Raw genomic sequence first — 57193 nt, 5'->3', positions numbered from 1 at the left:
AAAGAATCCTCCCTGACCGAAATTGGCCAGGAGCTGGTGCTGGTAGCCATTGTGCTGTTGCATCTGTGGCTGATGCGCAACCCGGCGCTCCGCGCCAGCAGCCTGTTGGTCGCTGGTTTTTTCGCCTGTATGCTGATCCGTGAAATGGATTTTGCCCTTGACGAAATTCGCCACGGGTCGTGGTTCTGGGTAGCCTCGATGATTGCGCTGGGTTGCCTGATCTTTGCCGCCACGGATGCCAAACGGGCATTGCAGGGATTGGCGGGGTATTTCAGGCATCCCAGCTACGGGCTGCTGTGCGCCGGACTGTTGAATGTGCTGGTCTTCTCACGGCTGATGGGGATAGGCGCGCTTTGGCGTTCATTACTGGACGAAGATTACCTGCGCGCGATAAAAAACACCGTGGAGGAAGGCAGCGAGCTGTTCGGCTACGGTCTTTGCCTGTTGGCGACCGTCTCCTACGCCCGCGATAAACACAAGTCCACCCAGCCCGCTACACATCGGCCTGGGTAACGTTTGCCACAACCTTGCCGGTTACACTGGGATAACAACGCACATATGCTTCGGATTAGCCTGATAGCCATGACGCTTTTCCTGCTGACCGGATGCGGCAGTATCATCAGCCGTACTTTCCCGGGGCAGGGGCATGGCAATCAATATTACCCCGGCGTGCAGTGGGATTTGCGCGATACCCCCTGGAAATATATCACCATCATCGATTTGCCGATGTCGATGGTGGTGGATACGATATTGTTGCCGGTGGATATGCGGCATGGACCCTACCGCTAGGGTCAAGGTGCGCGGTTGATTTCCCGGCCGGGGCGCTGCCCGTGAGCGTTCGTTTCGCCCCGGCCGGTCCTGTTTAACGCTCCTCCCATTCATCCGCGGCGGCTTGGCCCTCTTCGGTGTCCAGCGACGGCTCATATTGATACTCCCCTTCATCCCATTCATGCAGGGTATTCTCCTCCAGCCACTCGGCGCGCAGTTCCGTTTCGTCGAAGTCGCCGTCAAAAATCGCCTGGGCGGCTTCGCCGGTGCGAAACGGCAGGGCGTCGGCGGCTTCATTTTCGTCGGCCATAAACTCGGCTTCCCACATGATTTCGCCATCCTGCATGATATATTTTTGCAGGCTGAACTGATGTACCGCAGGGTCTTCATCGTCGTGGCTGTTTTCGCGGGAAGACTCTATAAACTCTTCCCGCGCCATATCTATGGCTTCTTCCAACGTTGCGTACATGCTCATTATGGCTCTCCTGTAATCATGGGGGTGATGTTGCTGGCGCCTTGCCCTGTATGGGCCTCACAGTAATTGTTGTCGGAGTCTGGAAACTTTCAAGTCAGAATGCCGCTGAATCTGCGGCTGGCATCAAACGCACGGAAAAAAGTCGGGCCGGGGGCGGATTTTGTGAAACGTAACTAACGGTGGTAACCGGTTGTTAATCACTGCAAGGGAGATGGGAAGAACGGGTAAAGGTTTAGCAAAAAGGGCCGGCGGGGGCGTTGCGTTGCGACGGTACGCGCTACAGTAACAGCTTAAACCGATCAAAGGAGAATCAGCATGACTTTCAACCGTATATCATTGTTAAACGCGGCGTTGCCGGGATTATCCTGCGCCTTTGCCGCGGCGCTGAGTTTGTCGGCCCTGGCCGCGCCGGCGGCCCCGGACCATGCTACCATCGAACAACAGCAGGAAGGGCCGGGAGCGGGCAACCCGATGCCGATGTTCTTCCCGCCCCAGGGCCGGCCGATGATGCTGCCGCCGCACCCTGAGCCGGGTTCCTGCCATGGCGGCGAATTATTCTGTGCGTCGGTGCAAACCGATAACCCCGCCGAGACCATCCAAAAGCTTAACAGCATCCTGCCCGCGACCGCTGGCGGTCATTACCGGGTGCGGGTATCGGTAGAGCGGGTTCCCGAGCATCCGATGGACAAGGGACATAACCCGAACACGGACACCCCGCCGGCGCCGGCAAAATAAGCGTGGGCGGCGCGGCCGGGCATTATTCGCCGGGAAGCCGTATCCGGGCCGCGCCGTACTGTAGGCTCCACCATGAATAGACCACGTTGGCCAACACCACCAGCGCGGTGACGCAGAACACCGCGCGGTAGCCGTAACTGGCGGAGACCACGGCGCCAATCAATGGGCCGCTCACGTTGCCCACATCGCGAAAAGACTGGTTGTAGCTGAATATCCGGCCGGCCACCTGATTGGTGCAGTTATAGATAAGCAGGGTTTGCACCGCCGGCAGCAGGGCGCCGTCGGTCGCTCCCAATAAAAAGCGCAGGATGCCCAACTGCCAGGGAGATTGGACAAACGCCATCGGGATCAGCAGCACTATCGACAGTCCGAGCATGGCGATTAAAATCCGTTCCGGCCCGATCCGGTCCCCCAGGCGCCCCAGCCTTGGCGCGCTGATAAGCGCCGCCACGCCCGGCACCGCCGCAATCATCCCGCTGACAAACGCCAGGTTCTGAATATTGCCCGCCAGTTCGCGGACATACAGCGTCAATATCGGGGCGATGGACCCTGTCGCCACCTGGATAATCATGGTGGTAACAAACAGGCTGAGCACCAGGCGGGGTTTTTTCAGCGACGCGAACACCTGCCGCCCGGACAGCATGTCTTTTTTCAGCACCGGCGTGAACCGTTCCTCGACATATACCAGGGTGGTCACAAAGCAGATAAACAGCACCAGGGCGGTGATAAAGAAAACCAGCCGCAGGCCATACCGGTCCGCCAGCAGGCCGCCTATCAACGGACCAATCAGCGCGCCGCTGACGGCGCCGGTGGACAGCGTGCCCAGGGCCCACCCGCTTTTATTACGCGGCACCTGGGTGGCGATCAGGGCGTTGGCGTTCGGGACAAAACCGCCCAACAGGCCTAGCAACGCGCGCAGGACCAAAAACTGCCAGACATTCTGCGCCATCCCCATCAGCGCCATCACGATGGCCATGCCCAGCGCCGAACGCAGCAACATCAGTTTACGGCCCCGGCGGTCCGCCAGCGCGCCCCAGAACGGCGAAGCGATGGCCGAAAACAGGAAGGTAATGCTGAATACCGCGCCCGACCAGATATTCAGTTCCCTGGCATCGGTGACGCCGAGCAATTCAACGTAGAGCGGCAAAAAGGGCATAATCAGGCTAAAGGCCGCGCCGGTGAGAAAACAGCCGAGCCAGGCAATATACAGATTACGTTTCCAGTTGATGGGTTCCGGTACCGACGTCATAACATCCTAATAAGAAAGGTAACGGCGGTCAGGTAATTTGACAGGGCACAAAGGCGTTCTCGCCGGAAATTAAGCAGAAGTACGGGTAATTATGCGCCTAAATGGGGCGCGGGGCAATTTATGGGGCATAATTTGCACCACTCCATTACCCCTTCCAAAGCGGCTCACGGCGTGTTTTAACGCAGGAAAACGGCCTGACGGCAAAAAAATACGGGCGCCTCGCCGGGCGCCACCCGCGGGGCATCAATATAACGACGGTTCGCCAGGCGGGCGGGTTTTAAACCGCCGGTGCAGCCACATATACTGATCGGGAGCCAAGAGGATGGCCTGCTCAAGCACCTTGTTCATATAGGTGGCCGTGGCCACGTCGCTGTCCAGCGGCAGGGCGCCTTCATCCGGCAGGATAATCATTTCATAGCCCTTGCCGTTCGGTAAACGCCGCGGCACAAAGGGGATAACCGCCGGTTTGGCCAGTCGGACCAATAAATGGGTGCCTGAGGTGGTCGCCGCGTGCTCGATGGCAAACAGCGGCGCGAAGACGCTGCTTTTCGGGCCGTAATCATGATCCGGCGCGTACCAGATAATCTCGCCGTGTTTCAGGGCGCGGATCATGCCCTTGATATCCGAGCGGTCCAGCATCGATTTATTGGAACGCATGCGTCCCCAGGTCTGCAGCCAGTCGAGCAGCCGGTTATCGTTTGGCCGATATACCCCGATGCCGGGATTATGAATGCCGAATATCCGCGCGCCCAGTTCCAGGGACAAAAAGTGCAGGCCGATCAGCAACACCCCTTTTTGGTTGCGGCGGGCAAGATCAATGTTTTCCAGCCCCGACACGTTAAACAAGCGTCTGACGCGCCAGTCGGGCCAGAACCATCCCATGCCGGTTTCAAATAGGCCCATGCCCACTGATTCAAAATTTTTGACGAGCAGCGCTTCTCTTTCAGCGCTTGAGAGGTTGGGGAAACACAGCTCCAGGTTGCGCCTGGCAATATGGACGCGATGCTTGAGAAAGTGCATCGACACCCGTCCCAGGCTGGTGCCGAGACGATAGAGCAAAGGATAAGGCAACAATACCACAAGGTATAACAGACCGATGCCAATCCAGGTAAACCAAAAACGAGGATGCAACAAAGAGCGGTTAAAAGTTGGAATATGTGTCATGTGATCTCGGCATATTAGGTGTAAAAGGCGGAATTACCGGCCAAAGACGATATTTCTGCCATCACTACATTTTATTCTGGCATCTTTTCCAAAAAGGGGAAATAAATCGCCCACTAAAAAACGCGAAATCTTCTTCAGCGGGCGCGTCATCATTAAAGCCGAGGCGGGGTTTATACTTTGTTAAACAAATCCTTCACCGCGTGCGGCTCGCAGCGCCAGTATTGTTTCGGGCCGTTGACCTTGGCGCCTAATTTTGCCGCCGCATGCCACGGCCAGCGCGGATCGTAGAGCACCGCGCGCGCCAGGGCAATCATATCCGCCTCGCCGGTGGCGACGATGGCTTCCGCCTGTTCGGGTTCGGTAATCAGGCCGACGGCGATGGTATTAAGGCCGGTGGCTTCCTTGATCTGCCGGGCAAACGGCACCTGATAGCCGGGTCCGACCGGGATTTTCTGCTGTTGCGACAGGCCGCCGCTGGAGACATGAATATAATCGCAGCCCAGGGCTTGCAGCGCCTTACCCAACGCGATGGATTGCTTAATATCCCAGCCGCCGTCCACCCAGTCGGAGCCGGAAATGCGCACGCCCACCGGGATATCGGCTGAAACCGCCTCGCGCACCGCCTGGAAAACCTCCAGCGCCAGGCGCATCCGGTTCTCCAGGCTGCCGCCGTATTGATCGGTACGCTGGTTGGCCAGCGGCGAGAGGAATTGGTGTAGCAGATAACCATGCGCCGCATGCAGCTCAATCAGGTTGAAGCCGATACGCTGCGCGCGTTTGGCCGAGGCGACAAAATCGGCTTTCAAGCGTTCGATTTGCTCGCCCGTCATGGCCTGCGGCACATGATCGGACGCCGCGAACGCCGCGGCGGAAGGCGCCAGCGTTTGCCAGCCGCCCTCGTTGGGCGGGATGTTGTTCCCGCCTTCCCAGGGAACCCGGGTCGACGCCTTGCGCCCGGCGTGGGCCAGCTGGATGCCCAACGCTATGGACGAATGTTCCCGGATGGTCTTCACCACCTCCGCCAGCGCCTGCTCGGTCCCGTCGTCCCACAGGCCGAGATCGCGCGGCGATATCCGTCCCTCGGGGGCGACGGCGGTGGCCTCCACAATCAGCAGGGACGCGCCGGACAGCGCCAGGTGTCCCAGATGGATCTGGTGCCAGGAGGTGGCTTTGCCTTCGTCGGCGGAATATTGACACATCGGCGCGATAACGATGCGGTTGTCCAGGGGGAGCTGTCCGATGGCATAACGCGTAAAAAGCTGACTCATCACATTGCCTCAAAGTAATAACCATCATAAACATCTGATTAACATTGTTAGTCATAACGACAATTCGTCAAGTCGTAACCATGGTATGATCTAACGTTAGCAAGTTAATTTGCTCGCAAACCCACTATAAATGCTTTTTTCACCTGCAACAGGAACGTACCACATGCCAGTGTTACATAACCGTGTTTCGAACGACGAGCTCAGGGCGCTGATGCTGGCCGAGACCGAGCCGCGCGTTACCCTTTCATTCTACAAATATTTCCGCATCGTGGAGCCGCAGGCTTTTCGTGATGGACTCTATAAGACGATGCGGGCCCTGCGTGTTTTCGGCCGGGTCTATATTGCCGGCGAAGGGATTAACGCCCAGGTCAGCGTGCCGAAAAACCGTTTCGCCGCCTTCAAATCCGCCCTGTATGCCGCCGATGCGTCCCTGGACGGACTGCGGCTGAATATCGCCCTGGATGACGACGGCAAATCCTTCTGGGTGCTGCGCATGAAGGTGCGGGAACGCATCGTCGCCGACGGCATCAGCGATCCCACTTTCGATCCGTCCAACGTCGGTCGCTATCTTACCGCCGAACAGGTCAACGCCATGGCCGACGATCCCCGGACGTTATTCGTCGACATGCGCAATCACTATGAATATGAGGTCGGTCATTTCGACCACGCCATCGAGATTCCCTCGGATACCTTCCGCGAGCAGTTGCCGATGGCGGTCGAGATGTTGGATAAAGACAAAGACAAAAATATCGTCATGTACTGTACCGGCGGCATTCGTTGCGAAAAGGCCAGCGCCTACATGCTGCATCATGGTTTTGAACATGTTTACCATGTGGAAGGCGGCATTATCGAATATGCCCGGCGGGCCAGGGAGCAGGGATTACCGCTGAAGTTTACCGGCAAGAATTTTGTGTTCGACGAGCGCCTCGGCGAGCGCATTACCCCCGATGTGATAGCGCATTGCCATCAATGCGGCCAGCCTTGCGATACCCATGTCAACTGCCTGAACCAGGGATGCCATCTGCTGTTTATCCAGTGCCCGGCCTGCGCGGAGAAATACCGGGGATGCTGCAGCGATATCTGCCGGGACGAACTGGCGCTGCCGCTGGACGAGCAGCGCGCGCGGCGGGCGGGCCGTGAAAACGGCATGAAGATTTTTAATAAATCGCGGCAGCGCTTATCGTTAACCCGGCCGGGGGATCGGCCTGAGGAAAGCGGCGGCCAATAAGCCCGGGGCGGCGGCCTGCGGCACAGGGGGAAATACGCCCTGACTCCCGCCCATGACGGGCGGCAAGCCGTTACCCGAAACGCCGCAGCCGGAATGGCGACAGATCAAAGTCGCTTTCGCGTCCGGCGGCAAAACCGGCGGCGATCTCGCCCAGCACGCTGGCAAATTTAAAACCATGGCCGCTCAGGCCGCTGACGATCAGCATGTCATCATTGCCGGGCAGGGTATCGATAATAAAATCCTCGTCCGGCGAGAGATCATAGGTACAGGCTTGGCCGGACAGGCAAACGCCCACCCCGGGCAAAAAATGCCTCAGGAACCCAAAGGTTTCATTCCCGTCCGCGGCATAACTGCCGAACGGCGTGCGTTGCCCCGGCTCGCCGATCGGCTGGCCGCCGTCGTGCCTGCCCACCTTGAGTTCATTTTTTATGGCCGGGAAACCATAATATTGGCCGCCGTCCGGGGTTAACGCGGTAAAGGCCGGGAAATGGTTATCCTCGCTGAAACGGCCGTCGGCCTGGTGCCAGGAAAACACCTTGCGCACCGGACGCACCGGCAGCGACGGCAGCAATGTTTTTACCCAGGTGCCGGCCGAGACCAGCAGTTTACGCGCCTGGTAATGGCTGCCTTCCACGGTGGTGACGTCGAACGCCGTGGACTGGCGGCTTATATCGGTGACGCCGCAGTTGAACAGCTGGGCGCAGCCGGCCTGCTCGGCCAGGCGGATGTAGGTGCCCACCGCCAGTTCCGACTTCAGGTAACCCGCCCGGGATTCAAACACCCCCAGATAATCGTCCGGCAGGCTAAATTCCGGCCAGCGGGCGTTAACCTGGGCGGCATTGAGCATTTCACAGGGCAGGCTATAGGCCTGCACGCTGCCGATGGCGCGTTTGATAAAATCCGCCTGGCGCGGTCCAAGATTGAGGACGCCGCTGCGGTGGAATAATGGCGTGCCGCTCCGAACCGCCAGTTCTTCCCACAGCGTCTGCGCCCGCAGCACCATGGGGACATATTTTTCACCTTCGCCATAGGCATGCCGGATGATCCTGGTATCGCCATGATGGCTGCCAGCATGATGAGGTGGAAACGCGGCGTCAATCATCAATACGTTGAGGCCGGCTTCGGTAGCGTAGAAACCTGCGGCGGAGCCGACGGAGCCGCTGCCGATAATAATCAGATCGTATACCATGCTCATTTTTCCTGCTGGGCCCCGTTCAAACCGATGGGTGGAGGAAGCGGGTAAAAAGGTCCGGACATAGGGAGGGCATTGTCATCTGGCGGAAACATGCCGCCAGCATAATAAAAAAAGCACCCGGTGCAAAGCAACGGGTGCCTGAGGGGTAGTGTTCGAGATTAATGCTTACGGTGATCAAGATCCTGATATTCCGTCGATTCGATTTTGGCGATGCCCGCTTCCAGGATAGAAATTAACTGTTTCGCAACGTCGGTGGTCAGCCATAAGGTCCTGTCCACTTCCGCGTCTTCGGCGGCCTGGCTGGTGGAATTGATGTAGTGCAGGCGGATCATCATGGCGTTGTAAGCGTCTACGGTGCTGATGTCCCAGCCGACCAACGGGTGGGTATGTATAATCTCGTTTTTTCTGTCCATAAATACCCCTTTCTGACTCGTTAAATAAAAATAAAGAGTGTCTTTGAGGCTAAATGCGGCTCCTTTTTAGCGAGCTGTTTAAGTATACCCTTGTTTGTCACTTTTTTTGCTAATTGAACGATTTTTTTTAACTTTTGCAATAATCAGTAAAAGGAATAATCAGAATTGAAGGCCGGCGCCGACGCAATCGTCATCGTCAGAGGATGAGGGGGATGCCGGCTAAGACGCGGCGGGAGGAATGACCGGGCCGATGCGCTTGGCCAGCTCTTCGGCCAGCTGGGCGAAGTATTTTTGCATGATGGCGTCGCGGTTTTGGTTCTGTGATTCCAGCATCAGGTTATGGACGAGCAGCTGGTTGGCCTTTTCATCCAGGCTGAAAGACAGGTAGGAGAAAGCGATCTCCAGCACGTTAAGCCTGCGCTGCTGTTCACCGATTAACGCCAGCAGTTCGCCGAACGTCATTGCTTCTTCAGGTTTATTGGCAATCATATGGGCTTTCTCCCCGGGACGGCTGTTGCGGTATGCGCTGCCTGGGGTGATTACAGCCCAGAAAAATGCTTTTGCCAATAGGGCGGGCGCATATTTTCGGCAAAAGGTCCGGCTTAACAGGGTTTTTGGCATAAAAAAGCCGGGATAAATCCCGGCGAAGCGACAGTACAAACTTCTTATTATTGAGAGTCAAACCAATCGTCGGCGCTTTCCCACGTTTCTTGCAGGATATCGGTGATCAGCACCTTATCTTCTTTACTGCCTCCCATTACGCTTATGCCGTTGGCGCCCGCATAGCGCACCTGGACATGGGAGTCGGTGAACTGTTTATCAATCCGAGCCGTGAATTCCTTGGTCAATGCCTCAAGCGCGCCTGCGGGAAGCGGTGTCGCTTTAGCAAGGGTAATTTCGATACGCATATTTTTTCTCATAGTATCAATGCCTGTTTATTTATACAGTGTCGCCAGCAGGAGTGCAAGCGGCAACGCTATTTTTATTCAACGGCGCATAGTCATTATCCCCGGTCCCGCCTTTCCCACGCCCGGCATGCCAAATCCCGCCGTCAGGCGTCAACCGACCAGTTCAACACCTGTCCGGCCAGGAAAGGCACCAGGGTGTCGTCCCCAAGGGCAATGCTTTCCGGCTGCGCCAGCGGGCTGCGGCGCAGGGTAATGACCGCCTCATTGATCGGCAAGCCGTAAAAACGCGGGCCGTTAAGCGAGCAAAAGGCTTCAAAATGCGCCAGGGCGCCGATTTCTTCAAATACCGCGGCATACGCGGCCAGGACGTTGGGCGCATTAAACACGCCCGCGCAGCCGCAGTCGGACTCCTTGCGGTTACGGCCGTGGGGAGCCGAGTCGGTGCCCAGGAAAAGACGATCGCAGCCGCTGGCAACGGCCGCGCGCAGCGCCGCCTGATGCGTGTTGCGTTTCAGGATCGGCAGGCAGTATAGATGCGGGCGAACGCCGCCCACCAGCATATGATTGCGATTAAACATCAGATGCTGCGGCGTGATGGTCGCCGCCAGATTGCGGTCCGCGGCCAGCACATACTGGGCGGCTTCCCGGGTGGTGATATGTTCCAGGACAATTTTCAGCGTGGGGAACCGGGCGCGGACCGGCTCCAGGACCTGTTCGATAAAACGCGCCTCACGATCGAAGATATCGATCTCCGCCGCCGTGACCTCGCCGTGGATCAGCAGCGGCATGCCGATCTCCGCCATGGCGCCGAGCAGGGGATAAATACCGGTGATGCTGGTCACGCCGTGGCTGGAGTTGGTGGTGGCATTGGCCGGATATAATTTCGCCGCGGTAAATATGCTCTGCGCGAACCCCTCAACCAGCTGCGTTTTATCCAGCGTATCGGTGAGATAGCAGGTCATCAGCGGCTGGAAGCGGTGGCCGGCGGGTAACGCCGCCAGGATCCGCTCGCGGTAGGCGACGGCCTGTTCCATGGAGACGATCGGCGGCGTCAGATTGGGCATCACGATCGCCCGGGCAAAGACGCTGCTGGTATAGGGTAATACGGTACGCAGCATATCGTCGTCGCGTAAATGCAGGTGCCAGTCGTCGGGACGGCGGATGGTGAGTTCTGTGGGCTGTGCGGTCATGGATAACGCTCCGGCTATTGGGTACGGACAAAACGGATCAGGGTCAGATTAACGGCGGGGTATAAGAATAAGCATATCATGCGGAAGATGCATCATAAAAAAACCCGCCGAAGCGGGTTTGTCAGGCAATATCAGTCTTCGTCTTCGGGCGTGGGCCGGGTTGCCGGCGCGGCGGCCTGGTTGGCGGCCGCATGGCCCCCGGCCGATCCACGTCCCTCAAACCGGTATTCCGGACGATGCCACTCCTTGACAGGCTCCGGCGCCGGAATGTAGACCGGCGCGGGGGCCTTGGTCATCGGCGCGCTGACATGCTGGCCAAGGCGCGTTTGCGCCTCATCGGCATTAGTCCGCCGATCGTCCGGTTTTTCAGCCGCCGTGGACGCCGGGGCTGGCAGCGGTTCGGCGTCGGCTACCGGCGCCGGTTGCGTATCGGCTTCCGGCGCGGTTGGCTCCGGCGCCGGTTGCGTTTCGGCGGCAGGCGCGGTTGGCTCCGGCGCCGGTTGCGTTTCGGCGGCAGGGGAGGTTGGCTCCGGCGCCGGTTGCGTTTCGGCGGCAGGGGAGGTTGGCTCCGGCGCCGGTTGCGTTTCGGCGGCAGGCGAGGTTGGCTTCGGCGCCGGTTGCGCCAGGCGCGATATCTGCAATGCGGCGATGATGTCGTCGGAAAGCAGGACTATCGCCGGTTGGCTCTCGGCAGTCGCCGGCGTCGCGCTTGCCGGTTGCTGAAGTTCCGGCTGGCGTTCGGCGGGTGTTTCCCGGGCAAGCGTTGCAAACGAGGCGCTTTCGGCAGGCATTGCGGCAACGGCGGATGAACTCCCGGTCGGGGCGGCGGGCTGCGCGCTATCGGCCGGCCTGGCCGCAACGGCGGAGGCCTCGCCTGTGACAGCCGCGGCCGGTTTGGCCTTGGCCAGGATATCCTGCGCCATGTGCCGGTCTTCCGGGTTCACGACGTCAGGCACCCGATCGGCGGCCGCCTGTTGGACCGGCGTCGGTTCCACCGGCACCAGGGTCGCGGCGGGAAGGTCCTGCTGCGCCAGGGCATCGGCGAGCGTTGCGCCGTTATCCCCGGCGATAGGTTCAGCTGCCGGGCTGGCGTGGGACTCTGCCGCTGCGCTATCGCGGGTGTGATCGCCGACGCGCGCCGCGCTGTCGACGGCATCATCCGCAGCAGTCGGCAGTTGCGTCACGTTTTCAGCAACGGCCGCAGCGGGCTCCGGCAGTTCACTCACCGGCGCCGGATTTTGCTCGAAACGCTCCACCGGGGTAATGGGGTAGCTGATCCAGACTTTGCCGGAGGCCATCTCGGGCGAGGCCACCGCGTTGCTTAACGGCATCGGCGACTGACCAAGGTAGCGTTCGTCACGATAACGGCGACGACGCTGTCCGCTGACCCGCAGATGACGCGGCGAACGGCGCGAACGACGGGGCAGGCCCGCTTCACTGCCGTTGCGGCCTTCCTGCGCCGGGTTGTCCAGCCCCTCAGGCGCCGGGGCGTCTTCGGTTTGGAACATAGCGGCGGGATGCGGGGCGTTGTCTTCCCGCGCCGTATCGGCGACTGTCGCCACCTGCGTGCCGGTGGACGGTTCGTCGCTAACCCGGACTTTCTGGGTCAGGTTGCGACGTTGGCGACGCGGCACCACCGGGGTGGGTTTATCTTCATCAATAACCGACTCGGCAAGTTCCTGCGTTTCAGGCTCAATGACATCAACCACCTCGGCCGGCAGGGGCGCGGTTTCCTGCTGCTGACGTTTGTCTTCCTGGCGACGACGCGGACGATCGGCGCGGGGTTCGCGACGCTGCGGCTGCTCTTCATCAAGCTGTGGTTTCTCAATGATATCGGCATTAAGCGCCTCGGTCTCGACCGGCGCGTTCTGGCGTTTGCCTTTACGCAGATCGTCACGGGGCTCGCGACGCTCGCGGGGTTCCCTCGGCTCACGGGCCTCGCGCGGCTGGCGTCCTTCCTGCGGGGCGCGCTGTTCGCGCTCGCCGCCGCGCTCGCCGTTACGATCGCGGCGAACATTCTGGCGGCGCTGTCCCCGGCGATCCTGCTGCTGACGGCGTGGCGCCTCGGCCGCTTCGACCGGCGTCTCTACGGCTTTCGGTTGCGCCGGCTCGGCGGTTTTTACCGATGTATCTTCTTCAGGGTCGCTGAACCAGCTCTTCAGACGGTTCACCGCGCGGCTGAATAATCCGGCGCTAGCCGGCTCGGCGGGTTTCGCGGGTTTGACCACGACCTTGGCGGCGATGACCCGGGCGGCGGGCGCTGTTTCCTCAGCGATCGGCTCAGGAGACATCGGCGGCGAATCCGGCATGACAAACGCGGCCAGCGCGGGTTGCTCCGGCAGCTTACGTTCGGCCGCCGGCTCTTCGGAAGGTTGGGCCATTTCCGCTTCGTGCAACTGCGGCAGCAAATAGCTCAGGGTCGGCGCTTCTTCGCCCTTGCGCACGCGCAGCACCGCATAATGCGGGGTTTGCATTTGATCGTGCGGCACGATAATGGCCCGCACGCCGCCCTGGCGGCGTTCGATGGCATTGACCGAATCACGCTTTTCATTGAGCAGGTAAGAGGCGATCTGCACCGGCACGATGGCATGGACTTCGTGAGTGTTTTCTTTCAACGCCTCTTCTTCAATCAGGCGCAAAATAGACAGCGACAGCGATTCGTTATCACGAATGGTGCCGGTGCCGCCGCAGCGCGGGCACACATGGTGACTGGATTCGCCTAACGACGGGCTCAGGCGCTGGCGCGACAGTTCAAGCAAACCAAAACGCGAGATACGGCCGATCTGGATGCGCGCGCGATCCTGGCGCACCGATTCACGCAGGCAATTTTCCACTTCACGCTGGTGGCGCACCGGGGTCATATCAATAAAGTCGATGACGATCAGGCCGCCTAAATCGCGCAGGCGTAATTGGCGGGCAATTTCATCGGCGGCTTCCAGGTTGGTGTTAAAGGCAGTTTCCTCGATATCGCCGCCGCGGGTGGAGCGGGCGGAGTTGATATCGATGGCGGTCAGCGCTTCGGTGGTGTCGATGACGATGGAACCGCCGGAAGGCAGGCGCACTTCACGCTGGAAGGCGGATTCAATCTGCGATTCGATCTGGTAATGGCTGAACAGCGGGATTTCGCCGCTGTAGAGTTTTATCTTACTGCTGAAATCAGGACGTCCCAGCGACGCGATATGCTCTTTGGCCTTTTCGAGCACCTTAGGGTTATCGATAAGGATCTCGCCGATATCCGGACGCAAATAGTCTCGGAAGGCGCGCACGATGACGTTGCTTTCCTGATGGATCAGGAAAGGCGCGGGGCGGCCTTCGGCGGCTTTTTTAATCGCTTCCCAATGTTTAATGCGAAAAGCCAGATCCCACTGCAGCGCATCGGCGGATTTACCCACGCCGGCGGTACGGACGATAAGGCCCATGCCGTCAGGTAATTCCAGCGAAGACAGCGCTTCCTTCAGCTCGGTGCGATCGTCGCCCTCGATACGACGGGAGATCCCGCCGGCGCGGGGATTGTTCGGCATCAGGACCAGATAACTGCCGGCCAGGCTGATAAAGGTGGTGAGCGCCGCGCCTTTATTGCCGCGCTCTTCCTTATCGACCTGAACAATCACTTCCTGGCCTTCCCGCAGCACGTCCTTGATATTCGGGCGGCCATGGGAAGAATACTGGGCAGGGAAATACTCGCGGGCAATTTCTTTCAGGGGAAGAAATCCGTGACGCTCGGCGCCGTAATCTACAAACGCCGCTTCAAGGCTGGGTTCAATTCGGGTGATTTTGCCCTTGTAAATATTGGCTTTTTTCTGTTCATGACCCGGGCTTTCAATATCCAGATCGTACAGCTTCTGGCCATCTACCAGAGCAACCCGCAACTCTTCTTGCTGAGTTGCGTTGATTAACATTCTCTTCATCTTAACTTACTCTTTTTTATGCATTGGCATCAGAGCTGCGGGCAAAAAAACGCATGACCGGGTGATAACCGACGGCCCCGTGACTTGTCGCAAAACCGTCAACCTCACGGTTGTCGCTCGCAGAGGGGCGCATTATTTCGGTAGCCTGTTTTCAGAGAGAAAGACAGCGCATTTACAGCGGGAATCACGTCTGATAACTGTCGCCAGAACGAATTCCTTTTGCCGGCCAAGCTGCAATCCGCAGCCCGCTAACTGCCTGATTAATCAATACGTCTTACGCCATTGCTGCGTGTATGTTTAATCCGGCAAATTTGAAAATTCCACGATTTCTCGCCTTTAACGCGAGCAGAGCGGAAAGTTAATACATTATTCCACCGCTGACACTCATATAGCAAGGCGACATTACCTCTTGGCAACAAGAATTCGACTTATGGTTACATTCCTGCCAGGCCTGCCCGCTGCGCAGCCGAAATCCACCCGAAAAACTTTCTTACCAATTAAAGCACAGTTAAGCACAGAAAAAGGAGTGGCGCTATGCTGGCGGTATATTTAGAATCGCGTCCCATGAATGAAAATAATGCGGCAGTACAGTTTATAACCGTTTCCGCGGATGAAGCCGGCCAGCGGATCGACAACTTTTTGCGTACCCGGTTAAAAGGCGTACCGAAGAGCATGATTTATCGCATCGTGCGAAAAGGGGAAGTGCGGGTCAATAAAAAACGGGTCAAGCCGGAATACAAACTGCTGGACGGCGATGAGTTGAGGATCCCGCCGGTACGCCAATCGGCGCCGGATCAGGCCGCCGTGTCGCCGCTGCTGGATAAAGTGGCGGCGCTGGCGGATGCGGTATTGTATGAAGACGATCATCTGCTGATTTTAAACAAACCGTCGGGGACGGCGGTGCATGGCGGCAGCGGCTTAAGCTTCGGCGTCATCGAAGGGCTGCGCGCCCTGCGTCCCGATGCCCGTTTCCTGGAGTTGGTCCACCGGCTGGATCGGGATACCTCCGGGGTGCTGCTGGTGGCCAAGAAACGCTCGGCCCTGCGTTTGCTGCACGAGCAGCTGCGCATGAAAGGCATGCAAAAGGATTACCTGGCGCTGGTTGCCGGCGAATGGCCGTCGCAGACCAAGTCGGTCAGCGCGCCGTTACTGAAGAATATCCTCGCCAGCGGCGAGCGGATCGTGCGCGTGGGCAACGACGGCAAACCTTCGGAAACGCGCTTTAAGGTGGAAGAGCGTTTTGTCCATGCCACGCTGGTGAAAGCCAGCCCGGTCACCGGCCGTACCCACCAGATACGCGTCCATGCCCAGTATGCCGGTCATCCGATTGCCTTTGACGATCGCTACGGCGACGCACAGTTTGATCAGCAGCTCAAGGGGTCGGGCCTGCACCGGTTGTTTTTGCACGCCGCCGCCTTGCGTTTCGAGCATCCGGACACCGGCGAGACCATGCGGATCGAAGCGCCGCTGGACAAGGCGTTGCGCCACTGCCTGGCGTATCTGCGCGCCAACGATAAATAAAGCCGGGCGCACGGGGCCGCATTGCCAAGCAGTGATGTCAGGCTATATTCGGGCCGCATTATCAGAATAGCGCTATGGGTTGCGCAGCAGGGGGTTAACCCCCTCGTTGCGCAGCATCGCGCCCAGCGCCATCAGGGGCAGGCCGATTAACGCATTGGGGTCGCGCCCCTCAAGGGCGTCGAACAAGCTGATGCCCAGGCCTTCGCTCTTGAAGCTGCCCGCGCTGCCCAGCGGCTGGTCCAGCGCCACGTAGCCCGCTATTTCCCGGTCGGTCAGCGTGCGAAAAGTGACGTAAAACGGCTCTACCGTCCGCTGGGTCGCGCCCGTCAGGCTGTTAAGCAGCACCAGTCCGGTATAAAACGTCACGCGCCGGCCGCTGGCTTGCCGCAACTGGCCGACGGCGTTTTCCCGCGTATGCGGTTTGCCGGTGATGCGGCCCGCCAACACGCAACACTGATCGGAACCGATAATCAGATGGTCGGGGTAACGGCCGGCCAACGCGCGGGCCTTGCCCTCGGCCAGGCGCAGCACCATGGCGTCGGCGGATTCGTTCGCCAGGGGCGTTTCGTCTATATCCGGCGCGACGGCAATAAAGGGCAGGGTTAATTTTTCCATTAAAGTCCGCCGAAAGGGCGACGAGGAGGCCAAAACAATTTTGCACATATTTTTTCATCCAACGATGGCGTATTTCCGTGCGTCATTTTAAACTGTTCGCCGCTTCGGAAGCGAATATTGATGAAAGGCGGGTAAATGTGGCCTTTTTCTTTGACTCTATGTCGTTACAAAGTTAATATGCGCGCCCTATGCAAAAGGTAAAATTACCCCTGACCATTGATGCGGCCCGTACTGCACAGAAACGCCTGGACTATGCTGGTGTCTATGCCCCTGAGCAGGTAAAGCGTATTGCCGAATCCGTGGTAAGTGTGGATAGTGATGTTCAGGCGTCGTTGTCATTTAATATTGATAATCAACGCCTGGCGGTGATCGACGGTAGCGCGGACGTAGCGGTGACGCTGATGTGCCAGCGCTGCAGCCAGCCGTTCGCGCATCAGGTACACACGACATTTTGTTTCAGCCCGGTCGTCACCGACGAACAGGCTGAGGCATTGCCGGAAGCGTACGAAGCGGTTTATGTCGATGGGTTCGGCGAGATAGACCTGTTGGCAATGATTGAAGATGAAGTTATTCTTTCGCTGCCAATCGCCCCGGTTCATGATACTGAACACTGTGAAGTGTCCGAAGCGGAACAGGTATTCGGCAAATTGCCGTCCGAGGTTGAAAAACCTAACCCGTTTTCCGTATTAGCCAGTTTAAAGCGAAAGTAATTAAGGAGTAAGGTCCATGGCCGTACAACAGAATAAACCCACCCGTTCTACCCGTGGTATGCGCCGTTCTCATGACGCGCTGACCACCTCTACCGTATCAGTGGACAAAGTCTCCGGTGAAACCCACCTGCGTCACCACATCACTGCCGACGGTTTCTACCGCGGTCGCAAAGTTATCGCCAAGTAATTTTAAGGCGATACATTGATACGTCTGACCCTGGCGTTAGATGCTATGGGCGGAGATTTCGGTCCCGCCGTGACAGTGCCTGCTGCATTGCAGGCACTGGCTTATCATCCGCAATTAGAATTGCTGCTTGTCGGCAGCCCCGCTGCGATAAATCCTTTACTGGTAAAAACTGATTCCGTTCTGCTTGAGCGATTGACGGTTGTCCCCGCCGAATCTGTTATTGCCAGTGACGCCAAACCTTCCCAGGCCATCAGGGCCAGCCGTGGTACCTCGATGCGTATCATGCTTGAGCTGATCAAGGACGGGAAGGCCCAGGCCTGTGTCAGCGCCGGCAATACCGGCGCGCTGATGGGATTGGCGAAAATGTTGATAAAGCCGCTGAACGGGATTGAGCGTCCGGCGTTGATGACCGTGTTGCCGCACCGGCAGCAGGGCAAGACCGTGGTGCTCGACCTGGGCGCCAACGTGGAATGCGACGGCGCGATGCTGGCCCAGTTCGCCATTATGGGCGCGGTCATGGCGGAAGAAATAGTGGGTGTGAATAACCCGCGGGTGGCGCTGCTTAATATCGGCGAGGAAGAGACCAAGGGTCTGGATAATATCCACCAGGCCGCGGCGTTGCTCAGAAGTATTCCGTCAATCAACTATATAGGTTATCTTGAAGCCAACGAGTTGCTGACAGGGAAGACCGATGTGCTGGTCTGTGATGGGTTTGTCGGCAACGTCACATTAAAGACCATGGAAGGGGTGATAAGACTTTTTCTGTCTTTGCTTAAATCCTCAGGGGACGGCGGCAGGCAGGGTTGGCTGATGAAATTAATTAAGCGCTGGGTGAAAAAACGCCTCGCACGCCAATTCGGCCATCTCAATCCCGACCAGTATAATGGCGCTTGTCTGTTAGGTTTGCGTGGCACGGTTGTCAAAAGCCACGGGGCGGCGAATCAGCGCGCGTTTGCCGTCGCTATCGAACAGGCAATGCAAGCGGTGGAGCGGCAGATTCCCGAGCGGATCGCCGCTCGCCTTGATGCGGTATTACCCAAGAGTGATTAAGCGTACATGTATACAAAGATTCTCGGTACCGGCAGTTTCCTGCCGGCACAAGTAAGGTCGAATGCTGACCTGGAAAAAATGGTGGACACCTCCGACGAATGGATCGTGACGCGCACCGGCATTCGTGAGCGTCGTATCGCCGGCGCGGACGAGACCGTCTCCACCATGGGTTTCGCCGCCGCGCAGCGCGCGCTGGAAATGGCCGGCGTCGAGGGGGATAAGATTGGCCTTATTATTGTCGCCACCACCTCCTCAAGCAACGCCTTTCCCAGCTCGGCGTGCGAAATCCAGCAGCATTTGGGCATCCGGGACGCCATCTCCTTTGACATGGCGGCGGCCTGCGCCGGTTTTGCCTACGCCCTGAGCGTGGCGGATCAGTATGTTAAACACGGCGCGGTGGACTATGCCCTGGTGATCGGCTCCGATACGTTGAGCCGCACGTTGGATCCCACCGATCGCGGTACGCTTATCCTGTTCGGCGATGGCGCGGGCGCCGTGCTGCTGGGGCGCTCCGAGGAACCGGGTATTCTTTCGACCCATTTACACGCGGACGGGCGCTACGGCAATTTATTGACCCTGCCGTACCACAACCGTATTGACCCGACGGCGCCGGCGTTCCTGACCATGTCGGGCAATGAAGTCTTTAAGGTGGCGGTCACCGAGCTGGCGCATATCGTCGACGAGACCCTGGACGCCAACCGGTTGGATCATTCGGCGCTGGACTGGCTGGTACCGCACCAGGCCAACCTGCGCATCATCACCGCCACGGCAAAACGCCTGAGCATGAGCATGGATAAGGTGGTGGTGACCCTGGATCGCCACGGCAATACCTCCGCCGCTTCCGTGCCGCTGGCGTTGGACGAAGCGGTGCGCGACGGCCGGATTAAGCGCGGCCAACTGGTCATGCTCGAAGCATTCGGCGGCGGCTTTACCTGGGGTTCGGCATTGATTCGGTTTTGAATTAACAGGAACATAAAAATGACAGTATTGGCAATGGTATTCCCGGGCCAGGGATCCCAGACCGTCGGTATGTTGGCAGAGCTGGCGGCGCAATTTCCGTTGATTGAGGCCACCTTCGCAGAAGCTTCCGAGGCGCTGGGCTATGATCTTTGGCAGTTGGCGCAGCAAGGCCCCGCGGAAGAGCTGAATAAAACCTGGCAAACCCAGCCGGCGCTGCTGACGGCCTCGGTGGCCCTCTGGCGCGTCTGGCAACAGCAGGGCGGCCAACAGCCGTCATGGCTGGCCGGCCACAGCCTGGGCGAATACTCGGCGCTGGTCTGCGCGGGCGTGCTGGATTTCGCCCAGTCGGCCCGGCTGGTGGAGCTGCGCGGCAGGCTGATGCAGGAAGCCGTGCCCGCGGGCGTGGGCGCCATGTCGGCGATTATCGGCCTGGACAACGCGGCGATTGAGCAGGCATGTCTGGAGTCGGCGCAGGGGCAGGTGGTTTCGCCGGTGAATTTCAATTCGCCCGGCCAGGTGGTTATCGCCGGGCATAAAGAAGCGGTCGAGCGCGCCGGCGCGGCATGCAAGGCGGCCGGCGCGAAACGCGCGCTGCCGTTGCCGGTCAGCGTACCGTCGCATTGCGCATTAATGAAACCCGCCGCGGATAAGCTGGCGCAGGCGCTGGAGAATATTACATTTTCCGCGCCCACGGTGCCGGTGGTGAATAACGTCGACGTGCGGCCCGAGACGGATCCGGACGCGATTCGCCTGGCGCTGGTGCGTCAGCTATATAATCCCGTACGCTGGACGGAAACGGTTCAATACCTTGCCGCGCAAGGGGTTGAGGTGATGCTGGAAGTCGGGCCGGGTAAAGTCCTCACCGGCTTGACCAAACGTATCGTCGACAACCTTTCCGGCGCGGCGGTTAACGATCCCGCGTCGCTGGCAGCGGCGCTTGGGCAATAATTATGGGGAATCCAATGAGCTTTGAAGGTAAAATCGCCCTGGTCACCGGCGCAAGCCGCGGTATCGGTCGCGCTATCGCTGAATTACTGGCCGAACGCGGCGCAACGGTAATCGGCACCGCCACCAGCGAACAGGGCGCCGATGCCATCAGCGCCTACCTGGGCAGCCAGGGCAAAGGGCTGCAATTGAATGTCTCCGACACCGCATCTGTTGATTCTCTTTTAGAGAAAATGCGCGCAGAATTTGGCGAAGCTGATATTTTAGTGAATAATGCCGGTATCACGCGTGATAATCTGCTGATGCGGATGAAAGAAGACGAATGGCAGTCTATCCTAGATACTAACCTGACGTCCGTATTCCGCATGTCCAAGGCGGTAATGCGCGCGATGATGAAAAAGCGTTACGGCAGAATCATTACCATCGGTTCTGTTGTAGGCTCCATGGGTAACGCCGGGCAAGCGAATTATGCCGCCGCTAAAGCCGGCTTGATCGGCTTTAGCAAATCGTTGGCCCGTGAAGTCGCCTCGCGCGGCATTACGGTCAACGTGGTAGCGCCCGGATTTATTGCGACTGATATGACTGAAGCGTTGACAGATGACCACCGTGCGGACATTTTGTCCCGGATTCCGGCAAATCGTCTCGGCGAGCCGAAAGAAATTGCCAGTGCTGTTGCTTTTTTCGCCTCTGACGAGGCGGCATACATTACCGGTGAAACGATACATGTCAACGGCGGCATGTATATGCTGTAAAAAGCACGAAAATCATTTGCGTTATTTGTGGTAAACACCGCAAAATAGCATAAAATCGTGGTTTGACCAGCCGGGATTTAGTTGCATCTTTTTCAACATTTTATACACTACGAAAACCATCGCGAAAGCGAGTTTTGATAGGAAATTTAAGAGTATGAGCACTATCGAAGAAAGCGTTAAGGCAATCATCGCTGAGCAACTGGGTGTTAAGAAAGAAGAAGTCGTAAATAATGCTTCTTTTGTCGATGACCTCGGCGCTGATTCTCTCGACACCGTTGAGCTGGTAATGGCGCTGGAAGAAGAATTTGATACAGAAATTCCGGACGAAGAAGCTGAGAAAATCACTACTGTCCAGGCAGCTATTGATTTCATTCAGGCAAGCCAGCAGTAAGCGAACATCCCTAGGCGGTCACTCGACCGCCTAAGTTTTTTGTCCCACACAGCGTCATTTTTTCCCTCCTTGGAGGACAAGCGTGTCTAAGCGTCGAGTAGTTGTGACCGGACTTGGCATGTTGTCTCCTGTCGGCAATACCGTAGAATCTACGTGGAGCGCGCTCCTAGCCGGACAGAGTGGCATCGGCCCGATCGACCATTTTGATACTACTGCCTATGCAACACGTTTTGCTGGCTTAGTGAAAAATTTTAATTGTGAAGATTATCTCTCACGCAAAGATGCGCGCAAGATGGATATTTTCATACAATACGGCATTGCCGCTGGTATCCAGGCAATGCAAGACTCCGGATTGGTTGTCACCGAAGAAAATGCGCCGCGCATCGGAGCGGCAATAGGATCGGGTATCGGCGGCCTGGGCTTGATTGAAGAAAATCATACCGCCCTGGTAAACGGCGGACCGCGCAAAATCAGTCCCTTTTTTGTGCCGTCCACCATCGTCAACATGATAGCCGGTCACCTGACCATCATGTGCGGACTGCGCGGACCAAGTATCTGCGTGGCGACGGCCTGTACCACGGGTGTGCACAATATCGGCCATGCCGCTAGGATAATCGCTTATAACGATGCGGATGTGATGTTGGCCGGTGGCGCTGAAAAGGGCAGCACGCCCCTGGGCGTTGGCGGCTTTGGCGCCGCGCGCGCCCTTTCTACCCGCAACGATAACCCCCAGGCGGCCAGCCGTCCGTGGGATCGTGACCGGGATGGTTTTGTGCTGGGCGACGGCGCCGGCGTCATGGTGCTGGAAGAATACGAGCACGCCAAAAAACGCGGCGCGAAAATCTACGCCGAAGTGGTGGGTTTTGGGATGAGCAGCGATGCCTACCATATGACCTCGCCGCCGGAAAACGGCGCGGGCGCGGCGTTGGCCATGGTCAATGCGCTGCGTGACGCGGGGATAACCCCGTCACAGGTCGGTTATATCAACGCCCACGGCACTTCCACGCCGGTCGGTGATAAAGCCGAAACCTATGCGGTGAAATCCGTGTTCGCCCGGGATGCCCATAAGGTCATGATCAGCTCCACTAAATCAATGACCGGTCATCTGCTGGGCGCCGCCGGGGCGATAGAGTCTATTTTCAGCATCCTGGCCCTGCGTGACCAGGCTATCCCGCCGACGATTAACCTGGACCACCCTGACGAAGAGTGCGATTTGGATTTTGTGCCCAATGAAGCGCGCCAGGTGCCCGGCATGGAATACGCATTGTGCAACTCATTCGGTTTCGGCGGTACCAACGGCTCGCTGGTATTCCGCAGGATTTAATCGTAAAGTGATGCCTAATGGCCCGTTTATCGGGCCATTTTTTTATCATTGCCGCATTGGCGACGCTTACCAGGTGATATATGCATTGGATCAACGGACAACCCCGGCGGCAATTGCCCGTGGGCGATCGCGCCACCCAGTTTGGCGACGGCTTTTTTACCACCGCCCGGATCCGCGCGGGGCAAATTGATCTCCTGCCCTATCATCTGGATCGCCTGGCCGAGGCCGGCGAGCGGCTGCTGTTTCCACCGTTGGACCGGCGGGTCTTGGCCCAAGAAATGCGGCAGGTGGCGGAACTCCGCCGGCAGGGCGTGCTCAAAGTGATCGTCAGCCGTGGCAGCGGCGGCAGGGGGTACAGCGCGGCCGGGTGCGACGCGCCGCTGCGCATTATTTCCCATACGGCCGCGCCGGCGCATTATGCCGCATGGCGCGAAAGCGGCGTCAGCCTTGCCCTAAGCCCCGTCAGGCTGGCGCGCAGCCCGCTGTTGGCGGGCATAAAACATCTCAACCGCCTGGAACAGGTGTTGATACGCGCCCATCTGGACCGGGATGCCAATGCCGCGGAAGCGCTGGTGCTCGACACCGAAGGGCATGTCGTGGAATGCTGCGCGGCGAATATCTTCTGGCGCGCCGGGAATGCGGTGTATACGCCCGCCCTGGCGCAGGCCGGCGTGGCCGGGGTCATGCGCCGGCACATCATGCAATTGCTGGCGTCTTCGCCGTTCAGCCTCGAGCTCGTGGAGGCACCGCCCGCCGATCTCGACACGGCCGATGAGGTGATAATCTGCAATGCGCTGATGCCGGTATTGCCGGTGAATCATATTGGTCAGCGACGTTATCATGCCAGGACCTTGTTTGAATGTGTCAGCCCGAACTGTTAACCGAGCTATAGAATGAAGAAAACGTTTTTTATCATAGTGTTAATTCTTGCCGCGGGCTTGGCGTTTTGCCTGTACCAGATCAAGCATTTCGCCGCCTCGCCGCTGGTTATCAAGCAAGAGACCATCTTTACCTTACCCGCCGGCACCGGACGCGAGGGGCTGAAAGCCGCGCTGCGCCAGCAGCATATCATCAAGCGCACCCGCTGGCTGCCCGCCCTGTGGCAGCTGGAGCCGGAGCTGGCCAGCTTCAAGGCCGGGACCTATAGGTTGATGCCCGGCATGACGGTGCGCCAGATGCTGGCGTTATTAGCCAGCGGACGGGAAGCCCAGTTTTCGATACGTTTTGTCGAAGGGTCCACGTTTAAGGAATGGCTGGCGATCCTGGGCAAGGCGCCTTACCTGAAACATACCCTGGACGGCGTTGCGCCGGAAGACATTGCCCAGCGATTGGGGAGGGATCCGTTATCCCCGCTGGAAGGGCGCTTTTATCCCGATACCTATCTGTACACCGCGCAAACTACCGACGTCGCGCTGCTCAAGCGCGCCGGGCTGCGGATGGATAAAACGCTGGATGAAACCTGGCAGGGCAAGGCGCCGGGGCTGCCGTATAAAACGCCGGTGGATTTACTGACCATGGCCTCGATCGTGGAAAAAGAGACCGGATTGCCGGATGAACGTCCCAAGGTGGCCTCGGTATTTATTAACCGCCTGCGCCTGAGCATGCGCCTGCAAACCGACCCCACGGTAATTTACGGCATGGGGGAGAGCTATAAGGGCGCCATCACCAAACAAGACCTGGCGACGCCAACGCCGTATAATACCTACCTGATTACCGGGCTGCCTCCCGCGCCCATCGCGATGCCCGGGCAGGCTTCGCTTGCGGCGGCCGCGCACCCGGCCAGGACGTCGTATCTTTATTTTGTCGCCGACGGCAAGGGCGGGCATACTTTCAGCACCAACCTGGCGAGCCATAATCAAGCCGTACAGCAATATCGTGAAAGCGTAAAGGAAAACCATGCACAGTAAATTCATCGTGATCGAAGGGCTCGAGGGGGCGGGGAAAACCAGCGCCATAGCCGTGCTGGTGGAGACGCTTCGCCGCCGTGGCATCACCGATGTGGTTTTTACCCGCGAGCCGGGCGGCACGCCGCTGGCGGAGGCGCTGCGCCGGTTAATCAAGGACGGCATCGATAACGAGGTGGTGACCGATAAGGCGGAGCTGTTGATGCTGTACGCGGCGCGGGCGCAGCTGGTCGAGAATGTCATCAAGCCCGCGCTGGCGCGCGGCGCCTGGGTGATTGGCGATCGCCACGATCTTTCATCCCAGGCTTACCAGGGCGGCGGCCGCGGGATCGACCCCGATCTGCTAACGGCGCTGCGCGATTTGGTGCTGGGGGATTTTCGTCCTGATTTAACCCTTTACCTGGACCTGCCGCCGGTTATTGGCCTGCGGCGGGCAAGGGCGCGCGGCGAGCTCGATCGCATCGAGCAGGAGTCGCTGGCCTTTTTTGAACGCACCCGGGCACGCTACCAGGCGCTGGCCGCGGCGGATGACAGTATCATGACCGTTGATGCCGGCCGCCCGTTGGCGCAGGTCAGTGAAGCGCTGCGCGCCCGTTTGGACGGCTGGCTTGACGCGCTGGAGCCACAGCTGTGAAATGGTATCCGTGGCTGAATACGCCCTACCGGCAAATTCTCGCCCGTTACCAGGAGGGCAAAGGCCACCATGCCCTGCTAATCCATGCGCCGAAGGGCAGCGGCGAGTCCTCGCTGTTCTACGCCCTGGGCCGCTGGCTCATCTGCCAGCAGCCGGAGGGCATCAAAAGCTGCGGCCGCTGCCACAGCTGCCGGCTGATGCTGGCCGGCACGCATCCCGACTTTTACCAGCCGGAGCCGGAGAAAGGGCGATTAAGCCTGGGCGTGGACAATATCCGCCAGATTATCGACCCGCTATACAATCATGCGCAGCAGGGCGGAGCCAAGGTGGTCTGGCTGCCGCACAGCGAAATCTTAACCGAACAGGCGGCCAATGCGCTGCTCAAGACCTTGGAAGAGCCGCCCGAGCGCACCTTCTTCCTGCTCGGCTGCCGCGAGCCGTCGCATTTGCTGCCGACCCTGCGCAGCCGCTGCCTGTACTGGCATCTGCCGCCGCCGGAAGAGCCGGTTGGGCTGCGGTGGCTGCAGCAGCAGGGCAACGCGTCGCCGGAACAGGCGCGCACGGCGCTGCGGCTTGCCAGCGGCGCGCCGGTCGCCGCCCTTGATTTGCTGCAGCCGGCCCGGTGGGCGGAACGTTCAGCGCTGTGCGACGGCCTTAAGCGCGCCCTCGACGCCGGCGATTTCCTGCCGCTGCTGCCGCTGCTGAACAAGGACAAGGACGACGAGCCGTTATATTGGTTGCTCAGCCTGCTCACCGATGCCCTGAAATGGCAGCAGGGCGCCGCCGATTTTATGCTCAACCAGGATCGGCTGCCGCTGGTGGGCGAGCTTGCCGGCCGGTTCCAGGCGGGCACCCTGCATCATCAATTGCATCAATGGCTGGAGTGCCGCCGGCAGTGGCAGGAGATTGCCGGCGTCAACCGCGAGCTGCTGTTGACCAATCAATTACTTAACTGGGAAAATGACGCGCCGGACGGGCGTACCCATCCCTGGACTTTATAAAAGGTAATGCCATGTTTTTAGTCGATTCCCACTGTCATCTGGATGGGTTGAATTACGATACCCTGCACCGCGACGTCGCCGACGTGGTGGCCAAGGCCAAGGCGCGGGATGTCCATCTGATGCTGGCCGTCGCCACCACCCTGGCGGGTTTTCGCAAGATGACCGAACTGATTGGCCGGCGCGGCGAGGTGCTCATGTCGTGCGGCGTGCATCCGCTGAACCTGGACGAACCCTATGATTTTGCCGAGCTGCGAAGCCTGGCCGCCGGCGATAACGTGGTCGCCCTGGGCGAGACGGGATTGGATTATTTTTACCAGCAGGATAATAAAGCCGAGCAGCAGACGGCGCTGCGCGAGCATATCCGCATCGGCCGGGCGTTGAACAAGCCGGTTATCGTGCATACCCGCTCGGCCCGTGACGATACCCTGGCTATCCTGCATGAAGAGCAGGCGGGGGAGTGCGGCGGCGTCCTGCACTGTTTTACCGAGGATACCGCTACCGCCAGGATCCTGCTGGATCTGGGCTTCTATATCTCCTTCTCGGGCATCGTGACCTTTCGCAACGCCGAGGCGCTGCGCGAAGCGGCGCGTTATGTCCCGCTCGACCGGCTGCTGGTCGAGACCGACTCCCCGTACCTGGCGCCGGTGCCTTACCGCGGCAAGGAGAACCAGCCGGCCTATGTCCGCGATGTGGCCGATTTTATGGCCGGCCTGAAAGGCGTGACGGTGGAGGCGCTGGCGCAGGCGACCACCGCTAATTTCGGCCGGCTGTTCCATGTGGATGCCGAACGCCTCGCCGTCCGTGGCTGAGGCGGGCGGTCTTTTCAGCGAAACGTGATTGTTATCAAACACCCGCCCATCGATTTATTTTACACTGCGTAATAAATAAAGGGCCGTCGCCGGCCCACAAGATAAAAGCCCGCGTGGCTTTTGTCCGCGCCATGGCGCGGGCGGATTCGGCATTAATAGGAGCACTGATCATTATGTTTAAGAACGCATTTGCCAACCTGCAAAAAGTAGGTAAATCGCTGATGCTACCGGTATCCGTGTTACCGATCGCGGGGATCCTCCTGGGCGTCGGTTCCGCTGAATTCAGCTGGATACCTGCCGTTATTTCCCATGTCATGGCCGAGGCCGGCGGTTCGGTCTTTGCCAATATGCCGCTGATTTTCGCCATCGGCGTGGCGCTGGGGTTCACCAACAATGACGGCGTCTCCGCCCTGGCCGCGGTCGTGGCTTACGGCATCATGGTCAAAACCATGGCCGTGGTGGCGCCTTTGGTGCTGGGCCTGCCGGCGGCGGAAATCGCCGCCAAGCACCTTGCCGATACCGGCGTGCTGGGCGGTATTATCTCCGGCGCCATTGCCGCCTATATGTTCAATCGCTTTTATCGCATCAGGCTGCCCGAATACCTGGGCTTTTTTGCCGGTAAAAGGTTCGTGCCGATTATTTCCGGCCTGGTCGCCATCCTGCTCGGCGTGGTTTTGTCCTTTATCTGGCCCCCCATCGGGTCGGCTATCCAGGAATTCTCCCAATGGGCGGCCTACCAGAATCCGGTGGTGGCTTTTGGTATCTACGGCCTGGTGGAGCGCGCGCTGGTGCCCTTCGGCCTGCACCATATCTGGAACGTGCCTTTCCAGATGCAGGTCGGCGAGTTCACCAATGCCGCGGGCCAGGTGTTCCATGGCGATATTCCACGCTATATGGCGGGTGACCCTACCGCGGGCAAGCTGTCCGGTGGTTTTCTGTTCAAAATGTACGGGTTGCCGGCCGCCGCGATTGCCATTTGGCATTCGGCGAAACCGGAGAATCGCGCCAAAGTGGGCGGCATCATGATTTCGGGCGCGCTGACCGCGTTCCTGACCGGCATTACAGAACCCATTGAATTTGCCTTTATGTTCGTGGCCCCGATCCTGTACGTGATCCATGCCATCTTGGCCGGCCTGGCGTTCCCTCTTTGTATCCTGCTTGGGATGCGCGACGGCACCAGCTTCTCCCACGGCCTGATCGACTTCATCGTGCTGAGCGGCAACAGCAGCCGCATCTGGCTGTTCCCGGTAGTGGGCATTATCTACGGCCTGGTTTACTACACCCTGTTCCGGGTGTTGATTGTCAAGCTGGACCTGAAAACCCCAGGGCGCGAAACCACCGGCGGCCAGCAGGTTGCCCAGGGCGGCACTGAAATGGCCGGCGCGCTGGTCAAGGCCTTCGGCGGCCGGGACAATATCACCAATCTGGATGCCTGCATTACCCGTTTGCGTATCAGCGTGGCGGATATCTCCAAGGTCGATCAGCCGGGACTGAAACTGCTGGGCGCGGCCGGCGTCGTGGTGGCGGGTTCCGGTGTGCAGGCCATCTTCGGCACCAAGTCGGATAACCTGAAAACCGATATGGATGAATATATGCGCCATATGGCGTGATGATTGCGCCTTAACCAACCGGTGTGACCGAAGGGAGGTGAAAGCCTCCCTTTGTTTTGCCGCCCGCCGATGTAATAAAACCATCCCGAGGTTGAAAGAATGGGTGTAAGTCGCTCATACTCCATGCACTAACCTGTTTTGATACAAGGAAAGACGTCATGGCTGAAGAAACCATTTTTAGTAAAATCATCCGCCGGGAAATACCCGCGGATATCGTTTATCAAGACGAACTGGTCACCGCCTTTCGCGACATTACCCCTAAGGCGCCAAGCCATATCCTGATCGTGCCCAATATCCTGATCCCAACCGTCAACGACGTCACGGCCGAGCATGAAGCGGCGCTGGGCCGCATGTTTACCGCCGCCGCCAAAATTGCCGAGCAGGAAGGTATCGCCGAGAACGGCTTTCGCCTGATAGTCAACTGCAACCGCCACGGCGGACAGGAAGTCTATCATCTGCATATGCATCTTCTTGGCGGCAGGACGCTCGGGCCGCTGGTCAGTTATTAAACGGCAAAAGAGCGATCGGACATACGAGCGTTAGGGGAATTCCATGCGTTTTGCGCCACCGTATTTAGCCATGCTGTTGCTTATCACGGGATGTACCGCCAGTAATAATAAGACGCTGATGATTAACGATCGGCAAACGCTGGTCATGGACCCGTCGGTACTGACGGCGGGCATCACCGCCGAGGCGCCCGCCATCGGTGACGATCGGGGCCGCCGGCGTGCCCATGCCACCATCAACAACGGACAAGACCACGCCGTCACCGTTAATTACCGGTTTTATTGGTATGATCCACAGGGGCTGGATATTTTACCTTTCCCCGATACCCGTACGTTGGTCATCCCGCCGGGAACCGATGTCACCGTTGAATCCATCAGCGGTAATCTTGAGGCCAGGCGCGTTCGCCTCTATCTTTTTTTGTAACCTGAGTTTGAGTAATGGATGATGAAAAAGTATCTTTTTGTCGTGTTAGCCGCACTGGTGCTGACCGGGTGTCCGACGCGGGCGCCGGAACCGGAGCAGCCGCCCGCTACCATCGAACCGGCGCAGCCGGTACCCACTCCGCAGCCGGTGCCGCAGCCGCAGCCGGTACCGACCCCGCCAAAAATCAGGACCCTTGATTGGCAGGCCAGCGTCGATCCGCTGGTCAAGCAAATGCTTGGCGCCCAGGGGATTGCGCCGGGCAGCGTATTGTTAATAAATAGCATGAAAAACAATACCAACGGCAGCGTCCAGACCGGTAAAGCCACCGCCGCGTTGTACAGCGCCCTGGCGTCGAATAGCACCTTCACCGTCATCAGCCAGGAACAGATGGCGTCTGCCAAGCAGACGCTGGGACTGTCGGTGGACGATAGCCTGGAGTCGCGCAGCAAGGCGGTGGGGCTGGCGCGTTATGTTAACGCGCAGTATGTGCTCTACAGCGATGCCAATGGCGATGCCAAACAGCCGGAAATCGAGATGCAGTTGATGCTGGTTCAGTCAGGCGAGATCGTCTGGTCGGGTAAAGGGCTTGCGCAAGAGTAGGCTTTCCCTTGACGAGCTGTTGACGCAGGTATTACCGCAGGCGGATGCCGCCGGGTGTCTGGTGGAGCCGGTTGATGGCCTGACCGGCGCCAGTTGGCGCATCCGCGCCGCGGGCGTGGACTGGCTGGCGCGTGAAGCCTCGCCGTCTAAACAACTGCTGGGCGTGGATCGGCGCCGGGAGTTTCGCCTGCTGCGGCGCTTGCCCGCCGGCACCCCGGCGCCGGCGCCGCGTACCAACCGGGCACAGTGGTTGCTGGTGGATTGGCTGCCCGGTGAAACCCTGCCCGAGGCGGGCTGGCAGGCGGAGATGGCCGGCGGGGCACTCGCGGCACTACTGGCGCAATTGCATCGCGGGCCGCGCTACGGTTATCCTATTGCCCTGCGCGCCCGTTATGCCGCCTATTGGCAGGCCAGCGATCCGTCACGCCGCTGTCCGGCGTGGCTGCGGCTGCAGCAGCGTTTCATGCGCGCCAAAATGCCCTCGACGCTTAGCCTCGCGCCGCTGCATATGGATATCCATCCCGGCAACGTGCTGCGCGGGCGGGACGGCGGGTTGCGGCTGATTGACTGGGAATACGCCGGCGACGGCGATATAGCCCTGGAGCTGGCGGCGCTGTTTCGCGGCAACGGACTGGACGGACGCCGGCAGGCCGGCTTTCTGCTCGCCTACCAGGCCCGCTCGCCCGGTTATGCCCAGGACGTTCTCCGCCGGCGGATTGCCGCCTGGGCGCCCTGGGTCGATTACCTGATGTTGATGTGGTACGAAGTCCGCTGGCGGCAAACCCGTCAACGGCAGTTTTTACAGTATGCTGCGCCGCTGCGTCGCAATTTGGGTTTACCGTTCTGAATGAGGTCGTCGTGGGTCCATTGATGTTAGATGTCGCCAGCTATGAGCTGGATAATGAAGAGCGAGAAATACTGCGGCACCCCACGGTGGGCGGCGTCATTATATTTACCCGTAACTATCACGATCCCGATCAGCTGGCGGCGCTGGTACGGCAAATCCGCCGGGCCTCCCGCCGGCGGCTGGTGGTGGCGGTGGATCAGGAAGGGGGCCGGGTGCAGCGTTTTGGCGCAGGCTTTACCCGCTTGCCCGCCGCGCAGGCTTACGCGGCCCTGCGTCCCATGCCAGAGGCCATTGCGCTGGCCCAGGACGCCGGTTGGCTGATGGCGTCGGAAATGATTGCCATGGATATCGATATCAGCTTTGCGCCGGTGCTGGATATCGGTCATGGCAGCCTGGCCATCGGCGAACGCGCCTTCCACCACCAGGCGGCACCCGCCATCGAGCTGGCCGAAAGTTTTATCAGCGGCATGCATCTGGCCGGCATGAAGGCCACCGGTAAGCATTTTCCCGGCCACGGCGCGGTCACCGCCGACTCCCATAAGGAAACGCCGGTCGACGGACGTCCGCTTGCCGAGATTCGCGCCCATGATATGCAGGTGTTTGGCACGCTTATCGAGCGCGGCGCGCTGGATGCCATCATGCCCGCCCATGTGATCTATACCGAGGCGGACCCGCTGCCGGCCAGCGGTTCGGCCTTTTGGCTGCAACAGATCCTGCGCCGCGAGCTGGGTTTCGGCGGCATCATTTTTTCCGATGATTTATCCATGGAAGGCGCGGCGGTGATGGGCGGTTACGCCGAGCGCGCGCAGGCGTCGCTGGATGCCGGCTGCGATATGATCCTGGTGTGCAATAACCGCGCCGGCGCGGTCAAGGTGCTGGATAATCTGTCGCCGATCAAAGTCGGCGCCGTCGAGACGTTATACCATCGTGGAGTCTGTTCCCGTAAAGAGCTGCTCGGTTCCCCGCGCTGGCGGCAAATCCATCAACAGCTTACGTTGCTGTCCGGACAGTGGACCGAGGAGAAACAGCGACGGGAAGAATCACCAGACCGCTGACGTTCAGCGTCCTGACTTATTTAGCGACGAGGATAGTGATGATCATCTATTTGCACGGTTTTGATTCCAATAGTCCCGGTAATCATGAAAAAGTGCTGCAGCTCCAGTTTATCGATCCCGATGTCCGGCTGATAAGCTACAGCACCCGTCACCCGCGCCACGATATGCAGCATCTGTTGAAAGAAGTGAACAAAATGCAGCAGTTGACCGATGACGAACGCCCGCTTATCTGCGGCGTCGGGCTGGGGGGCTTCTGGGCGGAGCGCATCGGGTTCCTGTGCGATATGCGCCAGGCGATCGTCAATCCGAATTTATTTCCCGAAGAAAATATGCCGGGCAAAATCGATCGTCCGGAAGAATACGTGGATATCGCCACCAAATGCGTGGGCAATTTCCGCGAAAAAAATCGCGATCGTTGCCTGGTATTGCTATCGCGCAATGACGAGGCGCTGGACAGCCGTCGCAGCGCGGACCTGCTGGGACCTTTTTATGAGATTATCTGGGACGATGATCAACAGCATAAATTCAAGAATATCTCCCCGCATCTGTTGCGCATCCAGGGGTTCAAGGCGCTGGGCTAAGCGCCCGACGCCATCCGTGCCAGCGCCAGGGTACCCGCCCGCCATGGGTGCCCGGCAACGTTTTATCACTATCCTCCCTGCGGCAGCGCGTCGATTCGCTGCATTTTCTCCTTGTGTTCCCAATAGTTAAAAACCAGCGTGCTTTAGATTGATAATATTACTGATGCTGCAAAATTGATTTATATCAATTTTGGTATGACCAAATGACCCAACATGATAATCTTGCGGAAGCAATAGTTTATTTTTAACGTAACCATGTGTTTTGTAAGGGTATTTGCATTTACCCTTAGTTAACGGTTGGTTTACATTTGGAGGTTATTTTGTCATCACCCCTAAAGCAAATTGTCATCGTTGGCGGCGGCGCCGGCGGCCTGGAATTGGCCACCCGTCTGGGTTCAGCCCTGGGACGCGGCAAAAAAGCGGACATTACCCTGGTGGACCGCAATCACAGCCATCTTTGGAAACCCCTGCTGCATGAAGTGGCCACCGGATCCCTGGACGAAGGCGTGGATGCCATCAGTTATCTGGCCCATGCCCGTAATCATCACTTTTTTTTCCAAATGGGCAGCCTGAGCAATATCAATCGTGAAGAGAAAACGCTGCAGCTGGACGAAATCCGCGACGCCCAGGGCGATCTGCTGGTGCCGGTGCGCCAGCTGCATTACGACATCCTGGTCATGGCGCTGGGCAGCGTGTCCAACGACTTCGGCACCGCCGGGGTAAAGGAAAACTGCATTTTCCTGGACAGCCCGGCCCAGGCACAGCGTTTCCATAATGAAATGCTTAACCTTTTCCTCAGGTTTTCCACCCAGCCGCACGGCGCGGAAGCGCGGGTTAACATCGCCATCGTCGGCGGCGGCGCCACCGGTGTGGAACTGTCGGCCGAACTGCACAACGCGGTACAGGAACTGCACAGCTACGGTTTCAAAGGTCTCGACAACCAGGCGCTGAACGTGACCCTGGTCGAGGCGGGCGAGCGTATCCTGCCGGCGTTGCCCGCGCGCATTTCCGCGTCGGCGCACCATGAGCTGGGCAAAATGGGCGTGCGGGTCCTGACGAAAACGCTGGTGACCAGCGCCGGACCCGACGGCCTGTCCACCAAGGACGGTGAATTTATCCAGGCGGAGCTGATGGTCTGGGCGGCGGGCATCAAGGCGCCGGATTTCCTTAAGGATATCGCCGGGCTGGACACCAACCGGACCAATCAGCTGCTGGTTGAGCCGACATTGCAGACCACCCGCGATGCGTCCATTTTCGCCATCGGCGACTGCGCGTCCTGTCCGCAGGCGTCCGGCGGTTTTGTGCCGCCGCGCGCCCAGGCGGCGCACCAGATGGCCAGCCTGGCGTGCGGCAATATCCTGGCGCTGTTAAAAGGCCGGGAACTGAAAGCGTACGTCTATAAAGATCATGGCTCCCTGGTCTCGTTGTCCAGGTTCAGCACCGTGGGCAGCCTGATGGGCAACCTGATGCGCGGCTCCATGATGATAGAAGGCCGTATTGCGCGCGCAGTGTATATTTCGCTTTACCGCATGCATCAAGTTGCCCTGCACGGCCTGTTCAAGACCGGCCTTATCGTGCTGGTGGGGCGGATTAACCGCGTAATAAGGCCGCACCTGAAACTCCATTGATGTCATGTGCGCGCCATGGGGCGGCCGGAAGCGGGCCGCTTCCCCCCCATGGCGCGTCCCGTTTCAACACGGCTGACGCGGGTGCGGTAATAGCCATCCTGTCTGACGAAGCGCCGCCTGACGCTCTGTATTAGCGACGCTTATCCTTAGCTTTAAATGCCGGTAATCTTGCCTAATCCTCTAGGAATGCTCCCAAACCGGCATTTAACTGTAGCAAAAACCTTCCTTTTAGCTATTAGTCTTATTGCCGCTATCGCTGCGTTTGTGCAGACTGCGCTGTATCCGGCCGGCGATTCACGCACGCCGCGCCGAATGAATATATCTGCTCTGTTTTCCGCCAGCGTCCGGAGAGGACATGCCCAAGATGGCCTGCCTCTGGGAACCGGTAGCTGCCAGTGAATGCGTGGGTTAATACTTCAGGAGGATTCCCCATGAATAAATCAATGTTAGCCGGCGTTGGCATTGGGATTGCCGCGGCATCAGGCATCGCGGCGGTTGCCGGACTGGATATGTTCTCCTCTGGTCCCAAATATGCCCAGGTGGTCACGGCGACGCCCATTAATGAAACCATCAAGACCCCACGCCAGGAATGCCGCAACGTCACCGTTAGCCGCCGCAGGCCGGTGCAGGACGAAAATAAAATTGCCGGCTCGCTGCTCGGCGCGGTCGCGGGCGGCGTAATAGGGCATCAGTTCGGCGGCGGGCGCGGCAGGGACGTGGCGACGGTCGCCGGGGCGTTGGCGGGCGGTTATACCGGCAACCAGGTGCAGGGTAACCTGCAGGATCGGGATACCTACTCCAGCACCCATCAGCGGTGCCAAACGGTTTATGACAAGTCGCAGAAGCTGATGGGTTACGATGTTACCTACAAAATCGGCGACGAACAGGGCAAAATCCGTATGGATCACGACCCGGGTACCCAGATCCCGCTGGATGGCAAAGGCCGCCTTGAGCTGAATAAACAGGCCTAGCGGGCAGCCGCGACAACGTCCTGAATAACATTACACAGGCCTGTAAAACAGGCCTGTTGATTATCCCCTCGATGCCGGGATCTCCGGCCCGGAGCCGGACCCGGCGGGGTAGCCACAGACGGGCACGATGGTGATCAGGCGGGAACCTGATGCTGATCCAATCCCGCCAGCAGTTGCTCCACATATTGCAACCGTTCCAGCCGTTCGGGCAGGGCCTTGATAAACTTCAGCCGCGTCGGACCGTCCAGCCGGAAGGTCTTGGGGTCGCGCTGCAGCAGGCCGATGAGATAGACCGGATCCACGCGGTTTTTTTCGCTGAACTCAATAAACCCGCCTTTTTCGTTGCCTTCAATGCGCTTGATGCCGAGTTTGCGCGCCCGCTGCCGCAGGGCGGTGATGTCCAGCAGGTGGCGCGCCGGGTCGGGCAACCGGCCGAAACGGTCGATCAATTCCACCTTCAGCTCTTCTATTTCCCGGCTGTCGGGGGCGCTGGCGATGCGTTTATAGAAGGATAAACGGGTATTGACGTCGGGAATATACTCTTCCGGCAGCAGGGCGGGCATCCGCAACTCAACGTCGGTCAGTTGGCTGGTTAAATCTTCCAGCGAAGGCTCCCGTCCGGCCTTGAGCGCTTCGACCGCGCTTTCCAGCAGTTCCATATACAAGGAGAACCCGATGGTCTGCAACTGGCCGCTCTGGTCCTCGCCCAGCAGCTCGCCGGCGCCGCGGATTTCCAGATCGTGGGTTGCCAGGGCAAATCCGGCGCCCAAGTCCTCCAGCGACGCTATGGCCTCCAGGCGTTTTAGCGCGTCCTGGCTTAGGGCTTTTGGCGGCGGAGTCAGCAGGTAGGCATAGGCTTGGTGATGGGACCGGCCCACGCGACCGCGCAGCTGGTGCAATTGCGCCAGCCCGAAATGGTCGGCGCGCTCGATAATGATGGTATTGGCATTGGCGATATCGATGCCGGTTTCAATAATGGTGGTGCAGACCAGGACATTAAAGCGCTGATGGTGGAAATCGTTCATCACCCGCTCCAGGTCACGCTCGCGCATCTGGCCGTGGCCGATGGCGATACGCGCTTCCGGCACCAGCTCCTGCAGGCGGTGGGTGGCTTTTTCGATATTCTCCACATCGTTATAGAGATAATAGACCTGGCCGCCGCGCAGTACTTCGCGCAGGATGGCTTCGCGCACCACCAGGCTGTCGTATTCGCGCACAAAGGTTTTTACCGCCAGGCGGCGTGCGGGCGGCGTGGCGATGATGGACAAATCGCGCATACCGCTCATGGCCATGTTCAGGGTGCGCGGTATGGGCGTGGCGGTCAGGGTCAGGATGTCGACGTCGGCGCGCATCGCCTTGATGCGCTCTTTGTGGCGTACCCCGAAGCGATGTTCCTCGTCGACAATCAGCAGGCCCAGATCGCGCCATTTAATTTCGCTTTGCAGCAGCTTATGGGTACCGATCAGGATATCCACCTTGCCTTCCACCGTCTGTTCCAGCACCTGCGCCTGATCTTTGGCGCTGCGAAAGCGCGAAATCATCTCGATGCGCACCGGCCAATTGGCAAAACGGTCGCGGAAATTATCAAAATGCTGCTGGGCGAGCAGGGTGGTCGGCACCAGCACCGCGACCTGCTTGTGATTTTCAATGGCCAGGAAAGCGGCGCGCATCGCCACCTCGGTTTTGCCAAAACCCACGTCGCCGCACACCAGGCGGTCCATGGCCAGCGGCTGGCACATATCGCTCAGCACCGCGTTAATGGCCTGCGCCTGGTCCGGCGTGGGCTCAAAGGGGAAACCCTCGCAGAACAGCTGGTAGTTTTCGCGGTTTTGCCGGAAGGCGAAGCCCACCTTCGCCGCCCGCTGGGCGTAGATATCCAATAGCTCGGCCGCCACGTCGCGTACCCGCTCCGCCGCTTTTTGCCGGGCGCGGGACCAGACGTCGCCGCCCAGCTTATGCAAGGGCGCATTTTCCTGCGCGCCGCCGGAATAGCGGCTGATCAGATGCAGCGATGACACCGGCACATACAGTTTGTCGTGACCGGCGTAGGTCAGGATCAGGTATTCCGCCTTGATGCCGCCGGCCTCCAGGGTGGTCATGCCGCCGTAGCGGCCCACGCCATGCTCCAGATGCACCACCGGCTGGCCCGGGCGCAGTTCCGCCAGGTTGCGGATCAGGGTATCGGCATTAATTGTGCGGCGGTTGTCCTGGCGCCGGCGGCTTACCCGTTCCCCCAGCAGGTCCCCTTCGCAAATCAGGGCGCGCCCGCGGAAATAATCGATGAAACCACGTTCGCTGGCGCCGATAATCAGGTAGTTGCCGGGACCGGCGGCATCGTCGAGCCGGGCAATTAATTTCGGGATGATCTTGATGCGCGCCAGCAATTCCTGCAGGGTTTCCCGCCGACCCTCGCTTTCCACCGAGAAAATCACGCGGCCGTCGAACTGCTCGCAGAACTGACGCAATTTATCCATCGGCGCCTTGTTTTGCGCTTCCACCGCCAGGTCCGGCAACGCCTGGTATTCCATATTGATATTGGCGGCTTTCGCGTCCAGCCGAACGCCCGTCAGCTGCACGCGCGGCCAGTTTTTCAGTTCATTGAACAGTCCGTCGACCCGCAGCCATAGCGTTTCGGGCGCCACCAGCGGCCGCATGGGGTCTACCCGGCGATTTTCATAACGCGCAAGGGCATCCAGCCAGAAACGTTCGGCACCGGCCGCCAGATCGCCGGTGTTGACCAGTAGGGTACTGGCCGGCAGATAGCTGAACAACGCCGGCAGCGGTTCGCTGAAAAACAGCGGTTGCCAATATTCGATGCCGGGCGGCAGGGTGCCTTTGCTCACCTGCTGGTAGATATGTTCGGCGTCGCGCCTGACTTCGAACTGCTCGCGCCACCGGCTGCGGAATAATTCGATGGCCGCCTTATCGGTGGGGAATTCATGGGCCGGCAGCAGGTTGATATGATCGACCTCCTGCAATGTGCGCTGGCTGTCGACATCAAAGATGCGCAGGCTATCGATTTCATCATCGAAAAAATCGATGCGATAGGGTTCCTCGCTGCCCATGGGATAAAGATCGAGCAGGGCGCCGCGGGTGGCGAACTCACCGTGCTCCATCACCTGGTCGACGCTGCGGTAGCCGGCCTGTTCCAGCTGTGCGCGCAGTTTATCCCTCGAGAGGCGCTGGCCCTTTTTCATCACCAGCGCGTGGCCATGCAGGAAGGAATGCGGGCATATCCGTTGCATCAGGGTATTGATCGGCAGGATGATGACCCCGCGCTCCATCGTCGGCAGTTGATACAATGTCGACAAACGATCGGATATGATTTCCTGGTGCGGGGAAAAATTGTCGTAGGGCAGCGTTTCCCAGTCGGGCAGGGTAATCACCGGGTGGCGGGTGAACTGCCGGATTTCGTCATGTAGCCGCAGGGCGTTTTGCATATCCGGCGCCACCAGCATCACGGGGCCGTGGTAGCGATCGACAATGGCGGCGCATTCTACGGCGCAGGCGGCGCCGGTGAGTTGACCCAATAAACGTTGTTCACCGGGCTTGGTAGGTAAGGTATAACGATATTGTTCGGACATAAACTGTGGTCAGATCTCTTCTCTTGCGCCGGGGACCAATGCGATATGGACTGTGGCGAAACGTGCATGCATTGAGCATGATGGCTTATGTTTGGCAGCCTAACAAGAATAAAAGCAGGTTGTAGCGGCGGTTAGTAGTTCCATAATAGGGTACGACCCTTTATTATCCTTGATCACTTTGCTTTGGCAACCGGCATCAAAACGGAATTCAATGTATCAACCTGTCGCATTATATATTGGCCTGCGCTACATGCGCGGGCGGGCATCAGACCGCTTCGGGCGCTTTGTCTCCTGGTTATCCACCATCGGCATCACTCTCGGCGTCATGGCGCTGGTCACCGTGCTATCGGTGATGAACGGATTCGAGCGTGAGCTGGAAGGCAACATTCTTGGTGTCATGCCCCAGGCATTGATCACCACACCCGGCGGATCGCTAGATCCTAAACGCATTCCGCCCTCGGCGCTAGCGGGACTTCAGGGCATCAGCCGCATCGTGCCGCTGACCACCGGCGATGTGGTGCTGCAAAGCGCGCGCAGCGTCGCCGTCGGGGTTATGCTGGGCGTCAATCCGCAGGATCCCGAACCGCTGGCCCGCTACCTGGTCAATATCCGGATGGACGCGCTCCAGCCCGGCGGCTATAAGGTCATCCTCGGCGAGCAACTGGCGGGGCAACTGAGCGTTAAACGCGGCGACCAGCTGCGGTTGATGGTGCCCGGCGCCAGCCAGTTCACGCCGATGGGGCGTATTCCCAGCCAGCGCCTGTTTACCGTGGCCGGCACTTTCGCCGCCAACAGCGAGGTGGACCAATATCAGTTGCTGGCCAACCAGCAGGACGCCTCGCGCCTGATGCGTTACCCGGCCGGCAATATCACCGGCTGGCGCCTGTGGCTGCAAAAGCCGCTGGACGTCGAGGCGGTCAGCCGCCAGCGACTTCCGGAAGGCACCCAATGGAAAGATTGGCGCGAGCGCAAGGGCGAGCTGTTCCAGGCGGTGCGCATGGAAAAAAACATGATGGGCCTGCTCTTGAGCCTGATTGTGGCGGTGGCGGCGTTTAACATCATCACCTCGCTCGGCCTGCTGGTGATGGAAAAACAGGGCGAGGTGGCGATTTTGCAGACCCTCGGCCTGACCCGTCGCCAGGTGATGCTGGTGTTCATGGTGCAAGGGGCCGGCGCGGGCATTATCGGCGCGCTGCTGGGCACCGGCCTGGGCGTGCTGCTCGCCAGCCAGCTGAATAATTTGATGCCGGTGATTGGCGCCTTCCTTGACGGCGCCCAGTTGCCGGTCGATATCGATACCCTACAGGTAACGACCATTGCCGTGCTGGCAATGGTCGTGGCGTTACTCTCCACGCTTTACCCTTCCTGGCGCGCGGCCGCCGTTCATCCCGCTGAGGCTTTACGTTATGAATAATGCTCCTTTGTTGCAGTGTAACAATCTGAGTAAGCGTTATCAGGAAGGCAAGTTGTTTACCGAAGTGCTGCGTGATGTGACTTTTTCGATGCTGCCCGGCGAGATGATGGCCATTGTCGGTAGCTCTGGATCGGGTAAAAGTACGCTGCTGCATTTACTGGGCGGCCTGGACGAGCCGACCTCCGGCGAGGTTATTTTTGAAGGCCATCAGCTCACCGCCTTATCCTCCCAGGCGCGCGCTGAGATCCGTAACCGCCGGCTGGGTTTTATCTATCAGTTCCATCATTTGCTGCCGGATTTTACCGCGCTGGAAAATGTCGCCATGCCGTTGCTTATCGGCGGCACCGCGCCGCAGCAGGCAAAGGCCACTGCGCGGGAAATGCTGGCCTCGGTCGGGCTTGAGAAACGCGGCCACCATCGTCCCTCCGAGTTATCCGGCGGCGAGCGGCAGCGGGTGGCGATAGCGCGCGCCCTGGTCAACCATCCGGCGCTGGTGCTGGCCGACGAACCTACCGGCAACCTGGATCAACGCACCGCCGACAGTATTTTTGAACTGCTTGGCGAGCTGAACATGCGCCAGGGCACCGCGTTTTTAGTGGTTACCCACGATCTGAACCTGGCGCGGCGCCTGAATCGCCAGCTGGAAATGCGTGACGGTCAGCTGCAGCCGGACGGCGACCTGCTGGGAGCGCGCGGATGAGAGGTTTCCCGCTTTCGTTGCAAATTGCCCTGCGTTTCAGCCGCGGCCGGCGCCGCGGCGGCATGGTATCGCTGATTTCAATTATCTCCACCGTCGGCATCGCGCTCGGCGTGGCGGTGCTGATTATTGGCCTGAGCGCCATGAATGGTTTTGAGCGCGAGCTGGATAACCGTATCCTGGCGGTGGTGCCGCACGGCGAAATAGAGCCGGTCAATGCGCCGTTTACCGACTGGCCGGCGATATTAACCCGCATTGAAAAAGTGCCGGGCATCGTCGCGGCGGCGCCTTACGTCAATTTCACCGGCCTGGTGGAACGGGGCGTCAAGCTTAAGGCGATCCAGGTCAAAGGTGTCGATCCGCGCCAGGAATCCCGTTTGAGCGCGTTGCCGCGTTATGTCCAGGGTAATGCCTGGCAGGATTTCAGCGCCGGCAGGCAGCAAATTATTATCGGCCAGGGCGTGGCGCAGTCCCTTGATGTTAAACAGGGCGACTGGCTGACCGTGATGATCCCCAACAGCGATCCGCAGATGAAACTGCTGGAGCCCAAACGCATCCGTTTGCAGGTGAGCGGCATCCTGGCCCTGAGCGGCCAGCTGGATCACAGCTTTGCCATGGTGCCGCTGGCGGATGCCCAGCAATATCTGGATAAAGGGCAGGACGTCAGCGGCATCGCCATCAAGGTGGATAATCCGTTTATCGCCAACAAGCTGGTGCGGGACGCCGGCGAGGTGACGCAAACCTACGTGTATATCCGCAGCTGGATGGGCACTTACGGCTATATGTACCGGGATATCCAGATGATCCGCGCCATTATGTACCTGGCCATGGTGCTGGTGATCGGCGTGGCGTGTTTTAACATCGTCTCCACCCTGGTGATGGCGGTCAAGGATAAAAGCACCGATATTGCGATATTGCGTACCCTCGGCGCCAAAGACCGGCTAACACGTGCTATTTTTATTTGGTATGGCCTGCTTGCCGGACTGACGGGCAGCCTCAGCGGCGTGGTGGTGGGCGTGCTGGTGGCGCTTAACCTGACGGATATGATCAAGGGAATCGAGCGTTTGCTGGGGCATAATTTATTGTCCGGTGATATTTATTATATCGATTTTCTGCCTACCGAGCTGCACTGGCTGGACGTGGCTAGCGTGTTGGGCACGGCGCTGTTGCTCAGCCTGCTGGCCAGCTGGTATCCGGCCCGGCGGGCGAGCCGTATCGATCCGGCAAGAGTACTCAGCGGTTTATAAGTGCCTAGCGGCCAATCAGAGCCATGCATTAAGGAATTAGCAGCATGCGAATACATCGCCGGTTAATCCGGTTTCGTAAAAGTAAACGGCTCAGGCAGCAACGATTGCGCTCACGTATTTTTCACCGTGACATCATGGCGATAACCAAGATGAAAAAACCTTTTGTAGTGGTGCTTACCGGCGCCGGGATCTCTGCTGAATCGGGTATCCGTACATTCCGCGCCGCCGACGGCCTGTGGGAAGAGCATCGGGTCGAGGACGTCGCCACCCCGGAAGGTTTCCAGCGCGACCCGCAGCTGGTGCAGGCCTTCTATAATGCCCGCCGCCGCCAACTGCAGCAGCCGGAGATCAAACCGAACGCCGCCCATCTGGCGCTGGCGGAGCTTGAGCAAACGTTGGGCGATAATTTCCTGCTGGTGACGCAGAATATCGATAACCTGCACGAACGGGCCGGCAGCCGGCGCATTATCCATATGCATGGCGAGCTGCTGAAGGTGCGCTGCGTCAGCAGCGGCCAGATCCTGGACTGGACGGAAGACGTCACGGAAGCCGATCGTTGCCATTGCTGCCAGTTTCCGGCGGTGCTGCGCCCGCATGTGGTCTGGTTTGGCGAGATGCCGCTGGGCATGGATGCAATTTATGACGCAATCGGCAAGGCGGATTATTTTCTGGCTATCGGCACCTCCGGCCATGTCTACCCGGCGGCGGGTTTTGTCCATGAGGCGCGGTTAGGCGGCGCCCGCACGGTGGAGCTCAACCTTGAGCCCAGCCAGGTGGAGAGCCAGTTTGAGGAGCGGATCTACGGCCCGGCGAGCGAATGTGTCCCGGCGTATGTGGATAAATTTATCGCAGGGTTTGTGGGGCAACGGGGATAAAGGGGGATTGGCCTGCGGCGGGGAATGTTTGCCGTGGGCGGGGCGGTGTTTGGTGGGACGGTGAGGGTTTAGCTTGCCGTGAGCGGCGGAGCCATATGCCGCCCAAGGTCAAAATCTACTTCAAGGTCAAAATCTACTCCTAGGTTAAAGCCAATATCAGGGTTAAACCTGCATCAGGGTCAACATCTGATCCTGGGTTAAAGCCAACCCCAGAGTTAAATCCTGCTTCACATTATTGAATGGTCATTGGATCATAAGAGCTGGGTGACATGGGACCGGCTATTTCAGTTGTCGATAATGGCGGTATTAAACGCTTTTTATTTACACAGAAGCGATATATTAATATGCGAAAATTCCCGGCTTGAGGGAAAAAATTGCTTAAATCCCGTTATTTAAGATTTAGTGCTTCGTTGTAACGCGCACCGGTGACTTTACACGTCCGTAAATACGTCGTTATCCAGACAAATTCTCGCGTCCTTCTTTTCACGCTATCGAGCGTGGCTTACCATTTATTGACATTCCTCACACTTTTTTTACAAAGGTGGAAAATTTTAATTATTATAAATCAATGAATAGCACGTGACCCTAGGAATATTGGAGATAAATTGTTGGCTGTTAATTAAATTTATGTTACAAAAATTTATGATTGGTTTAGCGTATTTGTTTTTCTTGCTTACTATGGAAATATCAGGAGATAAAAATGAAAAAGGTTTTTTTTGGCTTACTGATGGTTCTCGTGCTCTCAGCTTGCTCAGGTGGAATGATGGGTGGAGAAGATAAATTCAGCACGTCTTATGTCGAGTCTCATATTGTGAAGGGCAAAACTACGCAACAGGAAGTGCAGCGTTTGTATGGCGTACCCGATACGAATGAGAAATCATCCAATGGCGTCACTTGGGTTTATCGTAAAAGCGGTAATTTAAGCGATGCATCCAGTTTGACAGGTTATATCCCTGGTACCGGGGCGATTTCCAGCGCGTTAGGGTTGGCTGGGGCGGCAAATTCAGCATCTTCACAAGCTAATAAGGTATCCGGAAAAATGAGTGGCAACACTGAAATTCATGGCGACCGTTTTTATGTCACTTTTGATAATAATAATATCGTGGACTACTGGAGCCTTAATTAACCGCTATTTGGCTTAAAACCACGTTCCGGCAGGGGCGAAGGACCTGCCGGCCCTTCGTCGATTGGCCGCACGGGGGCAACATAAACCTCCCGCTGGCGGCAAGCGAAACGTCGCCCATCCCGCACATGCGAAGATAGCTAACCCCCGCATCACAAGTAAAACTTAAACAATCCTCAATAGTATTAGGCTATGCTAAGCCAATTACGCTTTTTTGCAGGTCAAAACAATGAAAACTGACCTGACACAATATTTGAAAAATCATCGCTACCCATAATAGGAGCCAGTGATGCGACAGGCGGAAAAAATGGACAAATTACTCGATCGTTTTCTACATTATGTTTCCTTTGATACCCAGTCCAAACCGGGGGTTAAACAAGTACCCAGCACCGAAGGGCAATGGAAACTGGCTCATGCGCTGCAGGAAGAACTTTCTTCACTGGGGTTTGAGCAGGTGACGTTAAGCGATCACGGGTGCCTGATGGCAACCTTACCCTCCAATGTCGCTTGGCCGGTGCCGGTTATCGGCTTTATTTCCCATATGGATACCGCTCCGGACTTTACCGGCAAACACGTCAATCCGCAGATTGTCGAAAATTATCGCGGCGGCGATATCGCCTTGGGCAACGGTGATGAGATCCTTTCGCCGGTGATGTTCCCGGTATTGCATCAGCTGATGGGCCATACCCTGATCACCACCGATGGCAAAACGTTGCTCGGGGCTGATGATAAAGCCGGCATTGCGGAGATTATTACCGCCATGGTGCGCATTAAGGCGAAACAGATCCCCCATGGCGATATTCGTATCGCGTTTACCCCCGATGAAGAAGTCGGCAAGGGCGCACAGTTTTTTGATGTCGAGCGTTTTGGCGCGGAGTGGGCTTATACCATGGACGGCGGCGGTATCGGCGAACTGGAATACGAAAACTTCAACGCCGCGTCGGTGCTGGTGAAAATTGTCGGTAACAATGTTCATCCCGGCACCGCCAAAGGGGTGATGGTCAATGCCCTGACGCTGGCCGCGCGTTTTCACCAGCAGATGCCGGCCGACGAAACGCCCGAGACCACAGAAGGCTACGAGGGGTTTTATCACCTCAATAGCATGAAAGGCAGCGTTGACCGGGCTGAGATGCATTACATCGTGCGTGATTTTAACCGCCAGCGCTTTGAGGCCCGTAAGCAGTTTATGATCACCACCGCCGAAACGCTGGGCAAGGGCCTGCACCCGGATTGTTATATTGAACTGACTATTGAAGACAGCTACTACAATATGCATGAGCAGGTGGCCCGGCATCCGCATATTATCGAACTGGCGCAGCAGGCGCTGCGTGACTGCGGTCTTGAGCCGGTGATGAAACCGATTCGCGGCGGCACCGACGGCGCACAGCTGTCGTTTCGCGGTTTGCCGTGCCCGAATTTATTTACCGGCGGTTATAACTACCACGGTAAACATGAATTCGCCTCGCAAGACGGCATGGAAAAAGCGGTCCGGGTGATTATGCGTATCGCCGAGCTGAGCGCGTTGCGCGCGAAAGGCATGCCGCGTAAGTTGTAATGGCCGTTCGCATTTAATACGCGTCAACGCACGGGCGGTGGGTGGGCCAGGGGTGCCAACGCCAACCGCTACAGCCAGCGCGGCACGCCCTGCCGATGCAGGCGCGCCTCAGTTCTTAAAGTACCAGTACCCGCTATTGATAAGCGCCGTCAACAACGCCAGGAACGAGGGATCGTCCAACGCCTCGCCAAACTGCGCGCCGCCAATAGCGTAAGCGCTGGCCAACACCGCCACCGCCTGCTTATGCTGGGTGACAATTTGCTCACCGTTAACATAACATTCTTCGCCCACTTTCAGCACGCGCAGGCCGCCGAGACGATGCAATTGGTCGCCCTGGCGCAGCAAATCGTAGATTTCACCGGCCTGGTAAGGCGGCTCCGGCGGGGCAATATCCAGCTCATGGCGCGATTGGGAAATAAACTCGCCGAACCAGTGGTTAAATTGTTCCGGCTGCTGGACCAGATCCATCATCATGGCGCGCAGCGCATCGATCTCTTCCGGCAGCACGGCGGCCGGGTCGGGACGCAGGGCCAGCGACGGGTCGCCATAGCGCTGGCTGCCTAATTCCTGCGCCAGGACGTAATCGGCAAACCCGCTGACCAGTTCACGCCCGCTGGGGGCCCGGAAGCCCACGGAATAGTTAAGCGCGTTTTCCAGCGAATAGCCTTCGTGGGGATATCCGGGCGGAATATACAGCACGTCCCCCGGCTCCATTTCTTCATCGATAATGGCGTCGAAAGGCTCAACCTGCAGCAGATCCGGATGGGGACAATGTTGTTTCAGCGCCTTTTTTTCGCCGACCCGCCAATGGCGGCGACCCTGTCCCTGGATGATAAACACGTCGTATTGATCAAGATGAGGGCCGACGCCGCCGCCGGGCACGGCAAAAGAGATCATCAGATCGTCGATGCGCCAGTCGGGAAGCTGCCGGAAGGGGCGCATCAGCGCGGCGGAAGGCTCATGCCAGTGGTCAACGGCCTGTACCAGCAGCGACCAGTTGTTCTCGCTGAGCTTATCAAAACTCTCGAAAGGCCCATGGCTGACCTGCCAGCGCCCGTCTTCATGGCTGACCAGGCGGCTGTCAACCTCGGTTTCCATCGCCAGGCCCGCCAGTTCATCCGGCGTCAATGGGTCCTTAAAATCCTTAAAAGCGCGTTTGATAATCACCGGCCGTTTTTGCCAGTAGCGCTGTAAAAAGTCATTCCAGTCAAGATCGAGTTGATAATCCATAGCTTATTCCACCGTAAGGGACCCTGACTGGATTATAACGGAAGCCGCTGGGAGGCGGGGGTTAAATTATCCGACATGCCGCAAAAGATCGATATTAAATAGGTCAATGACGCTATTTTTCATCAAAACATAAGCCATGCCGCTGTCGGTTAATCGTCGTCCTGGTAATCCTGCTGGCGTTTAAAGATCACTTCCACCAACGTGCGGCGCTCGCCGTTTTCGCTTTCGCTTTCCCCGACAATGATGTCGCCCTCGTATTGTTCCAGTATTTCCGCCGCGAGCGACAGGCCCAGGCCTTGCCCGGGCCGCAGGGTATCCGCGCGCTGCCCGCGCTTGAAAATCAGCGTACGTTCGGAGGCGGGAATGCCCGGGCCGTCGTCCTCGACAAGCAGGTGCAGTTCTTTTACGCTGGCCCTGGCGCTGACTTCAACAAACTCCAGACAGTATTTGCAGGCGTTATCGAGGATATTGCCCATCACTTCCATAAAGTCGTTTTGATCGCCGATAAAGGTGAGCTCGGGCGTGACATTCACTGAAATGGATACCCCTTTGCGCTTATACACTTTATTAAGCGCCGAGCATAGGCTATCCAGCAACGCCGGCACCGAATGCAGTTCGCGGCTCAGAACGTTATAGTCGGAGTGCACGCTGGCGCGGTGCAGATAATAGCCGATTTGTTGGGAAATACGGCTGATCTGCTCAAGCATAATCGGCTCAACCAGCTCGATATTGGTTTCGCGGCCGGTGCGCAGGGAGCGCAGGGTGGTCTGCAGCACCGCCAACGGGGTTTTCAGGCTGTGGGTGAGATCGGACAGGGTGGAGCGATACTTCTGGTAACGCTGGCGTTCGTTATTCAGCAGGATATTCAGGTTACGCACCAGGATGCCCAGCTCGCGCGGCGGGTTTTCGTCCAGCAGGTCCCGCTCGCCTCCTTCCAGCTCGCGCACCTGCCGCACCAGATCCTTGATCGGCCGCAGGCTCCAGTGCGCCGCCAGCCACAGCAGCGGCACCACCAAGAGCAGATTGGCCAGCAATACATAGCTGAACCATTCCCAGACCAGGTCGGTACGCTGCAGCTCATGGGGAATGGTGTCCACCACCACGATGGTCAACGGCGGCAGCCGCCCGGTGGCCGGATAACGATTCACCGCCACGGAGTGGGTCAGCGCGTTGCTGTCGCTGCTGTCGAAATCCTTTAATTTGTCCTGGGCGGTGGGATTGTCGCCCAGCACCGCGCTGCTGGTGCGGGTGTCGGTATCCAGCTCGAAATAGCCGGTTTTAGCCAGCCATTCCGGCTTTAGCCGCGTTTCCAGCGCCGGCACATAGCGCTGACGCCAGAGGATTTGGCCCTTATCGTCATAGATAAGCACCAGCGCGGCAAAATTGATGTCGATATTCGGCGGGACGGCGATAGTCAGCCGATTGTCCTTCCACTGCGCCAGGCTGAAAAACAGATTGCTTTCGCCGCGCAGCAGGCGAAACGAGGTTTTATCGAAGCTGACGCTATAGCCGATGACCGCAACCATGCCATAGCAAAGGGAAAGCGCCAGAACCACGCAGGCGGTGGCCAGCAGGAATCTGACGCGAAGCGAGAAGGGCTTCTTATGTGGATATGGGAAATGGGCCATAGAGCTTAATTAACATCAAAACGATAGCCCTGCCCACGAACCGTCGTGATCACTTCGTACGGATAATCGGCCTGCATTTTTTTTCGCAATCGCCCCATGAGAACATCAATGGTATGACTCTCGCGCAGTTCAGCGTCGGGATAAAGTTGCAGCATCAGGGAGTCCTTGCTGACGACCTTACCGGCGTTGCGGATCAGCGTTTCGATAATCGTATATTCAAATGCCGTCAGCTTGATATGCTCATTGTTGATCATCAATTCGCGGCGCGAGAGATCGATTTGGAACGGCGGCAGGGTAATGACCTGCGAGGCCAGCCCGCTGTTGCGGCGCATCAGGGCCTGCATGCGCGCCACCACTTCCTCAAGATGGAAAGGCTTGGTCACATAGTCATCCGCGCCGGCTTCCAGCACGGTGACCTTATCCTGCCAGCCCTCGCGCGCGGTGAGCACCAGAATAGGAATTTTTACCTGGTGCGTACGCCAGCGGCGTATCAGGCTCAAACCGTCTTCGTCGGGTAGTCCGAGGTCGACAATGGCGATATCAGGTGGATGTTCATGCAAAAAGTAATCCGCCTCTCTGGCATCGGCGGCGGCATCAACCTGATGACCCATTTCACGCATTTGTACTGTCAGGTGATGACGAAGAAGAGAATTATCTTCTATAACCAGAACTCGCATCGCAACTCCTAAGTTAAAGCACCAGTAACGAGCCTTAATCACCCGTATCTGCAAACTTGTAAAAACAATCCCCTGGGCTGGTGGACGTCTTTTGGGAGAGTATCCCAGAGGATGGCTAAACTTATCTTCAACAGAGCTTTAACCGGAGCGTTCAATGCGCGCATTTCCCGCCACGGAAGCGTTATTTCAATTCATTGACCATGGTAACCGCCCGGCCGATGTAGTTCGCCGGCGTCAGGGCCTTCAGCCGGGTCTTTTCGTCTTCCGGGAGCGGCAGGCCATCGATAAAGGCCTGGATGCCGGCGGCGTCGACGCGTTTGCCGCGGGTTAATTCCTTCAGCTTTTCATAGGGTTTTTCGATGCCGTAGCGGCGCATTACCGTTTGGATCGGCTCCGCCAGCACTTCCCAATTTTGATCCAGCTCCGCCAATAAACGATCGCCGTTGACTTCCAGTTTACCGACGCCCTTCAGGGTCGACTGGTAGGCGATGAGCGCATAACCGATGCCGACCCCCAGATTACGCAGCACGGTGGAGTCGGTAAGGTCGCGCTGCCAGCGCGAGATCGGCAGTTTGCCGGCCAGATGGCCCATGATGGCGTTGGCCATGCCCAGGTTGCCTTCCGAGTTTTCAAAATCAATCGGGTTGACCTTGTGCGGCATGGTGGACGAGCCGATTTCACCGGCCACGGTGCGCTGTTTGAAATGGTTCAGGGCAATATAGCCCCAAACATCGCGGTCGAAGTCGATCAGGATGGTATTAAAGCGCGCCATGCAATCGAACAGTTCGGCAATGTAGTCGTGGGGCTCAATCTGCGTGGTATAGGGATTCCAGTTAATGCCCAGCGACGTTACGAATTCTTCGCTGAACCGGTGCCAGTCCACCTGCGGATACGCCACGATATGCGCGTTGTAATTGCCCACCGCGCCGTTGATCTTGCCGAGGATCTCCACCTGCGAGAGCTGCCGGTACTGGCGTTCCATACGGTAGGCCACGTTAGCCATTTCCTTGCCGACGGTGGAAGGGGTGGCGGGCTGCCCGTGGGTCCTGGACAATAACGGAATATCCCGGTACAGCCGCGCCAGCGCCTTGATGCCGTCGATGATTTTCCGCCAGTAGGGCAGGATCACATCCTGTCGGGCGGTTTGCAGCATCAGGGCATGGGACAGGTTGTTGATGTCCTCCGACGTGCAGGCGAAATGGATAAACTCGCTTACGGCGTGCAGGGCCGGCACCGGGGCCACTTTCTCCTTGAGAAAATACTCCACCGCCTTCACGTCGTGATTGGTGGTGCGTTCGATGGTTTTGATGCGGGCCGCATCCTGCTCGCTGAAGTTGGCGACCAATTCATCAAGGTAAGCGATTGCGCGGTCGTCGAAAGCCGGAACTTCGCTGACGTCGGCGCACGCGGCCAGTTTTTGCAGCCAGCGCACTTCCACCTGGACGCGGTATTTCAGTAAGCCGTATTCACTGAAGATAGCGCGCAAGGCGCTGACTTTATCGCCGTAGCGGCCGTCAACGGGGGAAACGGCGGTCAGTGAGGATAATTCCATCGATAGCAACTCCTGGGATAGATTTCAACATTGTGCAAGAATTTGCCGGGCCTGCCTGAACAGACGGTTACGGCCGAACATCAGTTGCAAACGGCCGCCGCCCACCTGTTGCCAAAGCACTGCGGAACGAATACCGGCCAATAACGCGGCGCGTACCTTGGCCTGTACCTGTAGGTTCTGTAGCATCGCCGGCGTGCCGGTAACCTGTATGCGCGGACCCAGCGGGCTGATGACGTCCACGTAAATCGACGCCATGGCGCTTATCACGGTGTCGGACATTAAATCAAAATGAGACAGCTGGCGATCGAGCTGCCCGATGCGCTTCGCCAGTTCGTCCAGGGCGCTTTTATTGGCGTGCAGTTTACGCTCCAGCACCATCAGGCTCAGGGTATAACGCGTTTGTTCCGCCCCCACGCCCTCGCGCGATGCGTTAAGCATGCCCATCATCGCTTCCAGGCCGGGCTTGATATTGGCCGCCTGATTGCCGTAAACGGCCAGCGTCGCGGGCGGATTGAGGTCAAGCAGGCTGCGCAGCGACACTTCGAGCGCCGCGTCGTCGCACATTCCCTTATGGGCCAATTGCTGGACCAACAACGCGCTTTGGCAGATCCCCGCCAATGCCAGCGTAATATCATAATAATTCTTAGCCAAGGTCACTCCTGTACACTTCCCTGATTATGCGATGGCGTTTTATCTCGCGCGGGCGGCGTTTAACCGCCTGCCGGGGACAGCCCGGCGATAAGTCGTTTAGGTCATTGCCGTCGATCATGCCACAAAACGCGGGGTAAACCCAGATCAGGTTTACGCGGCGGGCGGGGAAAGGCGCGGGCTTCGGCGCGGGATGCCCGCGCCGCGCGGACTAATCCTGCAGCGGCAGCCGGGACTCGATGACGCCGCCGCCCAGGCACAGTTCATCAAGATAAAATACCGCCGATTGCCCGGGCGTCACCGCCGCTACCGGCGCGTCGAACAGCACCCGGATCTGCCCGTCCGCCAGCGGCTCGACCAGGCAGGGGACATCCTGCTGGCGATAGCGGGTTTTCACCACGCAGCGCAACGGCCCGGCCAGGGACAGCCGATCCACCCAGTTCAGCTGCCCGGCGACCAGGCCGACCGACATCAGGCGCGGGTGCCCATGGCCCTGGGCCACCACCAGGATGTTATCGTCCATCAGCTTGTCCACCACGTACCAGGGTTCATCGTTGCCTTCGCGCGTGCCGCCGATGCCCAGCCCCTTACGCTGCCCCAGCGTGTGGTACATCAGCCCCTGGTGTTCGCCGACCCGCTGCCCTTCAACCGTCAGTATCGGGCCGGGCCGGGCCGGCAGGTAACGGCCGAGGAACTCGCGAAACCGGCGTTCGCCGATAAAGCAGATGCCGGTGGAGTCTTTCTTGCCGGCGGTCACCAGCCCCAGTTCGGCGGCAATGCGCCGCACTTCCGGCTTGGCCAGCTCGCCCACCGGGAACAGGCACTGCGCCAGCTGGCCATGGCTGAGGGTATATAAAAAATAGCTCTGGTCTTTATTATCGTCGAGACCGCGCAGCAGCTGGCTTTTGCCCGCCACGTCACGGCGGCGCACGTAATGGCCGGTGGCGATAAAATCGGCGCCCAGATCTTCGGCGGCAAATTCCAGGAAGGCCTTGAACTTGATCTCTTTATTGCACAGCACGTCGGGGTTGGGCGTGCGCCCGGCTTTGTATTCCGCCAGGAACAGTTCAAACACGTTATCCCAGTACTCGGCGGCGAAGTTGACCGTATGCAAGGGGATCGACAGTTTATCGCAGACCGCCTGCGCGTCGGCCAGATCGCTCGCTGCGGTGCAATACTCCTCGTTGTCGTCCTCCTCCCAATTCTTCATAAACAGTCCCTCCACCTGATAACCCTGCTGTTGCAACAGGTAGGCGGAGACGGATGAATCAACACCGCCGGACATACCGACGATCGCTTTAAGCTGACTGTTTTCTGACATGGGATTCTCACAAACGGGGTAGCGCGCCTTTACGCCGCGCGCTGGTGATACGAGGCGGCGGATTTTACCACGGCAGGCACCCCGCGCGCCACCGTCCACGGGTGACAGAAAGAGCGATTACAGCGCGAAGGGCCACTGGAACGAGTTAAGTATATCCACCGGATAGCGTTTATCCTGTTGATAGCACAGGATACTCTCCGCCACCAGCGGCGAACGCAGTTGGCCCGACGCCAGGATCTCGTCCGCCGGTAGCCACAGGCAGCGATCGATATCATCGTCCTGGGGAATGGCGGTAACGCGTTTGGGCAAATCAATGGCGAACAAAAAGCGCAGGAAAGGCGTTTTGTCGGGCGCGATCCATTGGTGAAGACGCAGCAGCGCCTGGGGCTGGGCGTGGATGCCCGCCTCCTCCCATAGCTCGCGCCGGGCGGCCTGGACAATGGTCTCATCGGCTTCCAAATGCCCCGCCGGCTGGTTCCAGCGGGGATTGCCGTGAATGGTTTCCTCGACAATCAAAAAGGAATCCTCCGCCTGGACAACACAGGCAACGGTGACATGCGGCTTGAACATGCGCGCTCCTTAACGCTTGCGGATACCGGGATGCCCGGGGCGGGCATCCGTAATGACTACGGGTGTCATAACTGGACTTCGCGCCATTCCCCCGGCGCCAGATCCAACAGGGTCTGATCCGCCATTTGATAACGGATAAGCCTCAGGGTAGGGTGGCCGATATGGGCGGTCATGCGCCTGACCTGCCGGTTACGGCCCTCATATAAGGTGATTTTAAGCCAGCAGGTGGGGATGGCTTTACGCTCCCTGATGGGCGGGGTGCGCGCCCATAACCAGACGGGCTCCTTGACGCGCTGCGCGCCGGCGGGCAGGGTCGGCCCGTCGCTTAAGGTGACGCCGGTGCGCAAAAGCTTTAACGCGGCGTCTTCAGGCTCGCCTTCCACCTGAACATAATAAATCTTAGCCGCTTTTTCGGCGGGCTGCGTTAATCGGGTCTTTAATTTGGCGTCATTGGTCAGGATCATCAATCCCTCGCTGTCGCGATCCAAACGGCCGGCGGCATAGATATCCGGTATCGGGATATAGTGTTTCAGCGTCAGGCGTCCGGCGTCGTCGGTAAACTGCGGCAGGACATCATAAGGCTTGTTGAATAAAATGACGCGCCGGGGCCCCCGCATCGGGGCGGGGGGACGGCGCGGACTGAATCGGGAAAGGCTGTTATTTTTAATAGGAGGCTCGTCATGGTCTGTGCGGTGGTGGTTATTGTAGGTATTATACTGCAAATCGGTTTTGATTGGCGTTGGCTTTTTGTGGAAGGTATTCAGGATGAATTTATCTAAAAAACGGGCCGGTTGGCTCATGGCGCTGGCCGCGGTCTTGGCTGGCGCGTTTATCAGTAAATTCGTGGGATTTGAATCGGGAAAAATTGTCTATCCCAAACGTTCTTCCCTCTCTCAATCGCTGCTGCAAACCGCCTCGGAAATGAACTCGACCTTGCCGATGATGGTCGACGAGCAAACCCGGCTGGATAATACCCTGGCGCTGGATGAAACTTTTGTTTATAACTACACGTTGATTCATTATAATAGCGGCCAGATTACCGGCAAAGACATTAATGATTTTTTATTTGCTAATATATTAAATAAATACTGCACCGCTAAGAGTTCGTTGGCGAAAATGGGTGTGGCGTCGAATTATAATTACTACGGTAATGACGCAAAACTTATCGGCGTGGTAAAGGTCACGCCGGGTCAATGCCTGCATAAATAAGGCTAACGGATATCAATTTTGTGCATGCCCTCGATGGCCAGCAGCTGGCTATAGATTTCCGCCGGTTTATAGCGGGCATGCATCATGACTTCCAGCGTCATTTTACAGTCTTTATTCTCATCATCATTACGCGCCACCGAGGATCGTATTACCCGGATATGGCGTTTTCTTAATGTCTGCATCACCAAATCGATCCCGGCGGGGGCCAGCGACAGCATGATCATATAACGCTGGCCGATAAGCCGGTTGCTCAGTTGCCGGATGCCTTCAAGCACCACCAGCGTCATCAGGGTGCCGAAAATACCGATGGCATACATGCCGCTGCCGACGATCAGTCCTATGGCGGCGGTGACCCACAGCCCGGCCGCCGTCGTCAGGCCGCGGACCATTTGTTTATTAAGCATAATAGTGCCCGCGCCGAGGAAGCCGATGCCGCTGACCACCTGGGCGGAGATGCGGCTGGGGTCGAGGGCAATATTATGTCCGTTGGCCAGCAGGTCGGCAAAGCCGTATTTTGAGACAATCATAAACATCGCGCTGCCGATACACACCAGGATATGGGTGCGTAAACCGGCCTCCTTGGCCCTCAGCTGTCGCTCCAGCCCAATCAGCGCGCCTAATCCGCCGGCAAGGGCAATGCGCAGCAATAGCTCGGTATCCATGTTGCCTCCTTAGCTGTGGGTATTGATTCCGGGGCAATTTCCCGCCCTGATACAGGCTAAGTATCGGATTGCGGAACCCATTCTTCAATCACTGAATGTGTAGTTAATTGTTACCGGCCCAGACTGGGCCGGTCCGCGGGCCGGGTTATGTCGCCTATATTGAACATCGTGATGCTTATTCCATCTGTGAGATAATGTGTCTTACCATAGTAAATATTTGTCATCTTTTTTGTTGTCGGCCTATTTAAATATCAGAAAAAACGGGCTTTAGTTTAAAATATGATAATTATCAATAAAAAGAAAATGGCAGCGGCCGGCTTGATAGTGGGTATGATATACATTAATCCCACTAATATATGGCTGCCGTTAAATTATGTTACATTGGCCGGGTGTCAGGCGCCATTATAAGAGCCTAAGGTTATTTTAATCGTTACGTTCCCCGGGCGTAATGACATTATTACCATGCTGTGAGGAATGCGCCTATCCAGCAATAATTATTGGCGCGCCGGGCGTGTGATCTTGTCAAATCGAGGATCTTGCTATGAAAATATTACCCTATATATTTGCATCGATAGTCGCCGGCATATCATTCCCAAGCCAGGCGACGCAGGAAATTAACCAGGCGCAGGCGGCGGGCCACCAAAGCATCGGCACGGTATCGATATCCGGCCTGGCGGGTTCCACCGATGACGCGATTAATGCCCTGCGACAAAAAGCCAAACAGGAAAATGCGCCGTATTACCGCATCGTCGGGGTCGAAAATTCGGGCGATTCCAGCGACTGGTCGGGCGACGCCGAACTCTACCGTTAACACTTGTCTTGCGCGATGACGTGACTCCCGTCGATGCGGGAGCGCGCATCGTCATTCAGCCGCCTTTGCCGCCGGCATCGCCGTCTTATCCGGCGGACCGGGTTCCAACACCTTGATTTGCGGGAACTCACGTTCGGTAAACAAAATATTTTGCGTGGGAATGGCCAGTTTGATGTCCATTTTTGCCAGCTCCTCCATCAGGCGGATATTGATTTCCTGCTGGATATCCATGTATTTATTGTAATCGGCGCTGGCGACGATATGCACTACTTCATAGGTCAGGCGAAAATTATCAAAGGAGAGGAAATGCGCGCGGTCGAAACGGGTTTCCTCAATCTCTTCAATGATGCGCTTGATCATCGGCCCCACCAGGCGCAGCCGATCCGGCGGCGTTGAATAGGCCAGGCCGAAGGTAAATACGATGCGGCGGGTCTGCATGCGTTTATAGTTGTGGATCGTCTGCTGCAGCAATATGGCGTTGGCGCATACGATCTGCTCGCCGCTCAGGCTGCGGATGCGGGTGGTTTTCAGCCCGATATGCTCGATGGTGCCGGCGATATCGTTAAACACCACGAAGTCGCCGATAACAAAAGGCTTGTCGAAACCAATGGCCAGCGAGGCGAACACGTCGCTCAGCACGGTTTGGATCGCCAGCGCGATGGCGATGCCGCCGACGCCCAGGCTGGCCACCAGCGCGGTTATATTTACCCCCACGTTGCCCAGGATCGACAGCAGCATCAGCGCCCAAATCAACAGGCGGATCATCACGCCCAGGATCACCATGGTCACCGTGTTGCGCACCGCGCCGGGTTGGTTGACCACGTTTTGCGACCAGACATGGGTGGCGCTGTCCAGCCACAACGC

57 protein-coding genes (2 of these 57 running past the window's edge) are annotated in these 57193 nt (G+C 58.1%); 35 read left to right on the top strand and 22 right to left on the bottom strand.

Features of this window, described 5'->3' with window-relative positions:
* Positions 1-513, top strand: partial view of a hypothetical protein gene (locus tag GRH90_RS04070; RefSeq protein ID WP_162364607.1) — the 3' portion only. It extends 120 nt beyond the left edge of the window; 513 of the gene's 633 nt are visible here — the last part of the coding sequence; its start codon lies off the left edge, out of view; it ends in the stop codon at positions 511-513.
* A gap of 45 nt (positions 514-558) precedes the next feature.
* Positions 559-789, top strand: a complete 231-nt coding sequence (locus tag GRH90_RS04065) for a YceK/YidQ family lipoprotein (protein WP_162364606.1) — start codon at positions 559-561, stop codon at positions 787-789.
* 73 nt (positions 790-862) lie between these two features.
* Here the strand turns inward: GRH90_RS04065 and GRH90_RS04060 are convergent, their stop codons facing one another.
* Positions 863-1243, bottom strand: a complete 381-nt coding sequence (locus tag GRH90_RS04060; RefSeq protein WP_162364605.1) for a MysB family protein — start codon at positions 1241-1243, stop codon at positions 863-865.
* A 315-nt stretch (positions 1244-1558) separates the two neighbouring features.
* On the opposite strand from GRH90_RS04060, the gene GRH90_RS04055 reads away from it, so the two are divergent.
* Entirely contained in the window at positions 1559-1978 is a 420-nt protein-coding gene (locus tag GRH90_RS04055; RefSeq protein WP_162364604.1) for a hypothetical protein, read from the top strand.
* A gap of 22 nt (positions 1979-2000) precedes the next feature.
* Here the strand turns inward: GRH90_RS04055 and mdtG are convergent, their stop codons facing one another.
* From mdtG to GRH90_RS04040, 3 genes are all read right to left on the bottom strand, one after another.
* Positions 2001-3227 carry a multidrug efflux MFS transporter MdtG gene (mdtG, locus tag GRH90_RS04050; protein WP_162364603.1) on the bottom strand — a complete coding sequence of 409 codons (1227 nt, stop codon included), beginning with the start codon at positions 3225-3227 and terminating at the stop codon, positions 2001-2003.
* A 243-nt stretch (positions 3228-3470) separates the two neighbouring features.
* Positions 3471-4391: a Kdo(2)-lipid IV(A) acyltransferase gene (locus GRH90_RS04045; protein ID WP_162364602.1), complete on the bottom strand. Its 921-nt coding sequence runs from the start codon at positions 4389-4391 to the stop codon at positions 3471-3473.
* Positions 4392-4561: 170 nt separating this feature from the next.
* Entirely contained in the window at positions 4562-5659 is a 1098-nt protein-coding gene (locus GRH90_RS04040) for an NADH:flavin oxidoreductase/NADH oxidase (RefSeq protein WP_162364601.1), read from the bottom strand.
* 163 nt (positions 5660-5822) lie between these two features.
* Between GRH90_RS04040 and trhO the strand changes: the two genes are divergently transcribed.
* The gene (trhO, locus tag GRH90_RS04035; RefSeq protein WP_162364600.1) at positions 5823-6887 is read left to right on the top strand and encodes an oxygen-dependent tRNA uridine(34) hydroxylase TrhO; all 1065 of its coding nucleotides are present in this window, start codon (positions 5823-5825) and stop codon (positions 6885-6887) included.
* A 70-nt stretch (positions 6888-6957) separates the two neighbouring features.
* On the opposite strand, the gene solA is transcribed toward trhO, so the two are convergent.
* The 6 genes from solA to rne all read right to left on the bottom strand — a co-directional run bounded on the left by solA (position 6958) and on the right by rne (position 14501).
* Positions 6958-8076: an N-methyl-L-tryptophan oxidase gene (solA, locus tag GRH90_RS04030; protein WP_162364599.1), complete on the bottom strand. Its 1119-nt coding sequence runs from the start codon at positions 8074-8076 to the stop codon at positions 6958-6960.
* Positions 8077-8240: 164 nt separating this feature from the next.
* Positions 8241-8495: a biofilm formation regulator BssS gene (bssS, locus tag GRH90_RS04025; RefSeq protein ID WP_162364598.1), complete on the bottom strand. Its 255-nt coding sequence runs from the start codon at positions 8493-8495 to the stop codon at positions 8241-8243.
* Positions 8496-8714: 219 nt separating this feature from the next.
* Positions 8715-8984 (bottom strand): hypothetical protein, encoded by a 270-nt coding sequence (locus tag GRH90_RS04020; RefSeq protein ID WP_162364597.1) that lies wholly within the window; start codon positions 8982-8984, stop codon positions 8715-8717.
* A 179-nt stretch (positions 8985-9163) separates the two neighbouring features.
* Positions 9164-9403, bottom strand: a complete 240-nt coding sequence (gene dinI / locus GRH90_RS04015; RefSeq protein ID WP_162364694.1) for a DNA damage-inducible protein I — start codon at positions 9401-9403, stop codon at positions 9164-9166.
* 143 nt (positions 9404-9546) lie between these two features.
* Complete coding sequence (pyrC, locus tag GRH90_RS04010) at positions 9547-10593, bottom strand: dihydroorotase (protein ID WP_162364596.1); 1047 nt, start codon at positions 10591-10593, stop codon at positions 9547-9549.
* A 131-nt stretch (positions 10594-10724) separates the two neighbouring features.
* Positions 10725-14501: a ribonuclease E gene (gene rne, locus GRH90_RS04005; protein WP_162364595.1), complete on the bottom strand. Its 3777-nt coding sequence runs from the start codon at positions 14499-14501 to the stop codon at positions 10725-10727.
* Between the two features lie 564 nt (positions 14502-15065).
* On the opposite strand from rne, the gene rluC reads away from it, so the two are divergent.
* On the top strand, positions 15066-16022 hold the full coding sequence (gene rluC / locus GRH90_RS04000) for a 23S rRNA pseudouridine(955/2504/2580) synthase RluC (RefSeq protein WP_162364594.1): 957 nt from the start codon (positions 15066-15068) through the stop codon (positions 16020-16022).
* A gap of 72 nt (positions 16023-16094) precedes the next feature.
* On the opposite strand, the gene GRH90_RS03995 is transcribed toward rluC, so the two are convergent.
* Positions 16095-16685: a Maf family protein gene (locus GRH90_RS03995; protein ID WP_162364593.1), complete on the bottom strand. Its 591-nt coding sequence runs from the start codon at positions 16683-16685 to the stop codon at positions 16095-16097.
* A gap of 140 nt (positions 16686-16825) precedes the next feature.
* Here GRH90_RS03995 and yceD point away from each other — a divergent pair, with 140 nt between their 5' ends.
* The 22 genes from yceD to GRH90_RS03885 all read left to right on the top strand — a co-directional run bounded on the left by yceD (position 16826) and on the right by GRH90_RS03885 (position 35526).
* A complete protein-coding gene (yceD, locus tag GRH90_RS03990; protein WP_162364592.1) occupies positions 16826-17347 on the top strand; it encodes a 23S rRNA accumulation protein YceD in 522 nt (173 codons plus the stop codon).
* A 16-nt stretch (positions 17348-17363) separates the two neighbouring features.
* Entirely contained in the window at positions 17364-17534 is a 171-nt protein-coding gene (rpmF, locus tag GRH90_RS03985; RefSeq protein ID WP_162364591.1) for a 50S ribosomal protein L32, read from the top strand.
* Between the two features lie 15 nt (positions 17535-17549).
* Entirely contained in the window at positions 17550-18584 is a 1035-nt protein-coding gene (plsX, locus tag GRH90_RS03980) for a phosphate acyltransferase PlsX (RefSeq protein ID WP_162364590.1), read from the top strand.
* A 6-nt stretch (positions 18585-18590) separates the two neighbouring features.
* Positions 18591-19544: a beta-ketoacyl-ACP synthase III gene (locus tag GRH90_RS03975; RefSeq protein WP_162364589.1), complete on the top strand. Its 954-nt coding sequence runs from the start codon at positions 18591-18593 to the stop codon at positions 19542-19544.
* An 18-nt stretch (positions 19545-19562) separates the two neighbouring features.
* Complete coding sequence (gene fabD / locus GRH90_RS03970) at positions 19563-20492, top strand: ACP S-malonyltransferase (RefSeq protein ID WP_162364588.1); 930 nt, start codon at positions 19563-19565, stop codon at positions 20490-20492.
* Between the two features lie 14 nt (positions 20493-20506).
* A complete protein-coding gene (fabG, locus tag GRH90_RS03965; protein ID WP_162364587.1) occupies positions 20507-21241 on the top strand; it encodes a 3-oxoacyl-ACP reductase FabG in 735 nt (244 codons plus the stop codon).
* Positions 21242-21395: 154 nt separating this feature from the next.
* Positions 21396-21632, top strand: a complete 237-nt coding sequence (gene acpP, locus GRH90_RS03960) for an acyl carrier protein (protein WP_011410921.1) — start codon at positions 21396-21398, stop codon at positions 21630-21632.
* Positions 21633-21714: 82 nt separating this feature from the next.
* Positions 21715-22956, top strand: coding sequence for a beta-ketoacyl-ACP synthase II (gene fabF, locus GRH90_RS03955; RefSeq protein WP_162364586.1), 1242 nt, complete (start codon positions 21715-21717; stop codon positions 22954-22956).
* Between the two features lie 80 nt (positions 22957-23036).
* Positions 23037-23837, top strand: coding sequence for an aminodeoxychorismate lyase (gene pabC / locus GRH90_RS03950; protein WP_162364585.1), 801 nt, complete (start codon positions 23037-23039; stop codon positions 23835-23837).
* Positions 23838-23849: 12 nt separating this feature from the next.
* Positions 23850-24863 (top strand): endolytic transglycosylase MltG, encoded by a 1014-nt coding sequence (mltG, locus tag GRH90_RS03945; protein WP_162364584.1) that lies wholly within the window; start codon positions 23850-23852, stop codon positions 24861-24863.
* A complete protein-coding gene (tmk, locus tag GRH90_RS03940; RefSeq protein ID WP_162364583.1) occupies positions 24853-25494 on the top strand; it encodes a dTMP kinase in 642 nt (213 codons plus the stop codon). The genes mltG and tmk overlap by 11 nt, the downstream gene beginning before the upstream one ends.
* Complete coding sequence (holB, locus tag GRH90_RS03935; protein WP_162364582.1) at positions 25491-26495, top strand: DNA polymerase III subunit delta'; 1005 nt, start codon at positions 25491-25493, stop codon at positions 26493-26495. The genes tmk and holB overlap by 4 nt, the downstream gene beginning before the upstream one ends.
* Before the next feature lie 11 nt (positions 26496-26506).
* Positions 26507-27304 carry a metal-dependent hydrolase gene (locus GRH90_RS03930; RefSeq protein ID WP_162364581.1) on the top strand — a complete coding sequence of 266 codons (798 nt, stop codon included), beginning with the start codon at positions 26507-26509 and terminating at the stop codon, positions 27302-27304.
* 173 nt (positions 27305-27477) lie between these two features.
* Positions 27478-28914: a PTS glucose transporter subunit IIBC gene (ptsG, locus tag GRH90_RS03925; RefSeq protein ID WP_162364580.1), complete on the top strand. Its 1437-nt coding sequence runs from the start codon at positions 27478-27480 to the stop codon at positions 28912-28914.
* A 158-nt stretch (positions 28915-29072) separates the two neighbouring features.
* Positions 29073-29423, top strand: a complete 351-nt coding sequence (gene hinT / locus GRH90_RS03920; RefSeq protein WP_162364579.1) for a purine nucleoside phosphoramidase — start codon at positions 29073-29075, stop codon at positions 29421-29423.
* A gap of 43 nt (positions 29424-29466) precedes the next feature.
* Positions 29467-29844, top strand: coding sequence for a YcfL family putative periplasmic lipoprotein (locus GRH90_RS03915; protein WP_162364578.1), 378 nt, complete (start codon positions 29467-29469; stop codon positions 29842-29844).
* Between the two features lie 21 nt (positions 29845-29865).
* Positions 29866-30444, top strand: a complete 579-nt coding sequence (lpoB, locus tag GRH90_RS03910) for a penicillin-binding protein activator LpoB (protein ID WP_162364577.1) — start codon at positions 29866-29868, stop codon at positions 30442-30444.
* Entirely contained in the window at positions 30431-31291 is an 861-nt protein-coding gene (thiK, locus tag GRH90_RS03905) for a thiamine kinase (RefSeq protein ID WP_162364576.1), read from the top strand. The genes lpoB and thiK overlap by 14 nt, the downstream gene beginning before the upstream one ends.
* An 11-nt stretch (positions 31292-31302) precedes the next feature.
* Complete coding sequence (gene nagZ, locus GRH90_RS03900; RefSeq protein WP_162364575.1) at positions 31303-32346, top strand: beta-N-acetylhexosaminidase; 1044 nt, start codon at positions 31303-31305, stop codon at positions 32344-32346.
* 38 nt (positions 32347-32384) lie between these two features.
* Complete coding sequence (gene ycfP, locus GRH90_RS03895) at positions 32385-32927, top strand: alpha/beta hydrolase YcfP (RefSeq protein ID WP_162364574.1); 543 nt, start codon at positions 32385-32387, stop codon at positions 32925-32927.
* A 320-nt stretch (positions 32928-33247) separates the two neighbouring features.
* Positions 33248-34555, top strand: a complete 1308-nt coding sequence (locus tag GRH90_RS03890; RefSeq protein WP_162364573.1) for an NAD(P)/FAD-dependent oxidoreductase — start codon at positions 33248-33250, stop codon at positions 34553-34555.
* Positions 34556-34986: 431 nt separating this feature from the next.
* Complete coding sequence (locus GRH90_RS03885) at positions 34987-35526, top strand: glycine zipper 2TM domain-containing protein (protein ID WP_162364572.1); 540 nt, start codon at positions 34987-34989, stop codon at positions 35524-35526.
* 134 nt (positions 35527-35660) lie between these two features.
* On the opposite strand, the gene mfd is transcribed toward GRH90_RS03885, so the two are convergent.
* Positions 35661-39110: a transcription-repair coupling factor gene (gene mfd / locus GRH90_RS03880; RefSeq protein WP_162364571.1), complete on the bottom strand. Its 3450-nt coding sequence runs from the start codon at positions 39108-39110 to the stop codon at positions 35661-35663.
* A gap of 211 nt (positions 39111-39321) precedes the next feature.
* Between mfd and lolC the strand changes: the two genes are divergently transcribed.
* The 6 genes from lolC to pepT all read left to right on the top strand — a co-directional run bounded on the left by lolC (position 39322) and on the right by pepT (position 46021).
* Positions 39322-40524, top strand: a complete 1203-nt coding sequence (gene lolC / locus GRH90_RS03875) for a lipoprotein-releasing ABC transporter permease subunit LolC (RefSeq protein ID WP_162364570.1) — start codon at positions 39322-39324, stop codon at positions 40522-40524.
* Positions 40517-41224: a lipoprotein-releasing ABC transporter ATP-binding protein LolD gene (lolD, locus tag GRH90_RS03870; protein ID WP_162364569.1), complete on the top strand. Its 708-nt coding sequence runs from the start codon at positions 40517-40519 to the stop codon at positions 41222-41224. The genes lolC and lolD overlap by 8 nt, the downstream gene beginning before the upstream one ends.
* Positions 41221-42468 (top strand): lipoprotein-releasing ABC transporter permease subunit LolE, encoded by a 1248-nt coding sequence (gene lolE, locus GRH90_RS03865; RefSeq protein WP_162364568.1) that lies wholly within the window; start codon positions 41221-41223, stop codon positions 42466-42468. The genes lolD and lolE overlap by 4 nt, the downstream gene beginning before the upstream one ends.
* A gap of 44 nt (positions 42469-42512) precedes the next feature.
* A complete protein-coding gene (gene cobB / locus GRH90_RS03860; RefSeq protein ID WP_162364567.1) occupies positions 42513-43343 on the top strand; it encodes a Sir2 family NAD+-dependent deacetylase in 831 nt (276 codons plus the stop codon).
* Between the two features lie 700 nt (positions 43344-44043).
* Positions 44044-44469, top strand: coding sequence for a membrane lipoprotein lipid attachment site-containing protein (locus GRH90_RS03855; RefSeq protein WP_162364566.1), 426 nt, complete (start codon positions 44044-44046; stop codon positions 44467-44469).
* A 304-nt stretch (positions 44470-44773) separates the two neighbouring features.
* The gene (pepT, locus tag GRH90_RS03850) at positions 44774-46021 is read left to right on the top strand and encodes a peptidase T (RefSeq protein WP_162364565.1); all 1248 of its coding nucleotides are present in this window, start codon (positions 44774-44776) and stop codon (positions 46019-46021) included.
* Between the two features lie 108 nt (positions 46022-46129).
* Here the strand turns inward: pepT and GRH90_RS03845 are convergent, their stop codons facing one another.
* From GRH90_RS03845 to rluE, 8 genes are all read right to left on the bottom strand, one after another.
* Positions 46130-47251 (bottom strand): ribosomal protein uL16 3-hydroxylase, encoded by a 1122-nt coding sequence (locus GRH90_RS03845; protein ID WP_162364564.1) that lies wholly within the window; start codon positions 47249-47251, stop codon positions 46130-46132.
* Positions 47252-47400: 149 nt separating this feature from the next.
* Positions 47401-48879: a two-component system sensor histidine kinase PhoQ gene (gene phoQ, locus GRH90_RS03840; protein WP_162364563.1), complete on the bottom strand. Its 1479-nt coding sequence runs from the start codon at positions 48877-48879 to the stop codon at positions 47401-47403.
* Positions 48880-48884: 5 nt separating this feature from the next.
* The gene (gene phoP / locus GRH90_RS03835) at positions 48885-49556 is read right to left on the bottom strand and encodes a two-component system response regulator PhoP (protein ID WP_162364562.1); all 672 of its coding nucleotides are present in this window, start codon (positions 49554-49556) and stop codon (positions 48885-48887) included.
* A 181-nt stretch (positions 49557-49737) separates the two neighbouring features.
* The gene (purB, locus tag GRH90_RS03830) at positions 49738-51108 is read right to left on the bottom strand and encodes an adenylosuccinate lyase (protein ID WP_162364561.1); all 1371 of its coding nucleotides are present in this window, start codon (positions 51106-51108) and stop codon (positions 49738-49740) included.
* Between the two features lie 24 nt (positions 51109-51132).
* Entirely contained in the window at positions 51133-51759 is a 627-nt protein-coding gene (gene hflD, locus GRH90_RS03825) for a high frequency lysogenization protein HflD (protein ID WP_162364560.1), read from the bottom strand.
* Positions 51760-51967: 208 nt separating this feature from the next.
* Positions 51968-53077 carry a tRNA 2-thiouridine(34) synthase MnmA gene (mnmA, locus tag GRH90_RS03820; RefSeq protein WP_162364559.1) on the bottom strand — a complete coding sequence of 370 codons (1110 nt, stop codon included), beginning with the start codon at positions 53075-53077 and terminating at the stop codon, positions 51968-51970.
* A gap of 117 nt (positions 53078-53194) precedes the next feature.
* On the bottom strand, positions 53195-53647 hold the full coding sequence (locus GRH90_RS03815; protein WP_162364558.1) for an NUDIX domain-containing protein: 453 nt from the start codon (positions 53645-53647) through the stop codon (positions 53195-53197).
* A gap of 65 nt (positions 53648-53712) precedes the next feature.
* The gene (gene rluE, locus GRH90_RS03810; RefSeq protein ID WP_312857169.1) at positions 53713-54315 is read right to left on the bottom strand and encodes a 23S rRNA pseudouridine(2457) synthase RluE; all 603 of its coding nucleotides are present in this window, start codon (positions 54313-54315) and stop codon (positions 53713-53715) included.
* A 97-nt stretch (positions 54316-54412) separates the two neighbouring features.
* On the opposite strand from rluE, the gene GRH90_RS03805 reads away from it, so the two are divergent.
* Positions 54413-54856 (top strand): hypothetical protein, encoded by a 444-nt coding sequence (locus GRH90_RS03805; protein WP_162364556.1) that lies wholly within the window; start codon positions 54413-54415, stop codon positions 54854-54856.
* A gap of 2 nt (positions 54857-54858) precedes the next feature.
* Here GRH90_RS03805 and GRH90_RS03800 read toward each other — a convergent pair whose 3' ends face one another.
* Positions 54859-55518 (bottom strand): MgtC/SapB family protein, encoded by a 660-nt coding sequence (locus GRH90_RS03800; RefSeq protein WP_162364555.1) that lies wholly within the window; start codon positions 55516-55518, stop codon positions 54859-54861.
* A gap of 541 nt (positions 55519-56059) precedes the next feature.
* Between GRH90_RS03800 and GRH90_RS03795 the strand changes: the two genes are divergently transcribed.
* On the top strand, positions 56060-56329 hold the full coding sequence (locus tag GRH90_RS03795; RefSeq protein WP_162364554.1) for a YdgH/BhsA/McbA-like domain containing protein: 270 nt from the start codon (positions 56060-56062) through the stop codon (positions 56327-56329).
* A gap of 51 nt (positions 56330-56380) precedes the next feature.
* Here GRH90_RS03795 and GRH90_RS03790 read toward each other — a convergent pair whose 3' ends face one another.
* Positions 56381-57193: the 3' portion of a mechanosensitive ion channel family protein gene (locus tag GRH90_RS03790; RefSeq protein WP_162364553.1), read on the bottom strand. The gene runs 324 nt beyond the window's last position; 813 of the gene's 1137 nt are visible here — the last part of the coding sequence; its start codon lies off the right edge, out of view; it ends in the stop codon at positions 56381-56383.

This window comes from Acerihabitans arboris (assembly GCF_010131535.1).
GTDB lineage: Bacteria > Pseudomonadota > Gammaproteobacteria > Enterobacterales > Enterobacteriaceae > Acerihabitans > Acerihabitans arboris.
The sequence above is the reverse complement of the archived record's forward strand: the minus strand, read 5'-3'. Positions and strand labels throughout refer to the sequence as shown.

Bases quoted from the DNA above. Each gene is read 5' to 3' on its own strand.
- GRH90_RS04065 (WP_162364606.1), top strand. From the start codon at position 559: ATGCTTCGGATTAGCCTGATAGCCATGACGCTTTTCCTGCTGACCGGA.
- GRH90_RS04060 (WP_162364605.1), bottom strand. From the start codon at position 1,243: ATGAGCATGTACGCAACGTTGGAAGAAGCCATAGATATGGCGCGGGAA.
- GRH90_RS04055 (WP_162364604.1), top strand. From the start codon at position 1,559: ATGACTTTCAACCGTATATCATTGTTAAACGCGGCGTTGCCGGGATTA.
- mdtG (WP_162364603.1), bottom strand. From the start codon at position 3,227: ATGACGTCGGTACCGGAACCCATCAACTGGAAACGTAATCTGTATATT.
- GRH90_RS04045 (WP_162364602.1), bottom strand. From the start codon at position 4,391: ATGACACATATTCCAACTTTTAACCGCTCTTTGTTGCATCCTCGTTTT.
- GRH90_RS04040 (WP_162364601.1), bottom strand. From the start codon at position 5,659: ATGAGTCAGCTTTTTACGCGTTATGCCATCGGACAGCTCCCCCTGGAC.
- trhO (WP_162364600.1), top strand. From the start codon at position 5,823: ATGCCAGTGTTACATAACCGTGTTTCGAACGACGAGCTCAGGGCGCTG.
- solA (WP_162364599.1), bottom strand. From the start codon at position 8,076: ATGGTATACGATCTGATTATTATCGGCAGCGGCTCCGTCGGCTCCGCC.
- bssS (WP_162364598.1), bottom strand. From the start codon at position 8,495: ATGGACAGAAAAAACGAGATTATACATACCCACCCGTTGGTCGGCTGG.
- GRH90_RS04020 (WP_162364597.1), bottom strand. From the start codon at position 8,984: ATGATTGCCAATAAACCTGAAGAAGCAATGACGTTCGGCGAACTGCTG.
- dinI (WP_162364694.1), bottom strand. From the start codon at position 9,403: ATGCGTATCGAAATTACCCTTGCTAAAGCGACACCGCTTCCCGCAGGC.
- pyrC (WP_162364596.1), bottom strand. From the start codon at position 10,593: ATGACCGCACAGCCCACAGAACTCACCATCCGCCGTCCCGACGACTGG.
- rne (WP_162364595.1), bottom strand. From the start codon at position 14,501: ATGAAGAGAATGTTAATCAACGCAACTCAGCAAGAAGAGTTGCGGGTT.
- rluC (WP_162364594.1), top strand. From the start codon at position 15,066: ATGAATGAAAATAATGCGGCAGTACAGTTTATAACCGTTTCCGCGGAT.
- GRH90_RS03995 (WP_162364593.1), bottom strand. From the start codon at position 16,685: ATGTGCAAAATTGTTTTGGCCTCCTCGTCGCCCTTTCGGCGGACTTTA.
- yceD (WP_162364592.1), top strand. From the start codon at position 16,826: ATGCAAAAGGTAAAATTACCCCTGACCATTGATGCGGCCCGTACTGCA.
- rpmF (WP_162364591.1), top strand. From the start codon at position 17,364: ATGGCCGTACAACAGAATAAACCCACCCGTTCTACCCGTGGTATGCGC.
- GRH90_RS03975 (WP_162364589.1), top strand. From the start codon at position 18,591: ATGTATACAAAGATTCTCGGTACCGGCAGTTTCCTGCCGGCACAAGTA.
- fabD (WP_162364588.1), top strand. From the start codon at position 19,563: ATGACAGTATTGGCAATGGTATTCCCGGGCCAGGGATCCCAGACCGTC.
- fabG (WP_162364587.1), top strand. From the start codon at position 20,507: ATGAGCTTTGAAGGTAAAATCGCCCTGGTCACCGGCGCAAGCCGCGGT.
- acpP (WP_011410921.1), top strand. From the start codon at position 21,396: ATGAGCACTATCGAAGAAAGCGTTAAGGCAATCATCGCTGAGCAACTG.
- pabC (WP_162364585.1), top strand. From the start codon at position 23,037: ATGCATTGGATCAACGGACAACCCCGGCGGCAATTGCCCGTGGGCGAT.
- mltG (WP_162364584.1), top strand. From the start codon at position 23,850: ATGAAGAAAACGTTTTTTATCATAGTGTTAATTCTTGCCGCGGGCTTG.
- tmk (WP_162364583.1), top strand. From the start codon at position 24,853: ATGCACAGTAAATTCATCGTGATCGAAGGGCTCGAGGGGGCGGGGAAA.
- GRH90_RS03930 (WP_162364581.1), top strand. From the start codon at position 26,507: ATGTTTTTAGTCGATTCCCACTGTCATCTGGATGGGTTGAATTACGAT.
- ptsG (WP_162364580.1), top strand. From the start codon at position 27,478: ATGTTTAAGAACGCATTTGCCAACCTGCAAAAAGTAGGTAAATCGCTG.
- hinT (WP_162364579.1), top strand. From the start codon at position 29,073: ATGGCTGAAGAAACCATTTTTAGTAAAATCATCCGCCGGGAAATACCC.
- GRH90_RS03915 (WP_162364578.1), top strand. From the start codon at position 29,467: ATGCGTTTTGCGCCACCGTATTTAGCCATGCTGTTGCTTATCACGGGA.
- lpoB (WP_162364577.1), top strand. From the start codon at position 29,866: ATGAAAAAGTATCTTTTTGTCGTGTTAGCCGCACTGGTGCTGACCGGG.
- ycfP (WP_162364574.1), top strand. From the start codon at position 32,385: ATGATCATCTATTTGCACGGTTTTGATTCCAATAGTCCCGGTAATCAT.
- GRH90_RS03885 (WP_162364572.1), top strand. From the start codon at position 34,987: ATGAATAAATCAATGTTAGCCGGCGTTGGCATTGGGATTGCCGCGGCA.
- mfd (WP_162364571.1), bottom strand. From the start codon at position 39,110: ATGTCCGAACAATATCGTTATACCTTACCTACCAAGCCCGGTGAACAA.
- lolC (WP_162364570.1), top strand. From the start codon at position 39,322: ATGTATCAACCTGTCGCATTATATATTGGCCTGCGCTACATGCGCGGG.
- lolD (WP_162364569.1), top strand. From the start codon at position 40,517: ATGAATAATGCTCCTTTGTTGCAGTGTAACAATCTGAGTAAGCGTTAT.
- lolE (WP_162364568.1), top strand. From the start codon at position 41,221: ATGAGAGGTTTCCCGCTTTCGTTGCAAATTGCCCTGCGTTTCAGCCGC.
- cobB (WP_162364567.1), top strand. From the start codon at position 42,513: ATGCGAATACATCGCCGGTTAATCCGGTTTCGTAAAAGTAAACGGCTC.
- GRH90_RS03855 (WP_162364566.1), top strand. From the start codon at position 44,044: ATGAAAAAGGTTTTTTTTGGCTTACTGATGGTTCTCGTGCTCTCAGCT.
- pepT (WP_162364565.1), top strand. From the start codon at position 44,774: ATGGACAAATTACTCGATCGTTTTCTACATTATGTTTCCTTTGATACC.
- GRH90_RS03845 (WP_162364564.1), bottom strand. From the start codon at position 47,251: ATGGATTATCAACTCGATCTTGACTGGAATGACTTTTTACAGCGCTAC.
- phoQ (WP_162364563.1), bottom strand. From the start codon at position 48,879: ATGGCCCATTTCCCATATCCACATAAGAAGCCCTTCTCGCTTCGCGTC.
- phoP (WP_162364562.1), bottom strand. From the start codon at position 49,556: ATGCGAGTTCTGGTTATAGAAGATAATTCTCTTCTTCGTCATCACCTG.
- purB (WP_162364561.1), bottom strand. From the start codon at position 51,108: ATGGAATTATCCTCACTGACCGCCGTTTCCCCCGTTGACGGCCGCTAC.
- mnmA (WP_162364559.1), bottom strand. From the start codon at position 53,077: ATGTCAGAAAACAGTCAGCTTAAAGCGATCGTCGGTATGTCCGGCGGT.
- GRH90_RS03815 (WP_162364558.1), bottom strand. From the start codon at position 53,647: ATGTTCAAGCCGCATGTCACCGTTGCCTGTGTTGTCCAGGCGGAGGAT.
- GRH90_RS03805 (WP_162364556.1), top strand. From the start codon at position 54,413: ATGAATTTATCTAAAAAACGGGCCGGTTGGCTCATGGCGCTGGCCGCG.
- GRH90_RS03800 (WP_162364555.1), bottom strand. From the start codon at position 55,518: ATGGATACCGAGCTATTGCTGCGCATTGCCCTTGCCGGCGGATTAGGC.
- GRH90_RS03795 (WP_162364554.1), top strand. From the start codon at position 56,060: ATGAAAATATTACCCTATATATTTGCATCGATAGTCGCCGGCATATCA.